This window comes from Allobosea massiliensis (genome assembly GCF_042655245.1).
GTDB lineage: Bacteria > Pseudomonadota > Alphaproteobacteria > Rhizobiales > Beijerinckiaceae > Allobosea > Allobosea massiliensis.
In genome coordinates, this window is the sequence record NZ_JBHSLU010000010.1 from 56046 (window position 1) to 112740 (window position 56695).

Annotated in this window: 48 protein-coding genes and 1 tRNA gene (2 of these 49 only partly in view); 17 read left to right on the forward strand and 32 right to left on the reverse strand. The window is 68.0% G+C overall.

Annotated elements, in window-relative coordinates:
• Positions 1-284: the final stretch of a cation:proton antiporter domain-containing protein gene (locus tag ACFPN9_RS06680; protein WP_067255036.1), read on the forward strand. Its footprint begins 1507 nt before the window's first position; 284 of the gene's 1791 nt are visible here — the last part of the coding sequence; its start codon lies off the left edge, out of view; its stop codon occupies positions 282-284.
• On the opposite strand, the gene ACFPN9_RS06685 is transcribed toward ACFPN9_RS06680, so the two are convergent.
• Positions 223-1302 carry a glycosyltransferase family 4 protein gene (locus ACFPN9_RS06685; protein WP_082734929.1) on the reverse strand — a complete coding sequence of 360 codons (1080 nt, stop codon included), beginning with the start codon at positions 1300-1302 and terminating at the stop codon, positions 223-225. The genes ACFPN9_RS06680 and ACFPN9_RS06685 overlap by 62 nt on opposite strands.
• On the reverse strand, positions 1302-2132 hold the full coding sequence (locus ACFPN9_RS06690) for a UDP-2,3-diacylglucosamine diphosphatase (protein ID WP_066720679.1): 831 nt from the start codon (positions 2130-2132) through the stop codon (positions 1302-1304). The genes ACFPN9_RS06685 and ACFPN9_RS06690 overlap by 1 nt, the downstream gene beginning before the upstream one ends.
• Before the next feature lie 124 nt (positions 2133-2256).
• Here ACFPN9_RS06690 and ACFPN9_RS06695 point away from each other — a divergent pair, with 124 nt between their 5' ends.
• The 3 genes from ACFPN9_RS06695 to ACFPN9_RS06705 all read left to right on the forward strand — a co-directional run bounded on the left by ACFPN9_RS06695 (position 2257) and on the right by ACFPN9_RS06705 (position 4986).
• On the forward strand, positions 2257-3036 hold the full coding sequence (locus ACFPN9_RS06695) for an SDR family oxidoreductase (protein WP_066720676.1): 780 nt from the start codon (positions 2257-2259) through the stop codon (positions 3034-3036).
• Between the two features lie 282 nt (positions 3037-3318).
• Positions 3319-4248 carry a DMT family transporter gene (locus tag ACFPN9_RS06700; RefSeq protein WP_066720672.1) on the forward strand — a complete coding sequence of 310 codons (930 nt, stop codon included), beginning with the start codon at positions 3319-3321 and terminating at the stop codon, positions 4246-4248.
• A 117-nt stretch (positions 4249-4365) separates the two neighbouring features.
• Complete coding sequence (locus tag ACFPN9_RS06705; protein ID WP_066720671.1) at positions 4366-4986, forward strand: helix-turn-helix domain-containing protein; 621 nt, start codon at positions 4366-4368, stop codon at positions 4984-4986.
• A 10-nt stretch (positions 4987-4996) separates the two neighbouring features.
• On the opposite strand, the gene ACFPN9_RS06710 is transcribed toward ACFPN9_RS06705, so the two are convergent.
• The 11 genes from ACFPN9_RS06710 to lysM all read right to left on the reverse strand — a co-directional run bounded on the left by ACFPN9_RS06710 (position 4997) and on the right by lysM (position 14852).
• Entirely contained in the window at positions 4997-5494 is a 498-nt protein-coding gene (locus ACFPN9_RS06710) for an RES family NAD+ phosphorylase (protein WP_377816020.1), read from the reverse strand.
• Positions 5495-5498: 4 nt separating this feature from the next.
• Complete coding sequence (locus tag ACFPN9_RS06715; protein ID WP_066720666.1) at positions 5499-5849, reverse strand: antitoxin Xre/MbcA/ParS toxin-binding domain-containing protein; 351 nt, start codon at positions 5847-5849, stop codon at positions 5499-5501.
• Between the two features lie 73 nt (positions 5850-5922).
• Positions 5923-6864, reverse strand: coding sequence for a c-type cytochrome (locus tag ACFPN9_RS06720; RefSeq protein ID WP_066720663.1), 942 nt, complete (start codon positions 6862-6864; stop codon positions 5923-5925).
• 115 nt (positions 6865-6979) lie between these two features.
• Positions 6980-7411 carry a c-type cytochrome gene (locus ACFPN9_RS06725; RefSeq protein ID WP_066720660.1) on the reverse strand — a complete coding sequence of 144 codons (432 nt, stop codon included), beginning with the start codon at positions 7409-7411 and terminating at the stop codon, positions 6980-6982.
• 130 nt (positions 7412-7541) lie between these two features.
• A complete protein-coding gene (locus ACFPN9_RS06730) occupies positions 7542-9851 on the reverse strand; it encodes a xanthine dehydrogenase family protein molybdopterin-binding subunit (protein ID WP_066720657.1) in 2310 nt (769 codons plus the stop codon).
• Positions 9852-9953: 102 nt separating this feature from the next.
• Positions 9954-10907: a YiiG family protein gene (locus ACFPN9_RS06735; protein WP_066720654.1), complete on the reverse strand. Its 954-nt coding sequence runs from the start codon at positions 10905-10907 to the stop codon at positions 9954-9956.
• Between the two features lie 46 nt (positions 10908-10953).
• Complete coding sequence (locus ACFPN9_RS06740; protein ID WP_066720695.1) at positions 10954-11271, reverse strand: rhodanese-like domain-containing protein; 318 nt, start codon at positions 11269-11271, stop codon at positions 10954-10956.
• A gap of 18 nt (positions 11272-11289) precedes the next feature.
• Entirely contained in the window at positions 11290-12609 is a 1320-nt protein-coding gene (locus ACFPN9_RS06745; RefSeq protein WP_082734930.1) for a TRAP transporter large permease, read from the reverse strand.
• Entirely contained in the window at positions 12606-13109 is a 504-nt protein-coding gene (locus ACFPN9_RS06750; protein WP_066720651.1) for a TRAP transporter small permease, read from the reverse strand. The genes ACFPN9_RS06745 and ACFPN9_RS06750 overlap by 4 nt, the downstream gene beginning before the upstream one ends.
• A gap of 8 nt (positions 13110-13117) precedes the next feature.
• Positions 13118-14170: a TRAP transporter substrate-binding protein gene (locus ACFPN9_RS06755; RefSeq protein ID WP_066720648.1), complete on the reverse strand. Its 1053-nt coding sequence runs from the start codon at positions 14168-14170 to the stop codon at positions 13118-13120.
• 244 nt (positions 14171-14414) lie between these two features.
• On the reverse strand, positions 14415-14852 hold the full coding sequence (gene lysM, locus ACFPN9_RS06760; protein WP_066720645.1) for a peptidoglycan-binding protein LysM: 438 nt from the start codon (positions 14850-14852) through the stop codon (positions 14415-14417).
• 199 nt (positions 14853-15051) lie between these two features.
• Here lysM and ACFPN9_RS06765 point away from each other — a divergent pair, with 199 nt between their 5' ends.
• The gene (locus tag ACFPN9_RS06765) at positions 15052-15480 is read left to right on the forward strand and encodes a GlcG/HbpS family heme-binding protein (protein WP_066720642.1); all 429 of its coding nucleotides are present in this window, start codon (positions 15052-15054) and stop codon (positions 15478-15480) included.
• Between the two features lie 19 nt (positions 15481-15499).
• On the opposite strand, the gene ACFPN9_RS06770 is transcribed toward ACFPN9_RS06765, so the two are convergent.
• On the reverse strand, positions 15500-17998 hold the full coding sequence (locus ACFPN9_RS06770) for a YfhO family protein (protein ID WP_197431969.1): 2499 nt from the start codon (positions 17996-17998) through the stop codon (positions 15500-15502).
• Positions 17999-18179: 181 nt separating this feature from the next.
• A complete protein-coding gene (locus tag ACFPN9_RS06775; RefSeq protein ID WP_066720635.1) occupies positions 18180-19415 on the reverse strand; it encodes a urate hydroxylase PuuD in 1236 nt (411 codons plus the stop codon).
• Between the two features lie 129 nt (positions 19416-19544).
• Here ACFPN9_RS06775 and uraH point away from each other — a divergent pair, with 129 nt between their 5' ends.
• A complete protein-coding gene (uraH, locus tag ACFPN9_RS06780) occupies positions 19545-19898 on the forward strand; it encodes a hydroxyisourate hydrolase (protein WP_066720633.1) in 354 nt (117 codons plus the stop codon).
• Positions 19899-20054: 156 nt separating this feature from the next.
• Positions 20055-21473 (forward strand): allantoinase PuuE, encoded by a 1419-nt coding sequence (gene puuE / locus ACFPN9_RS06785; protein ID WP_066720630.1) that lies wholly within the window; start codon positions 20055-20057, stop codon positions 21471-21473.
• A gap of 171 nt (positions 21474-21644) precedes the next feature.
• Here puuE and ACFPN9_RS06790 read toward each other — a convergent pair whose 3' ends face one another.
• From ACFPN9_RS06790 to ACFPN9_RS06800, 3 genes are all read right to left on the reverse strand, one after another.
• Positions 21645-22406, reverse strand: coding sequence for an SDR family NAD(P)-dependent oxidoreductase (locus tag ACFPN9_RS06790; RefSeq protein WP_066720627.1), 762 nt, complete (start codon positions 22404-22406; stop codon positions 21645-21647).
• 247 nt (positions 22407-22653) lie between these two features.
• Positions 22654-24123 carry a UdgX family uracil-DNA binding protein gene (locus ACFPN9_RS06795; protein WP_377816030.1) on the reverse strand — a complete coding sequence of 490 codons (1470 nt, stop codon included), beginning with the start codon at positions 24121-24123 and terminating at the stop codon, positions 22654-22656.
• An 8-nt stretch (positions 24124-24131) separates the two neighbouring features.
• Positions 24132-25346, reverse strand: a complete 1215-nt coding sequence (locus ACFPN9_RS06800) for a putative DNA modification/repair radical SAM protein (RefSeq protein WP_066720621.1) — start codon at positions 25344-25346, stop codon at positions 24132-24134.
• 158 nt (positions 25347-25504) lie between these two features.
• Between ACFPN9_RS06800 and ACFPN9_RS06805 the strand changes: the two genes are divergently transcribed.
• From ACFPN9_RS06805 to glgX (ACFPN9_RS06815), 3 genes are all read left to right on the forward strand, one after another.
• A complete protein-coding gene (locus ACFPN9_RS06805; RefSeq protein ID WP_066720618.1) occupies positions 25505-25693 on the forward strand; it encodes a hypothetical protein in 189 nt (62 codons plus the stop codon).
• 86 nt (positions 25694-25779) lie between these two features.
• Positions 25780-28257, forward strand: coding sequence for a glycogen/starch/alpha-glucan phosphorylase (locus ACFPN9_RS06810; protein WP_066720616.1), 2478 nt, complete (start codon positions 25780-25782; stop codon positions 28255-28257).
• Positions 28258-28304: 47 nt separating this feature from the next.
• A complete protein-coding gene (gene glgX, locus ACFPN9_RS06815) occupies positions 28305-30254 on the forward strand; it encodes a glycogen debranching protein GlgX (protein ID WP_066720613.1) in 1950 nt (649 codons plus the stop codon).
• Between the two features lie 125 nt (positions 30255-30379).
• Here glgX (ACFPN9_RS06815) and glgX (ACFPN9_RS06820) read toward each other — a convergent pair whose 3' ends face one another.
• Positions 30380-32467 (reverse strand): glycogen debranching protein GlgX, encoded by a 2088-nt coding sequence (glgX, locus tag ACFPN9_RS06820; protein ID WP_377816033.1) that lies wholly within the window; start codon positions 32465-32467, stop codon positions 30380-30382.
• Between the two features lie 220 nt (positions 32468-32687).
• On the opposite strand from glgX (ACFPN9_RS06820), the gene glgA reads away from it, so the two are divergent.
• The gene (gene glgA, locus ACFPN9_RS06825; protein ID WP_082734932.1) at positions 32688-34211 is read left to right on the forward strand and encodes a glycogen synthase GlgA; all 1524 of its coding nucleotides are present in this window, start codon (positions 32688-32690) and stop codon (positions 34209-34211) included.
• Between the two features lie 180 nt (positions 34212-34391).
• Here glgA and ACFPN9_RS06830 read toward each other — a convergent pair whose 3' ends face one another.
• Positions 34392-34721 (reverse strand): DUF2934 domain-containing protein, encoded by a 330-nt coding sequence (locus tag ACFPN9_RS06830; protein ID WP_066720607.1) that lies wholly within the window; start codon positions 34719-34721, stop codon positions 34392-34394.
• A 210-nt stretch (positions 34722-34931) separates the two neighbouring features.
• On the opposite strand from ACFPN9_RS06830, the gene glgB reads away from it, so the two are divergent.
• Positions 34932-37163 carry a 1,4-alpha-glucan branching protein GlgB gene (gene glgB / locus ACFPN9_RS06835; protein ID WP_066720686.1) on the forward strand — a complete coding sequence of 744 codons (2232 nt, stop codon included), beginning with the start codon at positions 34932-34934 and terminating at the stop codon, positions 37161-37163.
• A gap of 56 nt (positions 37164-37219) precedes the next feature.
• Entirely contained in the window at positions 37220-39283 is a 2064-nt protein-coding gene (gene malQ / locus ACFPN9_RS06840) for a 4-alpha-glucanotransferase (protein WP_066720604.1), read from the forward strand.
• A 6-nt stretch (positions 39284-39289) separates the two neighbouring features.
• Here malQ and ACFPN9_RS06845 read toward each other — a convergent pair whose 3' ends face one another.
• Positions 39290-40684, reverse strand: a complete 1395-nt coding sequence (locus ACFPN9_RS06845; protein WP_245282299.1) for an SNF2-related protein — start codon at positions 40682-40684, stop codon at positions 39290-39292.
• Between the two features lie 145 nt (positions 40685-40829).
• Here ACFPN9_RS06845 and ACFPN9_RS06850 point away from each other — a divergent pair, with 145 nt between their 5' ends.
• Entirely contained in the window at positions 40830-42218 is a 1389-nt protein-coding gene (locus ACFPN9_RS06850; RefSeq protein WP_066720598.1) for a M20 family metallopeptidase, read from the forward strand.
• A gap of 3 nt (positions 42219-42221) precedes the next feature.
• Here ACFPN9_RS06850 and ACFPN9_RS06855 read toward each other — a convergent pair whose 3' ends face one another.
• The 3 genes from ACFPN9_RS06855 to ACFPN9_RS06865 all read right to left on the reverse strand — a co-directional run bounded on the left by ACFPN9_RS06855 (position 42222) and on the right by ACFPN9_RS06865 (position 45001).
• The gene (locus ACFPN9_RS06855) at positions 42222-42473 is read right to left on the reverse strand and encodes a hypothetical protein (RefSeq protein ID WP_066720595.1); all 252 of its coding nucleotides are present in this window, start codon (positions 42471-42473) and stop codon (positions 42222-42224) included.
• 111 nt (positions 42474-42584) lie between these two features.
• Positions 42585-44249, reverse strand: a complete 1665-nt coding sequence (locus ACFPN9_RS06860) for a TRAP transporter large permease (protein ID WP_066720685.1) — start codon at positions 44247-44249, stop codon at positions 42585-42587.
• Between the two features lie 152 nt (positions 44250-44401).
• Positions 44402-45001: a TRAP transporter small permease subunit gene (locus ACFPN9_RS06865; protein WP_066720592.1), complete on the reverse strand. Its 600-nt coding sequence runs from the start codon at positions 44999-45001 to the stop codon at positions 44402-44404.
• A gap of 231 nt (positions 45002-45232) precedes the next feature.
• On the opposite strand from ACFPN9_RS06865, the gene ACFPN9_RS06870 reads away from it, so the two are divergent.
• Positions 45233-45751, forward strand: a complete 519-nt coding sequence (locus ACFPN9_RS06870) for a cupin domain-containing protein (RefSeq protein ID WP_197426604.1) — start codon at positions 45233-45235, stop codon at positions 45749-45751.
• Between the two features lie 44 nt (positions 45752-45795).
• Here the strand turns inward: ACFPN9_RS06870 and ACFPN9_RS06875 are convergent.
• The 3 genes from ACFPN9_RS06875 to ACFPN9_RS06885 all read right to left on the reverse strand — a co-directional run bounded on the left by ACFPN9_RS06875 (position 45796) and on the right by ACFPN9_RS06885 (position 49166).
• Positions 45796-45871 (reverse strand) — tRNA-Lys (locus ACFPN9_RS06875).
• 157 nt (positions 45872-46028) lie between these two features.
• Positions 46029-47303: a solute carrier family 23 protein gene (locus ACFPN9_RS06880; RefSeq protein ID WP_066720589.1), complete on the reverse strand. Its 1275-nt coding sequence runs from the start codon at positions 47301-47303 to the stop codon at positions 46029-46031.
• Positions 47304-47582: 279 nt separating this feature from the next.
• Positions 47583-49166: a 2-isopropylmalate synthase gene (locus tag ACFPN9_RS06885; protein ID WP_066720586.1), complete on the reverse strand. Its 1584-nt coding sequence runs from the start codon at positions 49164-49166 to the stop codon at positions 47583-47585.
• A gap of 390 nt (positions 49167-49556) precedes the next feature.
• Between ACFPN9_RS06885 and ACFPN9_RS06890 the strand changes: the two genes are divergently transcribed.
• Both ACFPN9_RS06890 and ACFPN9_RS06895 read left to right on the forward strand, forming a co-directional pair.
• Positions 49557-50198, forward strand: coding sequence for a YoaK family protein (locus ACFPN9_RS06890; protein ID WP_066720583.1), 642 nt, complete (start codon positions 49557-49559; stop codon positions 50196-50198).
• A gap of 289 nt (positions 50199-50487) precedes the next feature.
• On the forward strand, positions 50488-50829 hold the full coding sequence (locus ACFPN9_RS06895; RefSeq protein WP_066734569.1) for a hypothetical protein: 342 nt from the start codon (positions 50488-50490) through the stop codon (positions 50827-50829).
• Between the two features lie 143 nt (positions 50830-50972).
• Here the strand turns inward: ACFPN9_RS06895 and ACFPN9_RS06900 are convergent, their stop codons facing one another.
• The 5 genes in view from ACFPN9_RS06900 to pdxY are tightly spaced (at most 44 nt apart) and all read right to left on the reverse strand, a layout consistent with a single transcriptional unit that may run on beyond the window.
• A complete protein-coding gene (locus ACFPN9_RS06900) occupies positions 50973-53075 on the reverse strand; it encodes a M3 family metallopeptidase (protein WP_377816042.1) in 2103 nt (700 codons plus the stop codon).
• Positions 53076-53119: 44 nt separating this feature from the next.
• Positions 53120-53872, reverse strand: a complete 753-nt coding sequence (locus tag ACFPN9_RS06905) for a hypothetical protein (protein ID WP_066734565.1) — start codon at positions 53870-53872, stop codon at positions 53120-53122.
• On the reverse strand, positions 53869-54771 hold the full coding sequence (locus ACFPN9_RS06910; RefSeq protein WP_066734563.1) for a PhzF family phenazine biosynthesis protein: 903 nt from the start codon (positions 54769-54771) through the stop codon (positions 53869-53871). The genes ACFPN9_RS06905 and ACFPN9_RS06910 overlap by 4 nt, the downstream gene beginning before the upstream one ends.
• A gap of 5 nt (positions 54772-54776) precedes the next feature.
• Positions 54777-55892, reverse strand: a complete 1116-nt coding sequence (locus tag ACFPN9_RS06915) for an endonuclease/exonuclease/phosphatase family protein (protein WP_066734561.1) — start codon at positions 55890-55892, stop codon at positions 54777-54779.
• 5 nt (positions 55893-55897) lie between these two features.
• Positions 55898-56695, reverse strand: partial view of a pyridoxal kinase PdxY gene (gene pdxY, locus ACFPN9_RS06920; RefSeq protein WP_377816045.1) — the 3' portion only. It continues 51 nt past the right edge of the window; 798 of the gene's 849 nt are visible here — the last part of the coding sequence; its start codon lies beyond the right edge, outside the window; it ends in the stop codon at positions 55898-55900.

Below are 56695 nucleotides of genomic sequence, written 5' to 3' on the forward strand. Positions count from 1 at the left end.
TGACGGCGGCGCGTGACTTGCGGCCCGATCTCGTCATCGTCGCCCGCGCGCGCGATGCCGACCATGCCCGCCATCTCTACAAGATCGGCGTCAACGACGCGGTTCCGGAGACGATCGAGGCCAGCCTGCAGCTCTCGGAAGCGGCTCTCGTCGGTCTCGGCGTGCCCATGGGTTTCGTGATCGCCTCGATTCACGAGCGGCGGGACGGATTCCGCGCGCTGCTCAAGCCGTCAGACGGTGCCGCTCCCGCCCTTCCGCGCCACACAGGCTCGCGAAGGCTGTAGTGTCAGGCGCCGCCTGGGGCCGCGCCACCCGCCGGATATGCCCGTAGAACTGGGACGCGCTGGCCTGCCAGCTGTGGCGCCCGGCGAGTTCCAGACAGATCTCGCGCGGAATCCGCAGCGCCTGCAGCGCGGCCGAACGCAGATCCTCGTCCAGCACCGCCGCGCCGCTGCCGGCGAAGACGTCGCGCGGGCCCTGCACCGGGAAGGCCGCGACCGGAAGCCCGCTCGCCGCCGCCTCCAGCAGAACGATGCCGAAGGTGTCGGTCAGGCTCGGGAAGACGAAGACGTCGGAGGAGGCGTAGATCGCGGCCAGATCCTCCCCCTCACGGGTCCCGAGGAAGACCGCGTCCGGATAGGCGCGCTGCAGATCGGCCCGCGCCGGTCCGTCGCCGACCACGACCTTGCTGCCCGGCAGCCGCAGCGACAGGAAGGCGTCGAGATTCTTCTCGACCGCGACCCGGCCGACGCTCAGGAAGATCGGCCGCGGCAGATCGAGCACGCTCTGCGGCCGCGGATGGAAGAGCGCGAGATCGACGCCGCGTCCCCAGCGCACGATGTTGTCGAAGCCGTGCTGGCGGAGTTCCGCCTCGACGGTCGCGGTCGAGACCATCACTGCCGCGGCCGGCCCGTGGAAGCGGCGCAGGAAACCGTAGCTCCAGCTTTCGGGAATCGGCCAGCGCGCCGCGACATATTGCGGGAAGCGGGTGTGGTAGCTCGTCGTGAAGACCCGCTTCTGCGCGAGGCAGACGGCCCGGGCAAGCCAGCCGATCGGCCCTTCGGTGGCGATATGGACATGATCGGGCGCGAAATCCGCGATGCGCTCGGCGATGGCGCGCTGCGTCGCCAGCGCGATGCGGATGTCGGGGTAGCTCGGCAGGCCGATCTGACGGAAGCCTTCCGGCGTCAGCATCTTCGGGGTGACGCCGAAATCCGGACCCGCCTCCGCCATGCGCTCCAGCGAGCGCACGACGCCGTTGATCTGCGGACGCCAGGCATCCGTCGCGATCAGCACCCGCATCAGGCGGCTTCCACCAGCGCCGGAACCGGAGTCGGCCGGGCCGGGACGACGACGGGCACCGCCGCCTGGCCCTTGAGCCGCCCCTGCGGCCAGCGGATCATCTCGAAGCGGCCATCGTGATGCTCGATCACCGCCGTGCAGCTTTCGACCCAGTCACCGGTGTTGATGTAGGTCAGCCCGTCGATCTCGCGGAAGGCAGCGTGATGGATATGCCCGCAGACGACGCCATCGGCCTGGTGCCGGCGCGCCTCGGCGGCGAGGCAGGTCTCGAACTCGCCGATATAGCTGACCGCGTTCTTGACCTTGTTCTTCGCCCAGGCCGAGAGCGACCAATGCGGCAGGTGCAGCAGCCGCCGGACCTTGTTGACGACGACATTGGAGGCCAGCGCCAGCGTGTAGGCCCAGTCGCCGAGCAGGGCGAGCCATTTGGCGTTGCGCACGACGAGATCGAACAGATCGCCATGGATGACCAGCAGGCGCTTTCCGTCCGCCGTCTCGTGGACGATCTCGTCGACGAGCGTGATGCCGCCGAACTGCAGGCCCGTGAAGTCGCGCAGGAAATCGTCGTGGTTGCCCGTGACGTAGATCAGCTTCGAACCCTTGCGAACCTTGCGCAGCAGCTTCTGAATGACGTCATTGTGCGACTGGGGGAAATACCAGCCGCTCTTCAGCCGCCAGCCATCGATGATGTCCCCGACCAGATAGATCTGCGGCGCGTCATAGGCGCGCAGAAATTCGAGGACCAGATCGGCCTGCGCCCCGCGCGTGCCGAGATGCAGATCCGAGATGAAGATGCTGCGAACCTGCTTCGCGTCGTCCTCGTCGCCCATGCCACCCGGCCCATCCTGTTGCGATGCGCCCGGCATGTGTCTGATTTGCGTTGCGCTTTGATGACGGGCCCTGCGATCCGTGGTCTCACTGCCATTCGACGCTAAGAACCTCCTGAGGAACGCCATGGATCTTGGAATTTCGGGCCGTACGGCCATTGTCTGCGCCTCCAGCAAGGGGCTCGGTCGCGGCTGCGCGCAGGCGCTCGCCGAAGCCGGCTGCACCGTCGTCATCAATGGACGCGACGGCACGACTCTCGAGGAAACGGCCCGCCAGATCCGCTCCCGCACCGGCGCGACCGTCATCCCCGTCGTCGCCGACGTCTCGACCCGCGCCGGGCAGGACGCCCTGCTCGCTGCCGCCCCCGAGCCCGACATTCTGGTCAACAACAATGGCGGCCCTCCGCCGAAAGGGTTTCGCGATGTGTCGCGCGAAGCGCTGCTCGAAGGCGTGGTCCAGAACATGGCGACGCCGCTCGAACTGGTGCAGCGCGTCGTCGACGGCATGATCGCCCGGCGCTTCGGCCGCATCGTCAACATCACCTCCGCCAGCGTGCTGACTCCCCTGCCCGGGCTCGACGTCTCCTCGGCGGCCCGCGCCGGGCTGACCGCCTTCCTCTCGGGCGTGGCGCGCGAGGTCGCCCATGCCAACGTCACGATCAACAACATCCTGCCGGGCATGTTCGACACCGACCGGCTGAAGGGCGGCCTGACCAAGATGGCCGCCATGAAGGGGATCAGCGTCGCCGAGATGGCAGAAGCGCGCCGCGCCGACGTGCCGGCCGGGCGCTTCGGCGAGGCCGACGAGTTCGGCCGGCTCTGCGCCTTCCTCGCCAGCGCCCATGCCGGCTACATCACCGGCCAGAACATCCTGATCGACGGCGGGGCGTTCCGGGGGAGCTTCTGAGCGCTGGTCTCAGGCGCTGACGCGGCCTGATGTCGGCGCAGGTGATCCCGGACGAAGCCAAGCGGAGATCCGGGATCACCCGTGGGTTGTCGAGAACCCTCGGCCCCTCATGGGAACTCGCACGACATCCGGGCGATCGGGAAGACTGGCGCTCGGACAGACGTCACCCTCCCGCGAGCGGCCTGACGGGGTTGCAGGCTTCGCGCTTTGAGGCCCTTTCCGGACATGATCTAACGAAGGGCGAAGCGGGGCGCCCCCGCCCTCTCGCATTGCGCCGGTCCCTTGTCTCCGCTCCTCGGCATCAGCCTCAAACTCCTCTCGGCGCTGTCCTTCACGCTGATGTCAGCCGGCATCAAGCATATGTCGACGCGCTATCCGACCGGGGAGCTGGTCTTCTTCCGCTCGTTCTTCGCGCTGATTCCGCTGCTTATCTGGCTGGCCTGGCGCTCGGAACTTCCGGGCGCGCTGAAGACGAGCAATCTGCGCGGCCATCTTAAGCGCGGCGTCATCGGCTCCACCGGCATGTTCTGCGGCTTCGCGGCGCTGCAGTTCCTGCCGCTGTCCGATGCGGTCGCGCTTGGCTACGCGGCGCCGCTCGGCGTCGTCGTGCTGGCGGCTCTGGTGCTGAAGGAGCGCGTGCGGATCTATCGCTGGAGCGCGGTCACCATTGGCTTCGTCGGGGTTCTGATCATGCTCTCGCCGCACCTGACCGGCGGCGTGCTGTCCAAGGGTTTGCAGGCCGGGCCGGCGCTGGGCGCCGCACTCGGCCTGTTCGGCGCCTTCTGCTCGGCCTTCGCCTCGATCGAGGTGCGCCTGCTGACGAAGACGGAAAGCACCGGCGCGATCGTCTTCTACTTCATGCTGCTGACCAGCGCGCTGGGGCTGACGACGCTCGCCTTCGGCTGGCGCATGCCGGATCTGACCGAGGCCGGAATGCTGGTCGCCATCGGCATCCTCGGCGGCTTGGGTCAGATCCTCCTCGTCCAGGCCTATCGCTTCGGCGACGCTTCGCTGATCGCGCCCTTCGAATACTCGACGATGATCTGGGCCGTGCTGATCGGCTGGTTCGTTTTCGGCGAATGGCCGGTCTCGACCATCCTGATCGGTGCGGCCATCGTCATCGCCTCGGGGATTTACGTTATCCTGCGCGAGCAGCGCCTCGGCGTCCTCAAGCGCGAGCAGCGCGAGATCAGCTCGACCCGGCCGACCTGAGCCACGCGCCGCGTTGCCGCGGCTTGCCCCGCGCCACGGCAAGAGGCATTGTCCGGCGAGACAAACATTTTCGTTCGATCGTGCAAACGATCCGACAGGCGAGGCAGGCCGGTTCACATGGGTATCGAGACGAAAGAGCGTGGCGGACGCGAGTTCGATTCCGGGGCTCACGTCATCTCGGGGCAGCTCGGCAAGACGATCCAGCGCCTGCGCAAGGCCTACAACTTCTCGCTCTCCGAGCTCGCCGAACAGTCCGGCGTCGCCAAGTCGATCATCAGCCAGATCGAGCGCAACGAGACCAATCCGACGCTGGCGACGATCTGGCGTCTGTCCCAGGCGCTCGACATCTCGATCGAGCGGGTGCTCTCCAGCGGCGAGGAAGAGCCCTTCATCGAGAAGACGGCCCGTGCCGACACGCCGATCCTGGTCTCCGAGGACGGCAAGCTGAAGCTCGCCATCGTCGGCTGGATCAAGACCGTCGAATGGCTGCAATGGTACGATGTGCAGTCGGAGCCCGGCGGCGAACTCGATTCCGAAGGCCATCAGCGCGGCTCGATCGAGTCGCTCTCCGTCACCTCCGGCGAGTTCGAGGTCGAGGTCGGCGACATCGTCCAGCGCGCCAAGGCCGGCGAGACGCTGCGCTATCGCTGCGACCGCCGCCACATCGTCCGCTGCGTCGGCAGCGAGCCGGGCACCGCGATGATGGTCTGCATCCTCAAGGCCGCGGTGATGGAATAGTGCGGACGCTCTAGCGTGAGAGACGGCCTTCGTCGTCGATCAGGGTCCGGCGTTCAAGCACTGCGCCGCCCCAGCGCCAGAGAACGAGATTGATATCCTCGGCTTTGGAACCCGCCGCGAAACTGCGCACCATCAGGCCGCGATAACCGTCAGCGACCAGCGTGAGTGCAAGTTCCTGCGTCGGGGCCTGCCCATCCTGGCGCATCCTGTCGCGCCAGCCAGCATCGGCGAGGGCTTCACGGGACAGGCCGATGCGGGCGAGCCCAGCCTCGTCACGACTGTCGAAAATCGCGTCGATATCGGCGTCGTAAGAGACGAGCGTCGTCGGCTGCAGGCTGCCGGCCTGGTTGGCCTCTCTCAGGGCCGTCGTGACCGCGAGCGAGAGATAGAGCGCCGCCATGCCCCTCGGGTTGAACCGGCCTCCGTACAGAGCCGCACCCTGGCCGGACAGCGGCTCACGCGCATAGACGGGATTCAGCGCCCGGTAGAGCGTTCCACGATATCGCATTGCATCAGGCGTGAACGCCTGCGTCGATCGCATCAATGTAGTCGAGTACGTCGTCGGCGCGCCCGCCCCGCACCAACTGCATCGCCGTCTGACCGGAGAAGCCCGCCAGCGGCTCGGAGCGGTACCAGGCATAGGCGATCAGGGCCGACCCGAAGCGCGGCTCCACCTTGTTGATGATTTCGACCATTTCGCGCAGGCGCCGCTGCGTCCTGTCGGAGCGCACCCGCTCGCGGCGCTGCACCGCGTCGCGGCCAAGCCCCGCCGTGCGGGCAACCTCCTCGCTGGTCGTGCGCCAGGCCTCCGCGATCTTGCGCGGTGCGAACAGGCCGTGATCAGCATATTGAGCCAGGGACATGACAGCCTCCGAGCCACCCAGACCGACGTGATATAGCGTCAATCGGCGCGGTGCTCAAGGTAGCCAGCCGGAGTCAACCTCCCGTCTTCACCGGCCTCGGCGGGCCCTGCACCGCCGGAAGCGACTTCAGATATTCCGCCATCGCCTGACGGTCGGCCTCCGGCAGTTGCGCCGTGTTGCGCACCACCGCCGCCATCGTGCCGCCGACGCTGTCGAAATTGGGCGTGAAGCCGGTCTTGAGCAGTTCGGCGATCTCGCCCTTCGACCATTTGCCGAGCGCCTCGGGCGTCTGGGTGATGTTGGGGACGAACCCCCTGCCCTCCGGATCCGGCCCGCCGGCGAAGCGCGTCGCGGGAATGATGGCGCCCAGCGCATTGCGGTTGGAGTGGCATTCGGCGCAATGACCCGGCCCGTTCACCAGATAGGCGCCGCGGTTCCACTCCTCGCTCTTCGTCGGATCGGGCCGGAAGGCGCCGCGCTCGAAGAACAGCAGCTTCCAGCCGCCGACGACGCGGCGGATGTTGAAGGGGAACGGGAGTTCATGCGGCGGCGCCCGGCCCTCGACGGGGGTGAGCGTGCGGATATAGGCGAAAAGATCGGCCAGCGCCTTGGGCGGCATCAACCGGTAGGAGGTATAGGGGAAGGACGGGTAGTAGTGCTGGCCTTTCGGCGAGACCCCAGCCGCCATCGCGTCGACGAAGTCCTGAACGCCCCAATTGCCGATGCCGTCGCGCGTATGGGGCGAGATGTTGGGCGCGTGAAAGGTTCCGAAAGGCGAATCCAGCGCGAGTCCGCCGCCGAGCCTCAGCTTATCGTCCTGGTTCGGCGTCGCATGGCAGGAGGCGCAGCCGCCCGCGGCGAAGAGGATGCGCCCGTTCTCGATGTCGGGCGCTCCCAGCGTGCCGATCTCGGGCGACGGCGAGACCACGCGCGGGTCGGTGAGCAGATAGAAGCCGGCCAGTCCCACCGCAGCCAGCAGCACGAGCGTGACCAGCAGACGGCGAAGGCGCAGCATCTCGAGACTCCCCGGAAGACGGAAAAGACGTGCCGCGGCCAGGGCCGCGGCACGCGCATGTCAGCACAACGTGACCGGAGCCGGAAAGCTCCCTCGGCCGCCTCGGCGGCCGACGTCACTTCTTGATGCGGTAGACCTCGTGGCAGCTGCCGCAATTCTTGGTCGCATTGCCGAAGGCGGTGCGGAAGCTCGCGACGTCGGTTGCCGTGCCGATCGCGGCGGCATCGGTCTCGAATTTGGCGAAAGCGGCCTTGAAGCCGGCCTGGTCCTCCCAGATCTTCGGGGCCGCGGTGGTCTCGCCGCCGGTCTTGCTGTTGTCGGGATAGAGGCCCGGCATCTTCTTGGCCGAATCGACATAGGCCTTGGCGATCGCCTGAGCCTTCGCGGCCTCAAAAGGCGCTTCGCCCTTCGCGATCGCGGCGCCGTCGCGCGTCGCCGCACCGACGGCCTTCATCGCGTTGCGGCGTTCGGTGATCGGATCCGACTGGGCGAGGACGGCTGTGACGCCCAGTCCCAGAATGGCGGCGACGGCGATGGTGCGGATCATGGCGCTTCCCTGAAGGCTTCGGTCGCCGGGGCGGCGCCGATTGGAACCGTTCCAGATCATCCGATCCGGCCGCCGTCGCCAAGTGCCATTCGCGTGAGCAGTCTTGCGCGAACGCAAGACTGCCCTTGCGTCAGAGCCGGTAGCCAGCGTCCTTCAGGGCGTTGAACACCTTCAGCGGCGTCGCCGGCATGTCGATGGCTTTGATGCCAGCGGCCCGGTCCAGCGCATCGACCATGGCATTCATTACCGCCGGGCAGGCGCCGATGGCACCAGCCTCGCCCGCCCCCTTCACGCCCAGCGCATTCGTGACGCAGCGGACATTGCGCGTCTCGAAATGGAAGTTCGGGATGTCGATGGCGCGCGGCAGCGCATAATCCATGAAGGTCGCCGTCAGCATCTGCCCGGAGGAGTCGAAGCGGATCTCCTCCATCAGCGCCTGGCCGATGCCCTGCGCCGCGCCGCCATGGACCTGGCCCTGCAGCATGGTCGGGTTCAGCGTCATGCCGAAATCGTCGACCACGACGTAGTTGACGATCTCGGTCGCGCCGGTCTGCGGGTCGATCTCCAGCTCGCAGACATGGGTGCCGTTCGGATAGGTTGCCTCCGGCGGCTGCCAGCTCTGGTGGACGCGCAGCTTCTCGGTGGTCGCTCCGGGCAGTGCCGCGATAGCGGCGAGGTCGAGCGCCTTGTCGGTGCCGACGACGCGCACCGCCCCGTCGACGATCTCGAGGTCGCCGATCCCGGCCTCGAGCTTCTCGGAGGCGAGCTGCTTCAGGTTGTCGGAGAGGATCGAGGTCGCCTTGTCGAGCGCCGCGCCGCCGACGGGGATCGAGCGCGACCCGCCGGTGCCGGAGCCGGTCTCGACCTTGTCGGTGTCGCCCTGGATCACGCGGATGCGGTCCATGGGGATGTCGAGATGCTGCGAGACGAGCTGCGAATAGGCCGTCTCGTGCCCCTGCCCGTTCGACTGCGTCCCGATCAGCACCGTGACGGTCCCGTCCTTCTCGAGGATCACGGTCGAGCTCTCGGGCCCGCCGCCGCCGCAGGCCTCGATATAGCTGGCCATGCCGATGCCGCGAATCTTGCCGGACTTGTTGGCGGCCTTGAGGCGGGTCTTGAAGCCCTTCCAGTCCGCCACCTCCATGGCGCGGCGCATATGGCCCTCGAACTCGCCGGAATCGTAGACCGGGCCGGTCTGGGTCTGATGCGGCATCTCGCTCGGCTTGACGAAGTTGAGCGCGCGCACCGCGTCCGGCGTCTTGCCCGTCTCGCGGGCGATGGCGTCGACCAGCCGCTCGATCAGATAGGCCGCCTCGGGGCGCCCCGCGCCGCGATAGGCGTCGACCGCCATGGTGTTGGTCAGGATGCCGCGGAAGCGCACATGCACGGCCGGGATGTTGTAGCAGCCCGGCGTCATCGTCGTGCCGACCCAGGGGATGAAGGGCCCGTATTGCGAGAGATAGGCGCCCATCTCGGCCGCGAGATCCACCTTCAGGGCGATGAACTTGCCGCGCTTGTCGAGCGCCATCGTCGCGGTGGCGAGATTGGCCCGGCCATGGGTGTCGGCGAGGAAATGCTCGGTCCGGTCCGCGACCCAGCGCACGGGGCGCTTCAGCTTCTCCGCCGCGACCATGGTCAGCGGGTATTCGCGGTACATGAAGATCTTGGTGCCGAAGCCGCCGCCGACATCCGGGGTCACCACGCGGATGCGCGATGGATCGACCTTGAGGATGTTCTTGGCGAGGATGTCGCGCGTGCCATGGCTGCCCTGGCTGCCGAGCGTCAGCGTCCAGCGCTTCGCCGCCTTGTCGTACTCGGCGATGCAGGCCCGGGTCTCCATGTAGTTGGAGGCGAGGCGGTTGTTGACGATCGTCACGGAGATCGTGCGGTCGGCCTTGGCGAAGGCGGCGTCGGTCTTCGCCTTGTCGCCCTGCTCGGCCTCGAAGGCGACATTGCCCGGCCGGTCCGGCCAGAGCTGCGGCGCCTTGGGATCGAGCGCCTCCTCGATCCCGGTGACGGAGGGTAACGTCGTCCACTCGATGTCGATCGCCTCGGCGGCGTCGCGGGCCTGGGCCAGCGTCTCGGCGACAATGAAGGCGACGGCTTCGCCGACATGGCGCACGGTGTCGGTCGGCAGCACCGGCACGGGCAGCGGCTTCACCGGCTCGCCCGAGATCGTCTTGATCAGTCCCTTGCAGGGCAGATCGCCGAGATGGGCGACGTCCTCGCCCGTCAGGATCAGCTTCACGCCCTTCATCCGGCGCGCCGTCTCCTTGTCGCGGATCTTGAAGGTGGCATGGGCGTATTGCGAGCGCAGGACGAAGGCGTGCAGAGCCCCCTCGACGGCGGTGTCGTCCGTGTAGCGCCCGGCCCCCGTGGTCAGGCGCTGATCCTCGACGCGGCGGACCGGCTGTCCGAATCCGAATTTCATGGGGCGCATGGCCGAAAGTCCCTCAGATTGGTCGAATGAAACACTGAAATAGAATCGGGCCGCGGTCAGCCCCGCCGGATCGCGCGCGGGGATGCACGCAGCGCATCGCCCTTACCGCGGCATCCGCGCCGCGGTCTCAGACAGGCTGACCATCATGTTGTAGTTGTTGACGATCCAGTTGGCGTCGTTGGCGGCGCCACGGCGGACATCGCCCTTGCTCTTGGCGAGCTTGTCGGAAAAATCGCGCAGTTTGCCGAGCCAGGACCCGGCCTGGCTGTCGATCATCAGCGACGTGCCAGGGTTCTTGTCCTTGAACGCGTCGAGTTCGCGGATTGCGGCGGCGTAATCGGCGACGGTGGCGCTGAAAGCCTTCAGATCGACGATCGGCTTCTCGTTGCTGGGCATCTGATCCATCACGGACCGTGCGTTGATCATCACATTGCGGATCTGCCAGCGGGCGGAGCGCCCTTCGCGCTGCTCGACCGAGGCGAGTTCGCGCTGGTCGAGCCCCTTCTTGTAGTCGCGCATCAGCGCATCCAGCCGAGCGCGCTCGGCGAGGAAGCTCTGCGCCGCGGGCACCATCAGCCCGTGCAGCTTCTGCCCCTCGGCGAGATTGTCGTCGCGGTAATCCTTGCGGTCGTAGTAGCGCTCGGCCCGCGTGATCAGGGGCGCCAATTCCTGATAGGCCTTGATGTAGGCGGCGACGGAGGCATCGATCGCCGGCAGCTTCGGCTCCCGCGTCAGGAACTCCTCGGCCTTCCGGATCTCGCCGGTAACGTCGTAGAGGCTGTAGAGCCCGTAGCCGATATAGCGCTCCTTGCCGGTCGGCCCCTTCTTCAGATCGACCCAGCTGCCATAGCGCTCCCAAGACTGGATCGCCCGCAGCGTGCGGTTCATCAGCGCCGTATAGGCGTTCGACTTGGCGATCGCCGTCTGGAGCTCGGCATCCTGGACCGGAGCCGTGCGTGCGGACGGAGCGGCGGGTGCCTGCGCGACGGCGGCGCCGGGCGCGACAGCGAGAAGGACGGCGGAAAGTGCGCCGCGGAGACCGTTTTGGATCGTCATGCGTCAGCTTTCGTCAAGATCGGCGGGCTGGACGGAGCGCTGCGGCTCATCCCTGCTCCACCGGCTCGCCCCGCATCGCCCAGTCCTTGAAGCCACCGAGATAATGGCTGTCGACATCGAGCCCGGCCGATTGCGCGAACTCCAGCGCCCGCAGCGAGCGCACGCCGGCGGCGCAGGAGAGCACGAGCTTCTTGCCGGGCTCATTGGGCAGATCCGCGGGGTCGAAGCGCGAGAGCGGCCGCGAGACCGAACCCGGAATATGCCCGGCGGCGAATTCATGCGGCTCGCGGACATCGACGATCAGGATGGAGCCGTCGGCGAGGCCGGCCTTGATGTCGTCGATGTCGAGATCGTTCACGGTCACGGGCAGGCTCCGGCGCAATCACTCCAGCAGCTTCACCAGATAGAGCGTGAGCGCGGGAAATGCCACCACGACACCCAGCCGCAGGATGTCGGCCGCGACGAAGGGCAGCACGCCGCGATAGATCTGCGTCACGGGCACGTCGCGCGCCAGCGAGGCGACGACGAAGACGTTGAGGCCGATCGGTGGGCAGGTCATGCCGATGCCGACGACGATCAGCACGAGGATGCCGAACCAGATCGCGACATCGTCCGTCGGCATTCCGAAATCGAGCGCGGTCACGATCGGGAAGAACACTGGCAGCGTCAGCAGGATCATCGCCAGCTCGTCCATCACCCCGCCGAGCACGATATAGAACAGCAGCAGGCCGATCAGCACCGTGTAGGGCGCCCAGCCGGAAGCGGCGATCATCTCCGCCGCCGCGGTCGGCACCTGGGTCAGGGCGAGGAAGGCATTGAAGACCTCCGCCCCGAGCAGGATCGCGAAGATCATCGCCGAGGTCTCGGCCGTCTGCAGGATCGCCTGACGTACCGCAGCGGGCGTCAGCGTGCGACGCACAAGGCCGATGACGAGCATGACGAAGGCGCCGACCGAAGCCCCCTCCGTCGGCGTGAAGACGCCGCCATAGATCCCGCCGACGACGACGACCGCGACCAGCAGCGCCGGGATGATGCCGAGCAGCGGCCGCACGCGGTCGGCCCAGGCGATGCGCGGCTGCGCCGGAACCCAGTCAGGGTGACGGCGGCTCATCAGCGCGATCGTGACGCAGTAGAACGCGGCCGCCAGCAGGCCCGGGATCAGCGCCGCCTTGAACAGCTTGGCGATGTTCTGCTCGGTCGAGATCGCATAGACGACCAGGATGACCGAGGGCGGGATCAGGATGCCCAGCGTGCCGCCGACCGCGATCACCCCGCAGGAGAAACCGGGATCGTAGCGGTAGCGCCGCAGCTCCGGCAGCGCCGCGCGCGAGAAGGTCGCGGTCGTCGCCACTGCCGAACCGCAGATCGCCCCGAAGCCGGTGCAGGCGCCGATCACCGCCATGCCGAGCCCGCCGCGCCGGTGCCCGACCAGCGCAGCGGCGGCCTTGAACAGATCGCCGGCGAGCCCCGAGCGCTCGGCGAAGGCGCCCATCAGCACGAACAACGGGATCACCGACAGCGTGTAATTGGCGAAGATCTGGTAGGGCGTGGTGCGGATATAGTTCAGGAACGGGTCGAGCCCGTTGAGCTGGATGTAGCCGACGCCCCCGACCAGCATCATGGCGAGCCCGATCGGCAGCCGCAGCGCCATCAGCGCGAGCAGAACGACGAAGCCCGTGATGGCGATAGCGAAACCGCTCACGCTGTCTGCCTCAGCAGGCGCCGCGCACTGACCATGGCCGAGACGGACACCAGCAGCGCGAGCGCGGCACAAAAGCCGATCGGCAGATAGCTCGGCACCAGCAGCACCATGCTGGTTTCGCCGGTGCCGAAGGCCGCCCGCGCCCCCACCGCGAGCCGCCAGGCGATCAGCGCCATCACCAGCGCATAGACCATGTCCCAGCCCGCATCGATGCGGCGCTGCCAGCGCTCGGGCAGCTTGAGTGTGAAGGTGTCGACGAAGATGTTGCCGCGGCGCAGCTGGCACCAGGGCAGGAAGCAGAAGGCGGCGAGCGCCGTCGCCATCTGCACCAGCTCGAAATCACCCGGCACGCCGGCCCCCCCGACGAAATCGGAGCGCAGCGTGACACTGATCACCACCGTCACCGAGAGCGTGATCAGCAGCACGCCGCCCAGAAGGGCGACGCTCTGGACCACGCGCTCGAACGCCGATGGCGCAATCTCCCCCCGATCCTGCGCCATCGTCCCGGTCAGGCCGCCTTTTCGTGTTTGGCGAGCGCGGCCCTCGCGCTGGCGAGCAGCTTCTCGCCGTCGAGGCCCTTCTCCTTGGTCGACTTGATCCAGGCCTCGATGACCGGCTCGGTGGTCTTGCGCCAGCGCGCGGCCTCCGCCTCCTCGATCACGGTGATGGTGTTGCCGCGCTTGCGCACCATCTCGGAGACGGCGATGGCCTGCTCGTCCCAGACCTTTCCGGCCATGCCGGCCGCAGCGGCGCCGGAATTGCGGTCGATGATCGCCTTCAGGTCCGGCGCCAAGGCTTCATACTTCGCCTTGTTCATCGCCAGGATGAAGGTCGCGACATAGAAGGTCGGCGAGCCCGGAATCTCGGTGTGGAACTTCACGAGTTCCTGCACCTTCACCGAGGGCACCACCTCCCAGGGAATGACCGCGCCGTCGATGACGCGCTGCGCCAGCGATTCCGGCACCTGCGGCACCGGCATGCCGATGGCGTTGGCACCGAGCGCCTTCAGCGCCTCGCCGGCGAGACGCGTCGGGAAGCGCAGCTTCAGGCCCTTGAGGTCCTCCATCGTCTTGACCTGCTTGTTGGCGTGGATCAGCCCGTGATCATGCGCCCAGACGCAGATCGGGTGGACGTCCTTCAGCTCGGTGGCGAGGTTCTGCTGGGCGTATTCGGTCAGCGCCAGCGAGTTCACCAGCGCGCGCTTGTTGGCGACGAAGGGCAGCTCGAAGGCCTCGAGCCCGGTGAAACGACCCGGCGTGTAGCCCGGCAGCGTCCAGACCAGATCGGCCACGCCGTCGCGGGCCTGATCGAAGAGCTGCGGCGGGGTGCCGCCGAGCTGCATCGACGGGAAGATGTCGATCTTGATGCGGCCGTTGGATTCGGCCGCGACCTTGTCGGCCCAGGGTTTCAGGAACTTGGCATGGCCGACGGCGACCGGCGGCAGGAAGTGGTGCATCTTCAGCGTCACCTCCTGCGCATTCGCGCGGGTGGCACGCAGAACCAGCGGGGCGGCGACGGCAGCGCCGGCCCCCGTCAACAATTGGCGGCGATCGAACCTCATGACTTCCCTCCCGAGGATGTCGTTTGTTGCCCGGCGCGGCTCCCCCTCCGGAGCCTGCGCGCGGCCTTGTCTTCACCTTAGCACGACCGGCGGCGAGTCTGGGCCTTTCGGCCCGCCCGCTTCTGGATCGTCGAGATCGTTGCCGACGCAACCAAATCCGTCAAGGCCCCGTCTGGCCTGCGGACGTGCCGCGCAAAAAACCGCGCCCCGGAGGGCGCGGTCATCATCAGCCGATGCGAAGCGCTCAGGCCTGCGCCGGAATCCGCAGCACCCAGCCGGGCTGGATTAAATCGGGGTTCTTCACCGGCGGCGTGTTCGCCTTCACGATGTCGGTGTATTTTGCGCCCTGGCCCTTGCCGTAGTGCTCCTCGGCGATCTTCCAGAGCGTATCGCCCTTCTTCACCGTGTAGAACACCGCGGCCGGCACCTCCTTGGCGACGATGAGATCGGATTCGACACTGGCGATGCCGGCGGTGTTGCCGAGCGCGAGGATGATCTTCTCCGCCTCCTCGGTGGTCATCGCCTTGCCCGAGACCTTGACCTTGTCGCCATCGACGCTGATCGCGACGTCGGAGGGGAGCCCGTGTCCAGCGAGTTCCTTCTGCAATGCGTCGGGCGTCGCCGCCTTGGCCGAGCCGAAGATCTTGGCTCCGGCATCCTTGATGAAGCTGAACAGGCCCATGTCGTTCCTCCGTCGTTGGGTCTCCATCAAGCCCAACAGTGGTGACATGTTCAAGGCACTCGGGCGACCGGGTGCGATTTTGCGGCCGGGATGCCGTAGCGGGAAGCCAGATCATTTCGGGCCAGCGATGGGCAAAGGGGTTTCCTCCGAACGCGGGCACTGTCACAAGCGCCGCGCAATTCCCATCCGGAGCAGACCGATGCTGACCCTCGCCCAGGCCCAGACGATCATGACCACCGCCCTCGCCCATGCCCAGAGCGCCGGCTTCAAGCCGCTGACGATCGCGATCCTGGACGCGCGCGGCGCGCAGAAGCTCTTCACGGCGCAGGACGGCACCAGCCTGAAACGCGGCGAGATCGCCATCGGCAAGGCCCATGGCGCGGTCGCGATGGGCATCGGCTCGCGCGCCCTGCACAAGATGGCGCTCGAGCGGCCCTATTTCGTCGAGGCGGCAACCCATGCCGTCGGCGGCTCGCTCGTCCCGGTGCCGGGCGGCGTGCTGATTCGCGATGCGGCTGGCACGCTTCTGGGGGCGATCGGCGTCTCTGGCGACACGTCCGACAATGACGAGGCTGCGGCGCTGGCGGGCATCACCGCCGCCGGCCTGGTCGGCGACACCGGCGCCTGATCCGAAAGCCCGGCGCGGCTCAGTGAGCCAGCGCCGAGGAGACCATGTCCCGGCTCGCCGGCGCTGCCGGCGAGCCCAGCCGCAGTGAATCGCGCACCTGCTGCGAGGGCGCGGCAAGGAGGGAGGGCAACAGCCTGTCGCCCTCGGCGACCAGCGGCTCCTCCTTCAGCGGCGGCAGCGGCAGCAGTTCCTCCGCCGGCTCGGCCGGGGCCGGGGCGACGCGCTCGCGCAGCTCCGCAAAGGCCCCTTCGATCGGGTGGAAGCTGAAGCGGACCCGATGCGTGCCCGCCGGGACCTGAACGGCCCGGAACAGCACATTCGCCTTCAGGATGTCGGCGTCGACACCATCCACCTGTGCCCGCCACCAGGGATGATAGATGTCGTTCAGCACGACGAAGCCGGCGGCCGAACTCGTCACCTCGATCTCGACCTCGGTGTTCTGGTAGCGCTTCACCGTGACGTCCGCACGCACCTGTGCAGGCCCCTCCGGCATGGCGACCGGTGGCTCGGCATCGAGCAGGACGGCCTGCTGCGGGTCGACCTCGGGCCAGCGTCCACTCTGCTTCATCGCGTCGAAATCGGCGAGTTCCCAGCCACCGACGAACTGCACGCGCGGCAGCGCCCGCGGGTTCTCGTAGACATAGCCTTCCTTCGTGCGCGCGATCAGCCGGAGGTCGCCCTCGCGCAGCGTGTGGTCGATTTGTTCGATCGGCAGCGGCGAGGCGATGTAGCGCAGCCCCAATAGATTGGCGAGGCGGCAGCGATAGGACGGAAACAGCGGCGTGAACTTGCGCTGATCCGGCCCGGCGATGGTGTCGCGCGTGCCCACCGCATCCGAGAAATCGGCGAGGCGCAGCGGGTTGTAGCCGAGCGTGTGATCGAAGCCGTGGACCATGCCGGCATTGGGCCATTCGAAGCCCATGCCGAGCAGCTCCACCCGGTCCCGCCGCGGCGACCCTGCGGGCTGGGCCGTCAGCCGCTTCAGAACCTGAACCGTCTCGTTGCGCGTGTCGGGGCGCAGCACGTCATAGATGTCGGGCGCCAGAGCCGTCGATTCGTTCGGCCCGTTGTTGGCGCCGAGATCCGCCGCGACGACACCGGCCACGAGCAGTGTAGCCGCGACAGTGCCGAGGCCTCGCCTGAGCCGGCTCAGCCCGTGAAGCAGGGCCAGCGCGAGGGACAGCCAGAGCAGGGCAAAGGCCACCGGCTTGAGCGCTTCCGTCAGCCGCCCCTGCTGCGACGAAACCAGCAGCGCGAGACCAGCCAGCACGACCACGAAACCGGCACCCCACAGCCAGTCGCGTCTCGTCAGACCGGGCTGCGGCTCGCTGAACAGACGATGCAGCATGTAGCCGGACAGGAGCGCACCGAGAGCACCGATCAGGAAGGTGGCATCGGCCGGCCGGCGGAAGGCGTCGATGCCCGGCAGATGGTGGTAGAAAGCGGCAAAGGCCGGCGTGTAGCGGCCGAGCGCGAACAGCACCATCAGCGCGAACAGGAGGGTGAAGGCGCGCACGCCCTTGTCCCAGAGCCAGCCGCGGCTCAGCCCGGGCACGACCAGAAGCAGCGCCGGCAGCGCCCCGAAATAGACCTGCCCCATATTCTGCGACAGGAACAGCTCCTTGGCGTCCCAATGCGGGCTGTAGGGCCCCCAGAAATCGACCTTCGGGTCCTGTGCGCCGAAGAGATCGGCGACGAAGGCGGTCAGCAGCGAGGCCGGATGCAGCGATCCGCGCCCGGCCTCGACCAGATCCACGGCAGGTCGCGTCGTCGCTTCGGCGAAAAGCCAGGTCCAGAGCAGCGGCAGCGCCACGACGCCGAGGCCGACGACGGCGGCGAGGGAGCCCGGCAACAGGCTGGCGCGGAACGCCGGCCAGCCGCCCGAGAGCCAGTGCGCCACCACCACGCCAATCAGGATATAGGCGCCCAAGAGCGCAACCTGATCGGGCTCGACCATCATCATCCCGGCGGCGAAGCCCGCCAGCGCCCCCGCCGCCAACGAGGCACGCTGCAGCATCCGCAGGGTCAGCCACAGCGCGATGGCGAAGAAGGCGAGGCTCGCAATCTGCCCGACATGCTGGACCCGCCAAGCGGCCGAGGCGCCAAAGGCGAAAACGAGCGCCGCGAGCAGGCCGCCGGCCGGATGCCAGTTCCGGTCGCGAAAGATCATCATCACCGCCAGCCCGCCCGCCAGCAGATGGGCGAGCACATAGGCGTCGACGGCGCGGAAGCTCGGCGAGGGAACGAGCGCCGCAAGAAGGATGGCGGGGGAGAAGATCAGCGACTGCGGGTCGGCGACCTGCGGCGAGCCGCCGAAGACGTTATGCGTCCAGAACGGAGACTGGCCCGAATGGAGCGCCCGCGCCAGGAACTGGATTTGCGCCTGAAAATGCGCCTTGGCGTCGAACGGGATGGTGACCGCGCCCGATAGCCAGGGCCAGCAGAGCAGAGCCCAGACACAGATGAAGGCCATGGCCGCCAGCCCGTAGCCGGCGACCCTTCTCGAATGCGTGTCCAACGGACCCCCCGGTCCCTCGTCCTTGCCAGAGGCCCCCGGATTGGCAGCCACAGTCCAGCCTGTCAGTGGGCGAACCATGCCCGCGACGAGGTGAACCGAAACTGAATGAAATCACGCAGCCGTGATCACGGCTTTCCGTTAGGTAAGCGATTGGTTGCGGCGATGGGAGAATCCGTGCGGCTCAACGCCCTTGCGCCAGCCATTGCGCCAGAATGCGCCGCTCATCGGCCGTCATTCCGGAAAGATTGTTGGGCGGCATCGCATGGGTCATCACCGCCTGGACGCGGATCGCGCGCGCATGGGCCGCGATCGTTTCCGGCTCATGCAGGAGGACGCCCTTGGGCGGAATCTGGATGCCGGGCCAGCTCGGCTCGGGCGCATGGCACATCGCGCAGCGTCCGCTGACGATGTTGGCGACGGCCTCCGGTGGCGGCTGCAGCCCGGCCAGCATCACAGGCTTTGTCGCCGGCAATGGCGACAGCCCCAGCCGCTCGCGCCCACCCGGCGAGGATGCCATCGCCACCCAGAAGGCGAGCCAGAGGGCAACCAGCGCGACCGCCCAGGTCCACCAAGGGGATTTAGCGTGGTCGGCGTGGCGGACATTGAAGAAATGCCGGATCAGCGCGCCCGCCACGATGATCAGCGCCACCAGCACCGGGATCACCGCCGAATTGGCATAGGTGACCGGATAGTGGTTCGACAGCATCAGGAACAGCACCGGCAGGGTGATGTAATTATTGTGCAGCGAGCGCTGCTTGGCCGCCTTGCCGTATTTCGGGTCCGGCTTCTCGCCCGCGGTCAGCGCCGCGATGACCTTCCGCTGCCCCGGCATGATGTTGAAGAAGACATTGGCGGTCATGATCGTCGCCATCAGCGCGCCGGTGTGGATCAGCGCGCCGCGCCCGGAGAAGACAGAGGCGAAAGCCCAGCTCGCCGCGACGACATAGGAAAAGCCGAGCACGCCGAGCAGCACGTCGTTGCGGCCCAGCGGCGAGCGGCAGAGCCAGTCATAGAACAGCCAGCCGAACACCAGGGCCGCGATGCCGAGGGCTCCGGCGGCGAGCGGCGAGAGCTGCATCACCGCCGGATCGATCAGATAGAGTTCCGACTGCGCGTAATAGACCCAGACCAGCAGGAAGAAGCCGGAGATCCAGGTCCAGTAGGCCTGCCATTTGTGCCAGGTCAGCTCGGCCGGCATCACGGCGGGCGCGACCAGATATTTCCGCATCTCGTAGAAGCCGCCGCCATGAACCTGCCAGGCGCGCCCCCCCTCGCCCGGCAGAATGTCGGCCGCGGGACGCAAGGACGCGTCGAGATGGATGAAGAAGAAGGACGAGCCGATCCAGGCGATCGCGGTGATCACATGCAGCCAGCGCAGCAGCATGCCGCCCCATTCCATCAGATAGGCGTCGAGCATCGCCGCGGTGGTCCCCTTCAATTGGCGCGCAGGACGATGGACTTCGCCCGCGCCGAAGTTACGGTTGGCGCGAGGCGGCATGCAAGCGCGGCGCCGCGCGGGCAGCGACGAGAACGGCAGGAAGGACGCATGGCGGGACTGACGACGCATATCCTCGACACGCATGGCGGCGTCCCGGCGAAGGGCGTGGCGGTCACGCTCCGCCGCGTCACCGACGGCCAGGCCGAAACGCTGGCGACCACCGTGACCAATGCCGATGGCCGCACCGATGCGCCCCTGCTGACGCCGGAGGCGACGCAGCCCGGTCTCTACGAGCTCGACTTCGCGATCGGCCCCTATTTCCGTGAGCGCGGCGTCGCCCTGCCCGAGCCCGCCTTCCTCGAGACCGTGACGATCCGCTTCGGCATCGCCGACACCAGCCGGCACTGGCATGTACCGCTCAACTGCTCGCCCTATGGCTACACGACCTATCGCGGGAGCTGAGAGCGGCCACGCGACCCGCACCGTCATCCCGGATCTCCGCTGCGCTCCGTCCGGGACGACCCGAGAGTGATGAACTTTGCGTCAGGCGAGACACTTCACAAGTCGCGACAGCGGCTTAGGGTGATCACCTGAATCACATTGCGAGCACCGCTCCCCATGACCGACACCGCCTATCCGCGTGACCTCAAGGGCTATGGCCGCACCCCGCCGCATCCGCGCTGGCCGGGCGGCGCCCGCATCGCTGTGCAGTTCGTGATCAATTACGAGGAAGGCGGCGAGAACAACATCCTGCATGGCGACGCCGCCTCCGAGGCTTTCCTCTCCGAGATCGTCGGCGCCGCGCCCTGGCCCGGCCAGCGCCACATGAACATGGAGTCGATCTACGAATACGGCTCCCGCGCCGGCTACTGGCGGCTCTGGCGGATGTTCACGCAGCGCGCCATGCCGGTCACCGTCTTCGCCGTGGCGAGCGCGCTGCAGCGCTATCCCGAGATCGCGTCCTCGATGCAGGACGCCGGCTGGGAGATCGCCACCCATGGCCTGAAATGGATCGACTATCGCGACGTGCCGGCCGAAAAGGAGCGCGCCGACATCCTCGACTCCATCCGAATTCAGCGCGAGATCACCGGCGAGCGGCCGCTCGGCTTCTATCAGGGCCGCACCTCGCAGAACACGACGCGGCTGATGATGGAGGAAGGCGGCTTCCTCTACACGGCAGATGTCTATGCCGACGAGCTGCCCTATTGGCTGGAAGGGCCGAAGGGGCCGCAACTCGCCGTGCCCTACACGCTCGACGCCAACGACATGCGCTTCGCCACGCCTCAGGGCTTCAACAGCGGCGACCAGTTCTTCGCCTATCTGAAGGACTCCTTCGACCTGCTCTATGCCGAGGGCGAGACCGCGCCGAAGATGATGTCGATCGGCCTGCATTGCCGCCTCGTCGGCCGGCCGGGCCGGGCCGCGGCGCTGGCGCGCTTTCTCGACCATGTCCAAAGCCATGACGATGTCTGGGTCGCGACGCGGCTCGACATCGCCCGCCACTGGGTCCGCCACCACCCGCCGGCCGGGGGCTACCGCCCGTCCGCCGTGCCGAAGGCGCTCTTCGTCGAGGTCTTCGGCCGGATCTGGGAGAACGCGCCCTGGATCGCCGAGGCCACCTTCGACGCCGGGATCACGCCGGCCCATGACAACGCTGCAACCCTGCACGCGGCGATGGTGAAGGTGATGCGCGCCGCCCCGCGCGAGAAGCTGAAGGCGCTCTTGCTCGGCCATCCCGACCTCGCCGGCAAGCTCGCCGCGGCCGGCGAGATGACGGAGGAATCGATCGGCGAGCAGGCCTCCGCCGGGCTCGACCGCCTCACCTCCGGCGAGCGTGCCCGCTTCACGGAAGCGAACGAGGCCTACAAGGCGCGCTTCGGCATCCCCTTCATCATGGCGGTGGCCGGCGCCAGCAAGGACGCGATTCTCGCTGCCTTCGAGACCAGGCTGCAGAGCACGCCCGAGGTCGAGTTCGAGACGGCGCTGGGACAGGTCGAGCGGATATCGCTGCTGCGGCTGAAGGAGATCATGCGGTAACCGCGCCGTCATTCCGGGGCTTCGCAAAGCGAAGAGCCCGGAACCCATAACCGCTGAGCAGGCAGGACGATGTGGACCCGCGCCGCGCGTCTTCTGAGCCTGCTACGGATCTGGATTCCGGGCTCGCTCTGCGAGCGCCCCGGAATGACGACAGGCTCCTCGCGGAGCGGCTTACAACCCGCTGACCAGATGCCCGCCATCGACCGCGACCACCGTCCCGGTCATGTGGCGCCCGGCGTCGGAGCAGAGCAGCAGCAGCGGCCCGTCGAGATCGGCGGGCTCGCCGAAGCGGCGGCTCGGAATGCGCTTGACCAGCGTCGCCCCGACTTCGCTCTCGAGCATATCGCGGTTGATGTCGGTGGCGATATAGCCGGGCGCGAGCGCGTTGACCCGGATGCCATGGCGCGCCCATTCCAGCGCCAGACCCTTGGTCATCTGGATCAGCCCGGCCTTGGAGACGGCATAGGGCAGGACACGCGCCGTCACCCGCTCGCCCAGAATCGAGGCGATGTTGACGATCGTCCCGCCCTGCTTCCCCGCGATCATGACCTGCGCCGCCGCCTGCGCCGCGAAGAAGCAGCCCTTCAGATTGACGTCGAGCTGCGCGTCCCATTGCGCCTCGGTGATGGAGATCGCGGCCTCCGTCTCCCCGATACCGGCATTGTTGACGAGGACGTCGAGCCCGCCGAGCAGCCGCGCCGCCTCCGCCACACCCGCCTGGATCGAGGGCACCGAGGCGACATCCAGCGCCAGCGGCATGACCTGCCCCGGCAACCCGGCGCAGTCCGCCGCCAGCTCTTCCAGCCGCTCGACGCGCCGCGCCGCCGCGACGACACGCGCGCCCTGCCCCGCCAGCAGCCGCACGAAATGCGCGCCCAGCCCCGACGACGCGCCGGTCACCAAGACACGCTTGCCCTTCAGTTCCTCGCCCATGCGTTCCTCGTCTCGTTTCCGCGGAGGGGACACCGGCAGGGGCTGCGGGTCAATCGCGGCGATGGCTGACGCTGCGACCCTTCAGAACCCCGACGCCGTCATCCCGGGCGGAGCGAGGCGAAGACCCGGGATCCATGCCTGAAGCGTTCCGGTATGGATCCCGGGTCTCCCGGAGCCTGTCCTTGGGCCGGCCAAAGGCCGAACACGAGGGGTCGCCCGGGATGACCCGCGGTTGTAAACGGACGGCCTAGGCCGCCTTCATCTCCGGCACCAGGCGCCCGACGCGCTCCAGATCGGCGCGGAAGCGGGCCGTCTCGCGTTCGCGGGCCTCCTCGTCGGGAAGGCGCAGCAGATAGGAGGGGTGGACGGTCGCCAGCAGGGCCGTGCCGTCGTCCAGCACAAGGTCGCGCTCGCGCATCGAGGCGAGCGAGCCGCGATGACCGGTCAGGGCGTGCAGCGCGGTCGCGCCCAGCGCCACGACGAGCTGCGGCTTCACGAACTCCCGCTCCAGCCCGAGCCAGAAGCGGCAGGCCGAGATTTCGCCGGCATTAGGCCGCTCATGGATGCGCCGCTTGCCGCGCAGGGTGAATTTGAAGTGCTTCACCGCATTGGTGACATAGGCCCGGCCGCGGTCGAGCCCGGCCTCGCCCAATACGCGGTCGAAGACCTGACCCGCGGGCCCGACGAAGGGCTTGCCCGCCAGATCCTCCTGATCGCCCGGCTGCTCGCCGACGAACATCACCGGCGCCGTTAGAGGGCCCTCCCCGAACACCGTCTGCGTCGCGTTGTGGCAGAGATCGCAGCGCGAGCAGGTCTTGGCCGACGCCCGCGCTTCATCCCAGGTGGAGAGACCGTCCGTAGCGGGCACGAGCATTTCGCGCTGGCGCTGGCTCTGCCGCAGATGCCGCTCCGGTGGCAGGGTCGGGGCTTTCATCACCATCTTCTCCGCGCGCCGGCCAGCCTGGGCGATCAGCGGAGCAATGAGTTCGGCCTCGGGCAGGTTCCGCCAGTACTTCTCTGGCATCTCTGCCTTCATCGCTTTGATCTTCAGCCGCGCCGGATTGAAGATGTTGGCGTAATAGGTCCGCCAATAGACCTCCATCGCATCGTCGTTCGGCGCGTCGGCCTTCGAGGCACCCTCCCCGAGATGCAGCGTCGTCCCGTCCCAGTGGAGCGAGCGCAGCGGCGTCAGGATCGACCAGCGCATCGCCGCGAAGCGTTCGACGAAGAAGCGCGACACCCGCTCGACGATGTGATGCTCAGGCTCGAACCAGGCTACGAAAGCCTCCCCGCCATCGAGGCCGACAACCTCGCGGAAGCGCACGAAGGCGGTCATCTTGTGCAGGTCGCGCCGCACCGCCTTGGCCATCGCCCGGGCGCTATGGACCTCGTCGTCGGTCACCACATGAAGCAGCGTCGGCTCGCGCTGGAGCCGCAGCAGCAGCCGATAGAGCAGATCGAAGCGGCCGCTGTCGCGATGGCAGACCACTGCCTGCGCCAGTTCGACGAATTCCCGCGGCACCCGCAGCTCCGCCCCATTCGCCGGCACCGGCGGCGGCTCGGCCAGCCCGGCGAAGAGCCCGGACGCCTCCTCCCCGATCTGCCAGTCGATCCGCGCCGGCGCCACCTCCGCCAGCGCCAGCGCGCGCGCCTGCCGCCGCCAGCCCTCGAAATCGGCCGGATGGTCGAGACGCGCGACGATGCCGGACTGAGCCATGACGGGGCTCACAGCAAGGCGAGCTGCTGCGGCTTCGGCGCCAGATGCTGCTTCAGCCGCTCGCTGTCGAGAGATGCGCCGGGACGCCAGCCTTCCGCGACAATGAAATGGCGCAGCGTCGTGATCGAGCGCGCGATCTTGCCGACATCCTCCAGACGCAGGCGCCGGAAACGCCGCGTTTCCAAAATCTTGCCGACGCTTTTCGTGCCGAGCCCCGGCACGCGCAGCAGCGTCTCGCGATCGGCGCGGTTGACGTCGACCGGAAAGCGCGCGCGATGCCGCAGAGCCCAGGCGAGTTTGGGATCGACCGTGAGATCGAGCATGCCCCCGGCGCCGTCATCGAGGATCTCGCCGACCTCGAAGCCGTAGAACCGCGTCAGCCAGTCGGCCTGGTAGAGCCGGTGTTCGCGCAGCAGCGGCGGCTCCGAGAGCGGCAGTTGGCGGCTGGCGTCGGGGATCGGGCTGAAGGCGGAGTAATAGACGCGCCTGAGCCCGAAGGAGCCGTAGAGCTGCGCGCTGCGCTGCAGGATCGTCGCGTCGCTCGTCCCGTCGGCGCCGACGATCATCTGCGTGCTCTGCCCGGCCGGCGAGAACACCGGCGCGCGCCGCGACTTCGCCCGCTCCGCCTTGCTCTCCTCGATCTTCAGCCGCAGCCCACCCATGGCGGCGCTGATTTCGCGCGGCCGCTTCTCGGGGGCGAAGCGCTCCAGGGAGACCTCGGTCGGCAATTCGACATTGATCGAGACGCGGTCGGCATAGAGGCCGGCCTGCGCCACCAGATCGGCATTGGCGCTCGGGATGAGCTTGAGGTGGATGTAGCCGCGGAAGCAATGGACCTCGCGCAGCGTCTGCGCCACCCGCACCAGCTCCGCCATCGTGTAGTCGGGCGAGCGGATGATGCCCGAGGAGAGGAACAGCCCCTCGATGTAGTTGCGCTTGTAGAAGCTGACCGTGAGGTCGACGACCTCCTCCACCGTGAAGCGCGCGCGCCGGACATTGCTCGACGAGCGGTTGATGCAGAATGCGCAGTCATAGCTGCAGTAATTCGTCAGCAGGATCTTGAGCAGCGAAATGCAGCGGCCATCCGGCGCATAGGAATGGCAGATGCCCGACCCCGTCGTCGAGCCGAGCCCGCCCTTCAGCGAATTGCGCTTGGTCGTGCTGCTGGAGGCGCAGGAGGCGTCGTATTTCGCCGCATCGCTCAGGATCTCGAGCTTTTCCATCACCGTCAGCTGAGCCACGCCGCGACACTCCGTTCATTATTTGTTCTAGGTAGCGTGGATGTCGCCCGCCCGCCAGAGACCTTTCGTCGCGGCTGCCATCGCCGGAACAGGCGGCGTGTCGGCGCGTTGGGGCGGCACGTCATTCCAAGGAGAACCCGATGTTCCGGATCCTGCTTCTCGTCGCCGTCATCCTGATCGGCTACGACGCCATCGCCCATCAGGGCAGCTACACCCGCAGCGCCTGGGCCAGCGTCGTCGGCCTGACCGACTCCGCCGTGACCAGCGCCAAGCAGCTCGGGCAGGAAACCCGCAGCGAAATCCGCGAGGAAACCGGAACGCGTCCATAAAGGCGCGGCTTAGCGGCGATTTCGGCTGGACTTGCCGGGGCCCAGCTTCGAAACTGATCACAGATCAACAACCGGGACGACAGCGCTTGACCGAGACAGCCTCCGACGCCTCCCGCCCCGCCGACACCGCCGGGCGGGTCGAGGCCCTCAAAGCCGAGATCCTGAGGAAACTCACTTATTCGCTGGGCAAGAACGCCTCCGTCGCCCAGCCGCATGACTGGCTGACGGCCGGCATCCTCGCGGCGCGGGACCATGTCGTCGATGTCTGGCACCGCTCGACCCGCGAGAGCTACGAGACCGGCCGCAAGCGCGTCTATTATCTCTCGCTCGAATTCCTGATCGGCCGTTCGCTGGCGGACGCGCTCAACAATCTCGGGCTGACCGGGGCAATGGCGCAGGCGATGCGCGAACTCGGCGTCGACCTCGCCGCGATCGAAACGATCGAGCCCGATGCCGCGCTCGGCAATGGTGGCCTCGGCCGTCTCGCCGCCTGCTATCTCGAGGCGATGGCCTCGACCGGCGTGCCGGCGCTCGGCTACGGCATCCGCTACGATCACGGCCTGTTCAAGCAGCGCATCGATGGCGGCAAGCAGATCGAGGTGCCCGAGGACTGGCTCTCCTTCCGCAATCCCTGGGAATTCGAGCGCCGCGAGGCCTCCTACAAGATCGGTTTCGGCGGCTCGCTGACCGCGACGCAGAAGCCCGGCGAAGTCTTCTGGGAGCCGGAAGAGACCGTGTTCGCCGTCGCCTATGACACGCCGGTCGTCGGCTGGCGCGGCCGCGACGCCACGACGCTGCGTCTCTGGCGCGCGCGCGCCATGCACCCGCTCTCGCTCGACGCCTTCAACCAGGGCGACATCGTCGGTGCCGTCGCCGAGCGCAACCGCGCCGAGGCGATCTCCAAGGTGCTCTACCCCAACGATTCCACCCCGGCGGGGCAGGAATTGCGGCTGCGGCAGGAGTTTTTCTTCACCTCCGCCTCGCTGCAGGATCTGGTGCGCCGGCATTACCGGCAGTTCGGCCGCCTCGACAATCTCGCCGACAAGGTCGCGATTCAGCTCAACGACACCCATCCCTCGCTGGCCGTCGCCGAGCTGATGCGCCTGCTCGTCGACGAGCATGGCCTGCCCTGGGAGGAGGCCTGGACGATCACCAGCGCCACCATCTCCTACACCAACCATACGCTTCTGCCCGAGGCACTGGAAACCTGGCCGGTGGCGCTGATGGAGCGGTTGCTGCCGCGCCATATGCAGATCATCTTCGGCATCAACGCCCGCTTCCTGGAAGAGGTCCGGCGCTCCAGCGGCGGTGAAAATGTCGATCTCTCGACGATCTCGCTCATCGACGAGCATCACGGCCGGCGGGTGCGCATGGCCCACCTCGCCTTCGTCGGCTCGCACACGGTCAATGGTGTCTCGGCGCTTCATTCGAAGCTGATGGAGCAGACGGTCTTCGCGCCGCTGCACGCGATCTTCCCGGGCCGCATCACCAACGTCACCAACGGCATCACGCCGCGGCGCTGGCTCTTCGGCGCCAATCCCGGCCTGACGAAACTGCTGCAGGAGGTCTGCGGCGACGATCTGACCGACCGGATCGGCAATATCCGCCGCCTCGCCGCCCATACCGGCGACGCCGCGCTGCACCAGCGCCTCGCCGCCATCCGGCGCGAAAACAAGCTGAAGCTGGCGAAAATCATCAGGCAGGACACCGGCGTCACCGTCGATCCCGACGCGCTCTTCGACGTCCAGATCAAGCGCATCCACGAATACAAGCGCCAGTTGCTGAACATCCTCGAGACGATCGCGCTCTATGACGCGATCCGCTCCGAGCCCTATCGCGACTGGGCGCCACGGGTGAAGATCTTCGCCGGCAAGGCGGCTTCCAACTACGGCACCGCCAAGGCGATCATCAACCTGATCAACGATGTCGCCGTCGTCGTGAACAACGACATCACCACCCGCGACCGGCTCAAGGTCGTCTTCCTGCCGAACTACAATGTCAGCGCGGCCGAGGTCATCATCCCCGCCGCCGACGTCTCCGAGCAGATCTCGACCGCCGGGATGGAGGCGTCTGGCACCGGCAATATGAAGTTCGCCCTCAACGGCGCGATCACCATCGGGACGCTGGATGGGGCCAACATCGAGATCGGCGAGCGCGTCGGCGCCGACAACATCGTCATCTTCGGCATGACGGCCGAGGAGGTCGAGGCCGCCAAGCACAATCCCCGCCCGACGAGCGAGGTCATCGCCGCCACGCCGCATCTCGAAGGCGTGCTCGATGCGGTGGCGTCGGGCGCCTATTCGCCGCGCGAACGCGACCGCTATCTCGGCCTCGTCGAGGGGCTGCGCGCCAATGACTGGTTCATGGTGCTCAACGATTTCGAGAGCTACCGCCAGGCCCAGCGCCGCATCGATTCGCTCTGGGCCGACCAGGGGAAATGGTGGCGCATGTCCGTGACCAACACCGCCCATTGCGGCTGGTTCAGCGCCGACCGCGCCATCGGCGAATATGCCGAGCGGATCTGGCACGTGCCGACCTCGCCGGACACCACGGCCGGAGGCTGAGGCGGGTGCCGAGGCCTGCGCTGGTCGCCTGCCCGCTGCCCGCCCGCATGGGCGCCATTGCGGGCGAGGACGGCGTGACCTTCGCTGTCTTCTCCCGCCATGGCGAGCGGATCGACCTTTGCCTCTTCGACGAGACGGGCGAGGCCGAAATAGCCCGCCTGCCCCTGCCCTGCCGCAGCGGCGACATCCATCACGGCCTGCTGCCGGGCGCCGCCCCCGGCCTGCGCTATGCGCTGCGGGCGGATGGCCCCTGGCAGCCCGAGCGCGGCCACCGCTTCGACGCGACGAAGCTGCTGGTCGACCCCTACGCGACGCGGATCGACCGTCCCTTCCGCTGGGACCCGCGTCTGGCCGAGCATGGGACCGACACCGCCGATCTCGTGCCGCGCGGCATCGTCGGCGGCGCACAGCCTGAAGCCGCGAGAGCGCCGGAGCGCGCCCCGGCCTTCATCTACGAACTCGCGGTGAAGTCCTTCACGATGCGCCACACGGCAGTGCCGGAGCGCATTCGCGGCACGCTGGCCGCGCTCTGCGAGCCCGCCGTGATCGACCACATCCGCGGCCTCGGCGTCAGCCATGTCGAGCTGATGCCGGTCGCGGCCTGGATGGATGAGCGCCATCTGCCGTCGCTCGGCCTCGCCAATGCCTGGGGCTACAACCCCGTCAACTTCTTCGCGCTCGACCCGCGACTCGCTCCGGACGGCGCGGCCGACCTCGCAAGTCTCTGCGCGACCTATGCCCAGGCCGGTATCGGCATCATCCTCGACATCGTCCTGAACCACACTGCCGAGAGCGACGAGTTCGGCGCGACGATCAGCCTGCGCGGGCTCGACAACGCCGTCTATTACCGCCACGCCATGGAGGATCCCGGCCGGCTGATCAACGACACCGGCTGCGGCCACACGCTGGCGCTCGACCGCGCGCCGGTCGTCCGCATGGCGATGGACGCGCTGCGGCATTCGCGCCGCCTCGGCGTCGCCGGCTTCCGTTTCGATCTCGGCACGGTGATGGGCCGCTCGGAGACGGGCTACTCGCAGGATGCCCCGCTCTTCGCCGCGATCGGGCAGGACCCCGACCTCTCGCAAGCCATCCTGATCGCCGAGCCCTGGGACATCGGCCCCGGCGGCTACCGCCTCGGCGAATTCCCCGCGCCCTTTGCCGAATGGAACGGCCGCTACCGCGACGATGTCCGCCGCTTCTGGCGGGGCGATGCAGGGCTGGCTGGCGCAGTGGCGACGCGGCTTGCCGGCTCCGCCGATCTTTTCGCCGCCCGCCATCGCGGACCGCAGGCGAGCGTCAACTTCATCGCCGCCCATGACGGCTTCACCCTGGCCGACCTCGTCTCCCATGCGAGCAAGCACAACGAGGCCAATGGCGAGGGCAACCGCGACGGCGAGAACGAGAACCACAGCTGGAACAACGGGGCGGAAGGGCCCACCGGCGATCCCGCCATTCTGGCCGCCCGCGATCGCGACAGGCGCGCCTTGCTGGCGACGCTGTTCCTGTCGCGCGGCGTGCCGATGCTGACGGCCGGCGACGAGTTCGGCCGGACGCAGCACGGCAACAACAATGCCTATTGCCAGGACAACGCAGCCTTCTGGCTCGATTGGGAGGGAGCGAACCGCGACCTGGCGGCTTTCGTGGCCGAGCTCGCAATGGTGCGGGCCGAGCACCCGCTTTTGTCGGCCTCGACCTTTCTCACCGGGGCGGGGAATCCGCTGGACGCACGCTGGCTGAAACCCGACGGGACGCCGATCGCCGATGCGGAGTGGGACCGACTGGACGCGTTTGGCCTGCTGCTGAACGGCAACGGGAAAACCTTGCTCATCGCCGTCAATCGCAGCCGGAACGATGTTGCGCTCTCCCTGCCCGACGGGCCGTCTCAGCGATGGCAGCGCCTCCTCTGCTCGGCAATGGAGGGGAGCGACGATGTCTTACCGGCCCGCAGCGTCAGCCTGTTCGGCAGGTGTGCAGGCCGAGAGCCGTCCCCGCCGTAAGGCCGGTCAATGCATGCAGGACACGGCGAAGCAGAGATCAGCGCGCCATTCCGCAGCCCTGATCGTCAAGCTTCGTAAGGGGCGCCGGGCCACCGGCTTCGGCCCACGCCGAAGCCGGTGTAACGTCACATCAGCACGATCAGCGAGCGGGGCGACAGGGTCAGCTCGGCATCGGCCTTGAGCCCCTTGCGACCTTCGTCCGAGCTCGGACCCGTGTCAGTGTCGAGAACCACCGACCACGACCCCTTTTTTACCCGCGGCGGAATCTTGAAGGGAACATCGCCGTCGAAGGCGTTGAAAAGAATCAAGGCTTCGTCCCCGCCCTGCTCGACGTCTGGCATGTGCATCAGCAGGCCGATGGCGAGCACGCCCTCGTCGTCCCAATGCTCTTCCTGCTGGTCGCCGCCGGCGGGATTGACCCAGCGCAGCAGGCAGCCGTCACGGAAGGAGGCGCGCCGGAAGATCGGGTGGTCGGCCCGCAGCTGCGTCACACGCTGGACGAAGCGGGTCAGAGCATGGTCGCGCTCGGTCAGCTCCTCCCAGCGCATCCAGGCAATCTCGTTGTCCTGGCAATAGACGTTGTTGTTGCCGCGGTTCGAGTGGCCGTGCTCGTCGCCCGCCAGCAGCATCGGCGTGCCGTGCGAGAGCAGAAGCGTCGCGAGCAGGTTGCGCTTCTGACGCTCGCGCGCCGCGATGATGCCCTCATCCTCGGTTGGGCCCTCGACGCCGAAATTGAAGGACAGGTTGTGGCCGTGGCCGTCATTGTTGTCCTCGCCATTCGCCTCGTTGTGCTTCTCGTTGTAGGAGACGAGATCGTTGAGCGTGAAGCCGTCATGGGCGGTCAGGAAGTTGACGCCCGCCCAGGGCCGGCGCCCGCGCAGATCGTAGATGTCGCCCGAGCCGGTGATGCGCGCGGCGAGATCGCGGATGATGCCGGGTTCGCCCTTCCAATAGGCGCGGGTGGTGTCGCGATACTTGTCGTTCCACTCGCCCCAGCCGGGCGGGAAGCCGCCGACCTGATAGCCGCCCGGACCGATGTCCCAGGGCTCGCCGACGAGCTTCACCTTGCGCAGGACCGGGTCCTGGCCGATCGCGTCGAAGAATCCGCCGCGCTGGTCGAAGCCATGCGGCTCGCGCCCGAGAATGGTGCCGAGATCGAAGCGGAATCCGTCGACCTCCATGACCTCGACCCAGTAGCGCAGCGAATCCAGGATCATCTGCAGCACGCGCGGATGGCTCGTGTTGACCGTGTTCCCGGTGCCGGTGTCGTTGATGTAGAAGCGCGGCTCGTCCGGCATCGTCCGGTAATAGGCGAAGTTGTCGATGCCCTTGAAGGAGAGCGTCGGCCCCATCTCATTGCCTTCGGCCGTGTGGTTGTAGACCACGTCGAGGATGACCTCGAGCCCGGCATCGTGGAACTTGCGGACCATGTCGCGGAAGGAGGCGAGATGCGCCTTGCCTTCGTAGCGCTGCATCGGCGCGAAGAAGCCGATCGTGTTGTAGCCCCAGTAGTTCGTCAGATTCTTGGCGGCGAGGTGATGGTCGTCGAGATAGGCATGCACCGGCAGGAGCTCGACCGAGGTGACGCCGAGGCTCTTGATGTAATCCACGACCGCCTTCTCGCCGAGCCCGTCGAAGGTGCCGCGAAGATCCTCCGGCACCGCCGGATGCAGCTTGGTGAAGCCGCGCACATGGGTCTCGTAGAAGATCGTCCGGTCCCAGGGGATGACGGGACGCGCCGGCGGATTGGGATCGGCGCGCCAGTCGCAGACCACGCATTTGGGCATGAAGGGCGCGCTGTCGAGCTCGCTGAAGGTCAGATCCTTCTCGCGCTCGGCATCGACGACATAGCCGTAATGGGCGTCGTTCCAGTCGACTGAACCGGCATATTCTTTCGCGTAAGGGTCGAGCAGGAGCTTGTTCGGGTTGAAGCGATGCCCCTCTTCCGGCGCGAAGCGGCCGTGGACGCGATAGCCGTAGCGCTGCCCGGGCTTCACCCCGGGCAGATAGCCGTGCCAGATCTCGTTGGTGTATTCCGGCAGCGTGATCCGCGCCGTCTCGGTCTCGCCGCTCTCGTCGAAGAAGCACAGTTCCACGCGTTCGGCATGGGCCGAGAAGATCGCGAAATTGGTGCCCTCGCCGTCATGGACGGCTCCCAGATCGGTGCTGTCGCCCGCTTGGACGTCGAATTGCGTGGCCTTGCCGTCGGACATGGGATCCCCTGAACGGATCAGGCCGGACGGGCGCCGGCGGCATCATGCCGCGTTCTCCCCGTCACATCTTCGTCGCGAGCCTGCCGCAGACCGGTCAACGTGACCGGGCGTCGGGCGGTTCCGGCAGCCGGCCCCGAATTTGCATGAAATTTTTGCAGTGCACCGAGGAACATTGCACCGCCGAACGGGTTGGGGATCACAGCTGCCTGGGGGATGCGGAATGGCCGAGACGCTGAAGGAACCCGGGACCGACGGCGGGCCCTCGACCTCGGGTCATGCGCTGACCTACGCCCCAGTCGTCAAAGACGGGCTGTCGGAAGCTACGGCCCGTCTTCCCGGCTCGACCAAGCTGCTTTTCGTCACCTCCGAAATGGGCGACTTCATCAAGGCCGGCGGCCTCGGCGAAGTCTCGATGGCTCTGCCGCGACAATTGCGCAGCCTTTGCGACGTCCGCGTGCTGCTTCCCGGCTTCCGCCAGGTCCGCTCAGCCAGCCCGGCCATGGACATCGTCCGCGCGATGCCGCGCACGGCGGGCCTGCCGCCCTGGTCGCTCGGACGCTTCAGGACCGCTGACGGCCTGACCATCTATGCGGTGCTCTGCGACGAACTCTACGACCGCGAGGGCTCGCCCTACGGCCCCCATTCCGGCGGCGACTTTCCCGACAACGACATCCGCTTCGCGCGCCTGTCGCTGGCGGCAGCCGAGATCGCGGCCGGCGAGGCCGACCCGAACTGGAAGCCTGACGTCGTTCACGTCAACGACTGGCCTTCCGCTCTGGCGCCCGGCTACATGCGCTGGAAGGGCCTCGCCACCCCCTCGATCCTGACGATCCACAACCTCGCCTATCAGGGGCTGTACCAGCCGAGCCGAATGGCGGCGCTGGGCATCCCCGACCTCGCCTTCTCGGTGAATGGCGCCGAGTTCCACGGCAAGATCTCCTTCCTCAAGGGCGGGATCTACTACAGCTCCCATGTCACCACCGTCAGCGAGACCTATGCCCGGGAGATCACCAGCGCCGAGCATGGCTGCGGCCTGGATGGCCTGCTGCGGCTGCGCATGGACGAAGGGCGGCTGACCGGTATCGTCAACGGCATCGATGACAGCTGGACCTCGCCGCTCGCCGACGCCACCCGCGGCATCCGCCAGTGGAAGCGCCGCAGCGCCGCCGACATCCGCAAGACCTTCGAGCTGCCGCCCTCGCGTGGGCCGTTGTTCTCGATCATCTCGCGCCTCGTCCACCAGAAGGGGATCGATCTTTCGATCGAGGCGGCCGAGACCATCATTGGCAATGGCGGCCAGCTCGTCGTCACCGGCCGCGGCGAGCCGCGGCTGGAGGACGCGATCGAGCGCCTCGCCCGCCGCCACCCGCAGGCCGTCGCGGCACGGATCGGCTTCGACGATGCGGAGGCGCGACGCATCTTTGCCGCCAGCGACTTCCTGCTGATGCCCTCGCGCTTCGAGCCCTGCGGGCTCAGCCAGATGTATGCCCAGCGCTCCGGCGCCCTGCCCATCGCCTATCGCACCGGCGGGCTGGTGGACACGATCGAGGACGGGCGCTCCGGCTTCCTGTTCTCCTCGCTGACCGGCGCGGGGCTGGCTTCGGCCGTCACGCGGGCCTTCGACGCCTTCCGTTCGAAGGCCGCCTTCCTGCAAATGCGCCAGCACGCCATGGCCAAGCGCTTCGACTGGGGCGGCCCCACCAGCCGCTATGCTGACGTCTATGCAAGGGCTCTGGCCAGCTGAGAGCGGCCGGCGCAATCGTTTCACGATCGTCGGAGCACAGCCGACCGTTGCGGCGACCGGCCGGATCACCCGTTGTTGGACTGCATCGGCGGCCCATCGCCGCTCTGGGCCGACCGCGCCCAACGACGAAAGCCGGCCCGTCGTGAGACGGCCGGCTTTGGAGCGTTGTGCTCCCGAATCTTAGGTCTTCGACGTCGAGGGCTTGGCCTTGGTCGAAGCCGCCTTGGCCGGGCTCTTGGGAGAGGCTTTGGCGGGCTCAGCCTCGGCCGCCCTGTCGGCGCTAGCCTTGCCCTTGGCAGGAGCGGCCGCTTTCGCTGCCGTTTTGGCCGATCCCGACCCCGCGGCCGAACTTTTGCCCGGTGCCTTGGCCTTGGCGCCTGCATCCTTGCCGCAGCTGGCGACGACCCGCTCCTCGGCCATCCGCCAGTGCTGGGCGTCGCGGCCCTGCGGTTTGCCTTCCGCCTCCCAGATGGCGTAGGCCACGTCGCGGATGGTCTGCTCCCGGCTCATTCGGCATCCTCCCTCTGAAATGCCAGCATTGCAGTGCGACAACCGTGCCGGCTGCCGATGGTTCCCTGCCCTTGGAGCGCGACGGGAATCGCCGGAGAATGCAGGCCGTAGCGCGGAACGCGGGCGGGCTTCGCTGCGTTGCATCATCGACGATTCCCCGCCGCGGGTGGAGTCGCATTCGCGATGGAGCCCGACCGGATGACGCGCCCGATGCCGCCCAGACTGCCCAGCCTTCCGGCGCGCGACATCGAACAGCTGAAACAAGGCCGCCATCCCGATCCCTTCGCCATTCTCGGCCGGCACCGTCACGACGAGATCGATCTGGTCCGCACCTTCCTGCCTGGCGCGAATTATGTCGAGCTGATCGTGGATGAGGGCGGTCAGCGCCGGGCGCTGCCGATGGTCGGACAGGGCGACGGCCTGTTCGAGGCGGCGCTGCCGCAGGGCGCGCCCTATCGCATTCGCGCCGCCTGGCCGGGCGGCATCACCGAGACGGCCGACCCTTACAGCTTCGGATTGCTGCTCTCCGACGACGATCTTTATCTCGCCGCCGAGGGGCGCCATTTCGACCTCGCGACGCGCCTCGGCGCCAATCTACGCGAGATCGACGGCGTCGCCGGCGTACTCTTCGCCGTCTGGGCGCCCAATGCCGCCCATGTCGCGGTCGTCGGTGATTTCAACGGCTGGAACGCAACCCGCCACCCCATGCGCCGCCGCCTCGGCGCCGGGATCTGGGAACTCTTCATCCCGGGCGTCGAAGCCGGCGCCGTCTACAAATATGCGCTGATCTCCGGCTCGGGCGAGGCGCTGCCCTGGAAGGCCGATCCGCTCGCCCGGCGCACCGAACTGCCTCCGCGCACCGGCTCCGTCGTCGCCGAAGCACCGGCCTTCGCCTGGACGGATTCCGACTGGCTAAAGGCGCGCGAAACCGTCGACCCCATGACGGCGCCGATGACGACCTACGAGGTCCATGTCGGCTCCTGGCTTCGCACCGAATGGGGCCAGATGGGCTCCTGGGACGAGGCGAGCGAGCGCCTGATCCCCTATCTCCAGCATATGGGCTTCAGCCATGTCGAACTGATGCCGATCACCGAGCATCCCTTCGGCGGGTCGTGGGGCTACCAGCCGCTTGCCCTCTTCGCGCCAACGGCGCGTCTGGGGGCCCCCGAATCCTTCGCCCGCTTCGTCGACCGCTGCCACGCCGCCGGCATCGGCGTGATCCTCGACTGGGTCCCGGCGCATTTCCCTTCCGACGAGCACGGCCTCGCCCGCTTCGACGGCACGGCGCTCTACGAGCACGAGGATCCGCGTCAGGGCTTCCACATCGACTGGAACACGCTGATCTACAATGTCGGGCGCAGCGAGGTCCGCGGCTTCCTGATCGCGTCCGCCCTGTTCTGGATCGAGACCTTCCATCTCGACGGTCTGCGCGTCGATGCGGTCGCCTCGATGCTTTACCGCGACTACAGCCGCAAGCCGGGCGAATGGGTGCCAAACCATCTCGGCGGCCGCGAGAATCTGGAAGCCGTCGGCTTCTTCCAGGAGCTCAACACGCTGGTCGGCGCGCGTGGTCGTGGCGCCGTCACCATCGCCGAGGAATCGACCGCCTGGCCGGGCGTGACGCGGCCGGTTCATCACGGCGGGCTGGGCTTCCACTTCAAATGGAACATGGGCTGGATGCACGACACGCTGCGCTACATCGCGCACGACCCCGTCCATCGCGGCTATCACGGCGACGACGTCACCTTCGGCCTCGTCTATGCGTTCTCCGAGAACTTCGTGCTGCCGATCTCCCATGACGAGGTCGTGCACGGCAAGGGCTCGCTGATCTCGCGCATGCCCGGCGACGACTGGCAGCGCTTCGCGAATCTGCGGCTCTATTTCGCGATGATGTGGACCCATCCGGGGAAGAAACTGCTGTTCATGGGCTGCGAGTTCGGCGCCGACGACGAATGGTCCGTCGACGCGCCCTTCCCCTGGCCTCACCCCTATGACGAGCGCCGGCAGGGCGCCTCGCGCCTGGTGCGGGATCTCAACGCCCTCTACCGCGCCACGCCGGCCCTGCACCGGCTCGACCACAGGCCCGAGGGTTTCGCCTGGATCGTCGCCAACGACAGCACCAATGCCGTCTTCGCCTTCAGCCGCGCCAGCCGTCCGGGAGCCGCCGAGGTTCTGGTCGTCGCCAACATGACGCCGGTGCCCCGGCACGACTATCGCATCGGCGTCGCGCATGCCGGTCTTTGGCGGGAGCGGCTCAACAGCGATGCGGAGGTCTATGGCGGCTCCAGCCTCGGCAATGGCGGTGCGGTCGCGACGCAGGCCGTTGCAGCCCATGGCAGCGCCCAGAGCCTGTCGCTGACGCTGCCGCCACTCGGCCTGCTCGTTCTGGAACACGACGCGTCGGCGGCTCCGCCCGCCCTGCCCCCGCCTGGCGAGGCATGATGATCCGCCGCCCTGCCGCCACCCCGACCTGACCGAACCTGCAAGCGGAGCCCCGCATGAGCGACGACATTCTCCGCCAGCTCGCCGTCAAGGCCGGGATCGCCCCGCGCTGGACCGAGCAGAACGGGGCGGAGCGCGAGGTCTCGGCCGAGAGCCTGCGCTTCATCCTGAAGGCGCTCGGCCTGCCAGCCGGCACCGACGCCGATCTGCGGCAGTCGCTCGCCACCGTCGAGGCCGGGGCGAACCTCTCCGCCCAGTCCCGCTTCACCACGGCCCGCACCGGGCAGACCGTCGTGCTGCCGGTCGCCGCCCAGGCGAGAAGCCCGGTGGAACTGACGCTCGACGGCGGCACCCGCCGCACCGTGCGTTCCGAGGAAGGCTATGACGGCTCGCTGACACTGCCGGCCTTCGACCGGCCCGGCTATCACACGGTCCATCGCGACGATGGCGATTTTATCATCGCGACGGCGCCCGAACGCTGCATCACCTTCGCCGATCTGAACGGCGGGCGGGCCGGCTTCGGCCTCGCCGCCCAGATCTATTCCCTTCGCTCGCCGCAGGACGGTGGCATCGGCAACTTCGCCGGTGTCGCGGCGCTGGCGAGAAAGGCTGCGGCGCACGGAGCCGATGCGCTGGCGATCAGCCCGGTCCACGCGCTCTACGGTGCCTCGCCCGAGCATTTCAGCCCCTATTCGCCCTCGACCCGCCTCTTCTACAACCCGCTCCACGCCGATCCCACCGCCGTGCTGCCCGAGGCGCTGCTGCGCGAGGTGATCGCGCGCGAAGGCCTGGGCGAGGAGATGGACCGGCTCGCGACGCTGCGCCAGATCGACTGGCCGGCCGCGACAATCCTGCGCCAGCGGCTGCTTCGCGCGCTGTTCGAGGCCCTGCGCGCACCCGACGGCAGCGGCGGCCAGGCCCGTGCGGCGCTGGATCGGGCCCTGGCGGAGGCCACGCCGCTGCTGCGCTCCCACGCCGTCTTCGAGGTGCTGCACGCCGCCCAGCTGCGCCGGGATCCGCGGGCCTGGAGCTGGCGCTCCTGGGAGGCCCCGTTCCGCGACCCCGACGGTCCGGCCGTCGCGGCCTTTGCGGCCGAGCACGCAACCGAAGTCGAATATCAGATATTCCTGCAATGGCTCACCGCCTGCTCCTATGGCGCCGCCCAGAGCGCCTGTCGCGAGGCGGGCATGAAGGTCGGTCTGATCGCCGATCTCGCCATCGGCATGGACGCATCGGGCAGCCATGCCTGGAGCCGCCAGCACGAGGTGCTCGGCGGGCTCAGCGTCGGCGCCCCGCCCGACTACTACTCGGCCGAAGGACAGAGCTGGGGCCTGACGACCTTCTCGCCGCGCGGTCTGGCAGCCAGCGGCTTCGCGCCCTTCATCGAGACGCTGCGGGCGAGCCTGCGCCATGTCGGCGGTATCCGCATCGACCATGTCATGGGGCTCAGCCGGCTCTGGCTGGTGCCGGAAGGGGCGTCTGCGCTGGACGGCGCCTATGTCGCCTTCCCCTCCGAGACACTGTTCCGGCTCGTCGCGCTCGAATCCTGGCGCCATGGCGCCATCGTCATCGGCGAGGATCTCGGCACCCTCCCCGACGGCTTCCGCGACGATCTGCGCCGCCAGGGCGTGGCCGGGCTGCGTGTGCTGCGCTTCGAGAGAACGGATCACGGCTACATTGCCCCCGAGCATTGGGATGCCGGTGCTGCGGCTCTCACGACAACCCATGACCTCGTCCCCACCGCCGGCTGGTGGGCCGGCAGCGATCTCGAGCCGACGGAGGACGGCGTTGATCACGAGGGCATCCGCGCCTGGGACCGTGGCGTGCTCTGGGGCGCCTTCGAGCAGGCCGGCGTCGCCGAGGGCGAACGCCCGGCGCCGGAGGACACCGACCCTGTCGTCGATGCCGCGATCCGCTTCATCGCCCGCACGCCCTGTACGTTGAAGCTGCTGCCGATCGAGGATGCGCTCGGCATCCGCACCCAGCCCAATGTGCCGGGCACCACGACCGAAAAGCCGAACTGGCGCCATCGGCTCGATGGCGAGGCGGGGTCGCTGCTGGACGACGAGCGCGTGAAACGGCGCCTGGCCGATCTCGGGCCACCGCGTCCGGAGGGCTGAAGACCCTCAGGCGGCCCGGCTCTCGACGATGCCGGCGATCGCCTCGAGCAGGCGGGTGTCGTCGCCCGCCAACCCCTCCATCGCCGCCATGCGCTGGATCACGGTCGCGGCCACCGCCTCCTCAACCGTGTCCTCGGCATAGGCGTAGAAGATCGTCGCGTGCTGGCCGTCGCGATGGCAGCGCCCCTCGATCTGCTGCAGCTGGATCGCGCTGTGGCGCATGTCGTGAATGACGAGCGAGCGCTCGCGCTCGCCGCCCGGCATCTCGCCACGGTGCAGCGAGATCGACTCCGTCACGGTGAAGATCACCGCGTCGAGCTGCCCGGTCTGGAAGGCGATCCGCGTGTCCTCGTTCTGGAGGCCCGAGCGCTCGCCATTGATCTCGCCGACGCGCCAGCCGCGCCCGCGCAGCGCGTCGGCCAGCATCGCGCTGGTCTCGAGGAAGGCAACGGAGACTGCGACCTGCTCGTCATTGCCGAGCAGATCGTCGCAGAAATCCACCGTGCCTTGGATGCGCAGCAGGCTCGCCTTCTGGCGGAATCGCAGATCGGCCGCCCAGCCCTGCGGTTTGCGCGTCGACCCGCCGGCGAGGCCGAGTTCCTTGCGGAACTCCCGCCAGGTCGCCTCGTAGAGCTTGCGTGCGGCGGCATCCAGCGCGACCGGGGCGAGCTCGCGCTGCACCTCCGGCCAGCCTGCGATCTCCTCCGGCCGCCGACGCAGCCCGATCGCCCGCGGGCCGCGATAGAGCAGCGCCGCCATCCGGGCCCGGTCGGCCTCGTTGGGCTCCCAGCTCCAGTTCTTCCAGCGGCCCCTCGCCTTGCCCATCTTCAGCCGCTTCATCAGCTGGCGGAACCCGTCGAGATCCGCGCTCGGCATGTCGGCGGCGCGCGCCAGCAGCGGCCCGAGATAGGACAGCTCGTGCGGCGACTGCCCGGCGGTCGCACTCATGTAGATGGTGAAGGAGGCGGCGGCCGCCATCTGCCGGCAGACCAGCCCCTGCTGCGAGTTGGGATTGCGGATGCGGTGCGCCTCGTCGATCACGACCAGCGGCCAGATTCGTTTGGGCACGCCGAGCTTGGCCAGCTCGTTGTTCTTCGCCCGCACCGAGCGCTTCTTCGAATCCGGCGGCGGCGCCAGCAGCGACTTCGTCTTCTCGAAATTCATCAGCGTGACGCGTTTCGGCGGCAGGCCAGACAGCGCCATGGTGCGCCGCCATTGCGGGATCGCGCCCTTGGGGCAGATCACCAGGATCTCGTCCTCCGGCATGGCCGAGAGCGCGAGCCAGGCCGAGAGCGTCTTGCCGAGTCCCGTGAGGTCGCCGAGCAGGAAACCGGGCGCTCCGCCTGCGCGCGCCGCGAGGATCGCCGCGCAGGCGACGCGCTGATGCTCATGTGGCACCATCGGCCGCTCCGCGTCCGTCATAGGGCGCACAGCCGTCGCGCGCCATCGCCGGTGGCCGATTCTTGCATGGCTATGGCAATATCAACGCCCGGCGCCCCCGGCAACGGGATCGCCTTCCTCCGACGCCCCCAGACAGCGAGCTTCCATGACCCGCGCCCAAGCCATCGCGCATGCGCAAGACTATTTCGACACCGGCGCTTTCAAGAGTGACCTCGGCCGTCTCATCGCGATGCCCACCGAAAGCCAGAACCCGGACCGGGCGCCCGTCCTGACGGAGTATCTCGAGCGCGAGATGCGCCCGCTCTTCGAGGGGCTGGGCTTCGAATGCCGCATCCTGCACCACCCCAAGGCCAAGGGCCCCTTCCTCTTCGCCCAGCGCATCGAGGGTGAGAGCCTGCCGACGATCTTCGGCTACGGCCATGGCGACGTCATCCGCGGGCTCGACGCGCAGTGGAGCGAAGGCCTCTCGCCCTGGACCCTGACCGAGCGCGACGGCCGCTGGTATGGCCGCGGCGTCGTCGACAACAAGGGCCAGCATGTCATCAACATCAATGCCTTGCGCGCCGTTCTTGAATCGCGCGGCAAGCTCGGCTTCAACGCCAAATACCTGATCGAGATGGGCGAGGAATCCGGGTCGCCGGGCCTGCGCGAGCTCTGCGCCGACGAGGCCGAGCTGTTCCGGGCGGATGTGCTGGTGGCCTCGGACGGGCCGCGGCTGAATGCCGAGCGGCCCACCGTCTTCCTCGGCGCGCGCGGCGTCATCACCTTCGACCTCTCGATCGTGGCGCGCGAAGGCGGGCATCACTCGGGCAACTGGGGTGGCATCCTCTCCGACCCGGCGATCCAGCTCGCCCACGCCATCGCCTCGATCACCTCCCCGACCGGCCAGATCCGCATCCATGAATGGGTGCCGAAGGAGCTGCCGCGCGCCGTGCGCGAGGCGGTGTCGGATTGTGTCATCGACGGCGGACCCGACGGCCCGGTGATCGATCCGGGCTGGGGCGAGCCCGATCTGTCGCCGGCCGAGCAGGTCTTCGGCTGGTGCTCCTTCGACGTGCTGGCGATGAAGTCAGGCGTGCCGGAAACGCCGGTCAACGCCGTGCCGCCAAGCGCCTGGGCGCGCTGCGCGCTGCGCTTCGTCGTCGGCATCGATCCTAAGGACGTCGTGCCGGCGCTGCGCCGCCATCTCGACCGCCACGGCTTCAAGATGGTCGAGATCATCATGCCCGGCGCGGAGCGGTTCGGCGCGACGCGGCTCGACCCCGAGGATGACTGGGTGCGCTTCACCCTCGCCTCGATCGCACGCAGCACGAACAAGAAGCCGGCCCTGCTGCCCAATCTCGGCGGCTCGCTGCCGAACGACATCTTCGCCGAGGTTCTGGGGCTGAAGACGATCTGGGTGCCGCATTCCTATCCCGGTTGCTCGCAGCATGCGCCCGATGAGCACGTGCCCGTCGAGCTTGCGCGCGAGGCGCTCGGCCTGATGGCGGGGCTCTACTGGGACATCGGGTCCGGCGAAGCGCCGCCCGTCTGAGGCCTACTCCAGCGGCTGTCGCGGATCCCGGTCCGGCGGCATGTCGTAAGGCGTGGCGGGCGGGGCTTCCGGCGGCGCGTTCGGCGGCAGTTCCGGCGGCGGCTCGGTCGGAATGCCCAGCGGCGCCTCGTCGGGCGGCATCTCGACTGGCGGCGCCGGCGGCACCTCGCCCGGCGTCAGCGGCGGGGCCTCCGGCGGCGGCGTCGGGATGGCGGGCGTACTGCCCGGATCGGCCTGGGCCTGCAGATCGTTCATGCGCAACTCCTCGCTTCGCGAGGCAACGCGCCAGCCGCCATTTCGTTCGCGCAAATGAAAACGACGCCGGCTCACGCCGGCGTCGTTCGATTGTCTGGGCTGCGGTCGCCGCTACTTGAAGGAGGGCGGCGCGGTGAGGTCGAAGGCCGGCAATCCGCCACCGCCAGGCCCGCCGATGCCGGGGATCTGGATCGAGTCGAACTGCTTGTCGATCGCCTTCTGGTCGAGCTGCACGGCCGATGCCTTGTAGTGCATCACCATCTGCGGGAAGGTCACGACCAGCGCCACCATGATGCACTGGATCACCACGAAGGGCACCGCCCCCCAGTAGATCTGGCCGGTGGTGACCGGCTCCATCATCGTGCCGGTGACCTTGTCGCGATAGCGGTCCTTCGGCGCCACCGATCTCAGGAAGAACAGCGCGAAGCCGAACGGCGGGTGCATGAACGAGGTCTGCATGTTCACGCCGAGGATGACGCCGAACCAGATCAGGTCGATGCCGAGCTTTTCGGCAGCCGGCCCGAGCAGCGGGACGATGATGAAGGCGAGCTCGAAGAAATCGAGGAAGAACGCCAGCAGGAACACCATCACGTTGACGACGATCAGGAAGCCCGTCGCGCCGCCCGGCAGGCCGACCAGCAGATGCTCGACCCAGAGATGGCCGTTCACGCCGTAGAAGGTCAACGAGAAGACGCGCGCGCCGACCAGAATGAAGAGCACGAAGGCCGAGAGCTTGGCCGTCGATTCCGTCGCCTGCTTCAGCAGGTCGAAGGTCATGCGCTTCTTGCCATAGGCGAGCAGGATCGCTCCCGCCGCGCCCATAGCGCCGCCCTCGGTCGGCGTCGCGACGCCGATGAAGATCGTGCCGAGCACCAGGAAGATCAGCGCCAGCGGCGGCACCATCACGAAGATCACCTGCTCGGTCATCCGCGAGAGCAGGTTCAGCCCGAGCAGCTTGTTGATGATCGCGATCACGAAGGAGATGCCGACCGCGATCGACATCGTCAGGATGACGAAATCGGCGCCCGCCTGGACCTTCGTGAAGGTCTTCATGATCGCGTAGGCCGCGCCGAAGGCGATGATCGTGATCACCAGTAGCGAGCGCCGGCGGGTCTGGCCGTCGGCATCGCGCAGCGTCTGCGCCTCCGCCGGCAGGCCGGGCGCGCGGTTGGGATAGATCATCGTGACCAGGAACACGTACCCGGCATACATCGCCGACAGCACGAGGCCCGGGATGAAGGCGCCCTCATACATGTCGCCGACCGAGCGGCCGAGCTGGTCGGCCAGCACGATCAGGACGAGCGAGGGCGGGATGATCTGCGCCAGCGTGCCGGACGCCGCGATGACGCCGGTGGCGAGGCGCCGGTCATAGCCGTAGCGCAGCATGATCGGCAGCGAGATCAGGCCCATCGAAATGACCGAGGCCGCGACGACGCCGGTGGTGGCCGCGAGCAGCGCGCCGACGAAGATGACCGCATAGGCGAGACCGCCGCGGATCGGCCCGAAGAGCTGGCCGATCGTGTCCAGCAGATCCTCCGCCATGCCCGAGCGCTCGAGGATGAGGCCCATGAAGGTGAAGAACGGGATCGCCAGCAGCACGTCGTTGTTCATCGTGCCGTAGATGCGCTCCGGCATCGCCTGCAGGAAGTTCTCCTGGAACAGGCCGAGTTCGATGCCGACGATCGCGAAGAGCAGGCCGTTGGCGGCCAGCGCGAAGGCCACCGGATAGCCGAGCAGCAGGAACACGACGAGCGCGGCGAACATCACCGGCGCCATGTTGACGCGCAGGAAGTCGCCGAGGCCGGCGGCATGGGCCTCGCCCGTATGCAGGCCGAGGAAGGCGACGAGGGAAAGCGCCAGCAGCAGGCCGGTAGCGCGGGAGAGACGGGAAACGGTCATGGTGGCGATCCGGCGGTCGTTCGGGTTGCTCACGAGGCCACCCCTTGCTGCTTGGCCTGCTCCAGAAGGCGGTGCGCCTCGGCTTCGGCCGCGGCGGCATGGCCGCGCAGCGTCTCGTCATCCTCGAGATGGCCGCGCATGATCGCGACCTGCTTGATGATCTCGGAGACGCCCTGGATCGCCAGCATCACGAAGCCGATGACGACGAGCCCCTTGGCCGGCCACTGCGCCAGACCGCCGGCCGAGAGCGACTGCTCGTTGATGGCGTAGGAGCGGACGAAGAACGGCCAGGAATGGTAGATCATCAGGATACAGAACGGCATCAGGAACAGCGTGTGGCCGATGAGGTCGATCCAGCGCTGCACGCTCTTGGGCAGCAGGCCGTTCACGATGTCGATGCGGATGTGCTCCTTCACCTTCAGCGTCCAGGCCGCGCACATCAGGAACACAGCGCCGAACAGCATCCATTGCAGCTCGAGCCAGGCATTCGACGAAACGTTGAAGGCCTTTCGGATGATGGCGTTGACGGCAGCCACCAGCACGGCGACGAGGATCAGCCAGGCGATTTTCTTGCCGATCTGCTCGTTGATGGTGTCGATGACACGGCTGAGCTGGAGTAGTCCCTTCACGTCGGTGCTCCCAATTCCCGTGCGGCGCCTTGTTCTGCAAGCAGGCCCCGTCCGCGTTTCGGTTATAGGAAGGCCATGCAGCACACAAGCGCCGAGGCGGCTCCGTCCCACGGCGATCTGCCCTGATTTTCGGCATCATCTCGCCTGTCCTGGGCCTCCGACCGCGCTGTGGAACGGGCGACTGCCGCAGGCGTTTTCCGCAGGCCAGAAGCGAGGTTGCGGATGATGACGATGACGACGACGGCCATCCATCTCGAGGCGCGCGGCTTCGTGCCCAACAATCCGCGCCTGCCGCTCGTGCTCTACCAGGCCGCCTTCCCTGCCGATGCCGGGGATTTGGCGGCCGAGATGGAGAGACGCTTCGCCGAGAATGGCTGGCCGCCCCAATGGCGCGACGGCATCTATGATTTCGACCACTACCACACGCAGGGCCACGAGGTGCTGGGCATCGCCGCGGGCTCGGCCGAACTCGTCCTGGGTGGCGAGGGCGGGCGGCGGATCGAGGTGAGCGCGGGCGACGTGCTGCTGCTGCCGGCCGGCACCGGCCATCGCTGCGTGCGGCACTCCGACGATTTCCTGGTGGTCGGGGCCTATCCGCCGGGCCAGAGCGCGGACATCGTTCGCAAGGAGGCGACGCCGGCGATGCTGAAGCAGATCGCCGTGCTCAGCTTCCCGGCTTCCGACCCTGTCCAGGGCGCAGAGGCGCCGATCACGCGGCTCTGGGCGGACCAGATGCTGCGCAACCGCTGAGGCAGCGTTGCGTCCGGGTCGTCAGAGATGTCGGAGAAGGTTCGTGGTGGGTGATGTAGGGCTCGAACCTACGACCCGCTGATTAAGAGTCAGCTGCTCTACCAACTGAGCTAATCACCCATACGCCACGAAGCGTAAGCCGTTCCGCGGGCTGGCCGCGTTAGGCAGGCCGGCGATGTAGCAAAGCCCCCCGCCCCTGTCCACCCACCTGTGACAGAAATATGTGAGGCCCGCGGCGAGACCGCCGCGGGCGCTGCCGACGCGGTTAACGGGCGCCTCAGGCGGCCTTGCGGTTCAGCAGGTGATAGAGCGCGATGGCGCCGAAGGTCGCCGTGCCGATGCCGCCGAGCTCGAAGCCGAAGATCGGCAGCTTGAGATCGCCGGCGCCGAGAATCAGCGCGGTGGCCACCGTCAGCAGGTTCTTCGGCTCGGAGAAGTCGACCTTGCTCTCGACCCAGATGCGCCCGGCCGTCGCCGCGATCAGGCCGAAGACGACGATCGCGAGCCCGCCCAGCACCGCCACGGGGATCGTGCCGATCACCGCGCCGAATTTCGGCGAGAAGCCGAGCGCCAGCGCGATCATGCCGGCGGCGACGAAGACGAGCGTCGAATAGACCCGCGTCACCGCCATCACGCCCATGTTCTCGGCATAGGTGGTCACGCCGGTGCCGCCGCCCGATCCCGCGATCATGGTGGCGACGCCATCGGCGATGAAGCCCCGCCCGATCAGCGGATCGAGATTGCGCCCGGTCATCACCGCGATGCCCTTGATGTGGCCGAGATTCTCCGCGACCAGGATGATCGCGACCGGGGCGATCAGCGCGATCGCCCGCCCGTCAAAGACCGGCGCGACGAAGTTCGGCAGGCCGAACCAGGGCGCCGCTGCCACCCGCGCGAAATCGACCGGCGGGGCGCCGAAGCTCGACGCCGTCAGCGCATAGACGAGATAGGCGAGGAAGCCGCCGATCAGGATCGGCAGGCGCTGGGCGAGGCCGCGGCTGTAAACGGCGACGACCGCGACCGAGACCACGGTGAACAGCGCGATCCACTTCGTGTAGGGGCTGGCCGAGATCATGTTCATCGCGACTGCGGTCAGATTGAGACCGATCGCGGCCACGACCGCGCCGGTCACCACCGGCGGCAGCAGCCGCTCGATCCAGCCCGTTCCGACCGCCTGCACGATCACGCCGATCACGGCGTAGAGCGCACCGCAGGCGATGATGCCGCCGAGCGCCACGCCGATATTGGCGTTGGGTCCCGAGCCCGCATAGCCGGTCGCCGCGATCACCACGCCGATGAAAGCGAAGGACGAGCCGAGATAGCTCGGCAGCTGCCCGCGCGTGACGATGAAGAACAGCAGCGTCGCGACGCCCGAGAAGAAGATGGCGACGTTCGGATCGAACCCCATCAGGATCGGCGCCAGAGCGGTCGCACCGAACATGGCGACGACATGCTGCAGCCCGGCGATGAAGGTCTGCCCCACGGGCAGCCGCTCATCGGGCATCACTGCGCCCGAGGTCTTCAGGGTCCAGTTCGGGAAATAGCCGGCCATCGCCTTCGCTCCACGCAAGAGGGGCGGCCGCTGAGGGCGGCCGCCGATGCAGCGAAATGAAGGCAAGATGCGGGCCCGCGCCAGATCACGGCACGGTCATCCACTGGAATCGGACCCGTCCATGTCGGATACGCGCCGTCATCCCGGGCGGAGCGGAGCCGCCTCCGTCATAGTCTGGCTTGTCCCGACCATCCACGTCTTCGATTGTCGAGCCCCACGCCCAAGACGTGGATGCTCGCCACAAGGGCGAGCAGGACGAGGCAAGCGGATGCCGCGCCCCTACTCCGCCGCGGCCTGCGCGTGCAGGCGCGAGCCCTTGGCCATCAGCTTGTTGAGCGCGACGAGATAGGCCTTGGCAGAGGAGACCAGTGTGTCGGGATCGGCGCCGCGGCCGGTCACCGACGAGCCGTCATGGGTCAGCCGCACGGTGACCTCCGCCTGCGCGTCGGTGCCCTCGGTGACGGCATGGACGTCGTAGAGCTCCAGCGTCGCCTCATGCGGCACGATCGTCTTGATCGCGTTGAAGATCGCGTCGACCGGCCCGTTGCCCTCGACCTCCTCGGTGACGAAGCGGCCGTCGACGTCGAGCTTCATCGTCGCGCGCTGCGGTCCGCGCGTACCGGCCATCACCGTCAGCGAGACGAGCTTCACGCGGTCATGGGCCGAGGCCAGGTTCTCGTCGACCAGCGCCTCGATATCCTCGTCATAGACGTGCTTCTTGCGGTCGGCGAGCGCCTTGAAGCGGGTAAAGGCGTCCTCCATCTGGTTCTCTCCCAGATCGTAGCCCATCTCCTTCAGCTTCGAGCGGAAGGCGGCGCGGCCGGAATGCTTGCCCATCACCAGCGAGGTCTTGGTGACGCCGACCGAGGCCGGCGTCATGATCTCATAGGTGGTCTGGTTCTTCAGCATGCCGTCCTGGTGGATGCCGCTCTCATGGGCGAAGGCGTTCCGCCCGACGATCGCCTTGTTGTACTGCACCGGGAAGGCGCAGGCGCCGGAGACGGCCCGCGAGGTCTTCATCAGCAGCGTCGAGTCGATGCCGGTGTCGTAGGGCAGCACGTCGCCGCGCACGCGCAGCGCCATCACCACCTCTTCCAGCGCGGCGTTGCCGGCGCGCTCGCCGATGCCGTTGATCGTGCATTCGACCTGACGCGCACCGCCCTCGATGCCGGCGATCGAGTTGGCGACCGCGAGCCCCAGATCATTGTGGCAATGTACCGAGAAGATCGCCTTGTCGGCATTGGGCACGCGCTCGCGCACCTGCCGGAACATGGCGCGGTACTCGTCCGGCGTGGCGTAGCCGACGGTGTCGGGGAGGTTGATCGTGGTCGCGCCGGCGCGGATCGCCGCCTCCACCGCGCGGCAGAGATAGTCGATCGGGGTGCGGGTGGCGTCCATGGCCGACCACTCGACATCCTCGACCAGGTTGCGCGCCTGGGCGACGGTCCTGGTGATGATCTCCAGCACCTCCTCCTGCGACTTGCGCATCTGGTGCTCGAGATGGATCGGCGAGGTCGAGACGAAGGTGTGGATGCGCGGCTTGCCGGCATGGCGCACCGCCTCGCCGGCCCGCGCGATGTCGCCCGGGATGGCCCGCGCCAGGCCAGCGATGGTCGAGCGCTTGCTGCGCCGGGCGATCTCGGAGACCGCTTCGAAGTCGCCCTCGGAGGCAATCGGGAAGCCGGCCTCGATGATGTCGACGCCCATCGTGTCCAGCATTTCGGCGACCTCGAGCTTCTCCTCGAAGGTCATGGTCGCACCGGGGCACTGCTCGCCGTCGCGCAGCGTGGTGTCGAAGATCAGCACGCGCTCTTTCGAGGAAGCGGGCGTCGAAGCGCCGTGGCTGTGGGTCGGTTCGGTCATGGTCGTGATCCTGAAAGAGCTGGCGCCGCTCTCGTCGGATGCTGGCGCCTCAAATCGGAAGGGTCATTCTCGTCACTCCCCTGAGCGCCCAGGCATGCATGCCCGGCCGGCCCTCAGGGGCGGCTAAGGAGAAGAAGCAGACCGAGGCTGGAGACGGGACGCGCGCGCAGGCCCGCGATCCGCGCAGGGGCGCGGCCGAAAGGCGAAGCGGGGGCGAACGTCTGGGACAAGCGGAATCCTCGAAGACCGTGGAACGATGTAGCCGAAAACGGGAGCCGCGCGCAAGCATATGTCGCAGGCGCCTGCGGGATTGGGAGGCCGGCGGCGCTGCCCCTATCATCGGCGCCGTATGCGCAGGCCGGCGAGTCGGCGCGGCGGGGGATGCGGGCGATGCTAACTTACAATCGCTGGGCGATCGGGCTCGCCTTCTGCTTGTCGGGCCTCGCGGGCTATATCGACACGATCGGCTTCATCAGCCTCGGCGGCTTCTTCGTCTCCTTCATGAGCGGCAACACCACGCGGCTCGGCATCGAGCTCGCCGGGCTGAAGGGCGGCGGCATCGCCACCGCGGCGCTGATCCTCGTCCTCTTCGTCCTCGGCGTGATCTGCGGCTCGGTCGCCGGCCATTTCGGCGGGAGGCGGCGCAAATCGGCCGTCCTCTGGGTGGTGGCGCTGGCGCTCGCTGTCGCCGCGAGCCTCGACCAGATCGGCCTGAGCTTCGCCGGCGCCGCCATGCTCGCCTTCGCGATGGGCGCGGAGAACGGCGTCTTCCAGCGCGACGGCGAGGTCACCATCGCGCTCACCTACATGACCGGGACGCTGGTGAAGATGGGCCAGCGCATGGCGGGTGCCCTGCTCGGCGGGCCGAAACTCGCCTGGGTCCGCCATTTCCTGCTCTGGATCGGCCTGCTGACCGGCTGCATCAACGGCGCCGTCGCGCATTACCTCGTCGGCCAGGGCGCGGTCTGGCTGGCGGCGCTGGCGGCTGCGATCTTCGCGCTCGCTTTGCCCTTCCTGCCGCTGGACGATTGAGCGGGCCTTGGACCGTACTCTCACGCGTGGAGGTGGGGCTCGTTCCCTCCCCCCGCGTGCGGTGGGGAGGGTTAGGGTGGGGGGCCGAAAAGCTGGAGCCCTGTCTGTCATCGTTTCACCGAGCGGCGCTGCCCCCCACCCCGCCCCTCCCCACCGCAAGCGGGGGGAGGGAGAGGCAAACGTTGCGCTGTGGGTGCTGGGAAAGACCAATCGACATGAGATCGACCCACCACTTTGCCCGCCCGCGGGAATCGGTCATCCTCGCGGCGACCCGATGCCGGAGCCCGCCATGCGCGCCTTTGCCCTGCCCTTCGTCGCCCTCGCCTTCGGCCTCGCCGCCTGCCAGACCGCGACCGTCGCGACGCCCCCGGCCCCGCCGCCCGAGCAGGCCGGCGCCGGCGTCACGCCCAACACCTTCCGCATGCCCTCGGGGACGGGCTGCTCCGGCGAGGTCGAGCGCTTCCAGGCGGTGATCGACAACGATCTCGCCACCGGCCACACCACCAAGGGCGTGCACACGCGGGTCTCGGCCGAGATTTCGACGGCCCGCTCGACCTGCGCCGCCGGCAACGAGGGCGGCGCGATCGGCCAGATCCGCGCGACGAAGGCGCGGTTTGGGTATCCGGGGTAAAGCGCCTTCCCTTCTCCCCTCGGGGGAGAAGGTGGCAGCGCGAAGCGCTGACGGATGAGGGCAGTCATGCGCTGACCTGCCATCCGTCCCTCATCAGTCTGCTTCGCAGACACCTTCTCCCCCGAGGGGAGAAGGAATTTTCCCTAAGCCGCCAGCCCCCGCTTCTCCAGCAGCGCGTCCGGCGTCGGCAGCCGACCGCGGAACAGCCGGTAGGCTTCCGCTGCGTCGCGGGTGTCGCCGGCGGAATAGATGTAGCGCTTCAGCTTGCCCACCAGCTCCGGCGAAAACACGTCGCCGGTCTCCAGGAAGGCGTTGAAGGCGTCGGCGTCCATCACTTCCGACCAGAGATAGCTGTAATAGCCGGCCGAATAGCCGTCGCCCGAGAAGACATGGGTGAAATGCGGCGTGCGGTGGCGCATCACCATGCCCTCGGGCATGCCGAGCCGTGCCAGTTCCGCCTTTTCGAAGGCGAGCGCGTCGATCTCGCCGGGCTCCTCCAGCGAATGGAAGGCGAGGTCGACCAGCGCCGAAGAGGTGTATTCCACCGTGGCGCAGCCCTGGTTGAAGGTCTGGGCCCGCTTGATCGTCTCGATCAGCGCGTCAGGGATCGGCTCGCCCGTATCGGCATGCAGGCAATAGCGCTGCATCACCTCCTTGGTCAGGAACCAGTGCTCGTAGAGCTGCGAGGGCAGCTCGACGAAGTCGCGCGACACCGCCGTGCCGGCGAGCGAACCATAGGTCACGTCCGACAGCAGCCCGTGCAGGGCATGGCCGAATTCGTGGAACAGCGTGCGCGCATCGTCGATCGAGAGCAGCGCCGGCTTGCCCTCCGCCGGCTTGGCGAAATTGCAGACATTGACGATGATCGGGCGGACCTCGCCGCCGAGCTTGCGCTGGCCGCGGAAGGCGCTCATCCAGGCGCCCGAGCGCTTCGAGGGACGGGCGAAGTAGTCGCCGATGAACAGGCCGATATGGCGACCGGTCGCGCTCTCCGTCACCTCCCAGATCCGCACATCCGGATGATAGCCCGAAAGGTCAGTCCGCGCCGCAAAGGACAGGCCGAACAGCCGGCCGGCGACGTCGAAGGCGGCCGCAATGATCCGGTCGAGCTGGAGATAGGGCTTTAGCACGGCTTCATCGAGCGCATAGGTCTTCTGGCGGACCTTCTCGGCATAGTGGCGCCAGTCGGAGGGGCGGATCGGGCCGTTCTCACCTTCCGCCTGCGCCAACGCCGCGAGATCGGCCGCCTCTTGGGCCGCCCGCGCCTTGGCTGGCGTCCAGACCAGCTCGAGCAGCTCGCGGACATTCTCCGGCGTCTTCGCCATGGTGTCGTCGAGCTTGAAATGCGCGAAGGTCGCATAACCCAGAAGCTTCGCCTTCTGCGCCCGCAGCTTGACCATTTCGGCCACGATGGCGCGGTTGTCGCTGTCACCGCCGTTCTCGCCGCGCTTGCCCCAGGCGGCGAAGGCCTCCTCGCGCAGGTCGCGGCGCGTCGAGAAGGTCAGGAAGGGCTCGATCACCGAGCGCGACAGCGTCACCGCATGCTGGCCGGGATGGCCGCGATCCGCCGCCGCCCGCGCCATCGCGGCGAGCAGGAAGGGCGGCAGCCCGTCGAGCCCCGCCTTGTCTTCGATCATCAGGGCGTAGGAGGATTCGTCCTTCAGAACGTTCTGGCTGAACTGGGTGCCAAGCGCCGCCAGCCGCTCGTTGATCGCCGCCAGCCGCGCCTTGTCCTCCGCGCCGAGCTGCGCGCCCGAGCGGATGAAGCCGCGATGCGTCCGCTCCAGCAGCCGCGCCTGTTCGGAATCGAGGCCGAGCGCCTCGCGCTTGGCGAAGACCGCATCGACCCGCGCGAACAGGCCTTCATCCATCATGATCGCCGACCAGTGGCGCGAGGTCAGCGGCGAAAGCGCCCGCTCGATCGCCTGCAGTGCCTCGTTGGTGTCGGCCCCGGCGAGGTTGTAGAACACGCCCCCGACGCGCGAGAGCGCCCGCCCCGCCCGCTCCAGCGCCTCGATCGTATTGGCGAAATCCGGCGCCGCCGGATCGGCCACGATCGCGGCGATCTCCTCCCTGTGCTTCGCCAGCGCCGCCTCGAAGGCCGGCTGGATATGCTCCGGCCTGATCGCCGAAAAGGGCGGCAGGCCGAAGGGCGTCTCCCAGCGCGCCGCGAAGGGGTTGTCGGCCGGCAGCGGCAAGGCTTCGGGAGCAAGTGCTTCGAGAGCGAGGGCTTCGGACGCGGTCATGGCGGGGCTTTCGGCTGGCGGCGGCGGAGGGATCGAAAGGCCGATCACTCCCGCGCGAAGATATGGCTGAGATAGGGCTTCATGAAGACCGCCATGCGGTGCCGGTCGCAATCGGCCGGGCTGCGCAGGATCACGATGTCGTCGAGCTCCTGCTCGGCGAGACCGGCCATCCGCGACAGCATCAGCGCGCGCGCCTCCTCGGCGGGAAGATCGATGGTCAGGGGGCGCATGAAGGCGACGCGGCCGGGCGTGAACACCGTATGCCAGCCCTCCCCGACCACGACATCGCTCGCGGCCAGGCCGGTTTCCTCGGCGAGTTCGCGCAGCACGCTGCCGGCGAGATCGACCGTGCCGTCGTCGCGGACATCGCTGCGGTCGGGCGTGCCGGCGGCGAAATAGACCATGCCGCCATTGGCGGTGTGGTTGCTCATCCGCCCGCAGAGGAAGGCCCCGTCGCGGGCCCGCAAAGCGCCCATGGCGAAGCCGTTGCGCAGCGCCGGGCCGGGATGGCCGGCGTCGCGCCAGGTCATGAAGGCGGCGTAGTCGGTCTCGAAATAGCGGGCCTGGAACACGCCATCGGTGATCGCCGCACGATGCTGGAGCAGGATGCGCCCGTTGAACATCGCGGGCTTCCCGGCGCTGATCTTCGCCCAATGCGCCGCGATCTCGTCCACGTTCTCGCGGGCGAAAGCCCAGTCATAGGGCGCGATCCGCGCATCGACGCTGTCGACACGGGCGATGTGCCCGTCCGCGAAACGCTCGATGTCGTTGCTCTCCAGGCTCGACGCACCCGTCACAGCAGCACGCCCTCGCTGATGACGACGGCAGATCCGCCGATCCGCGCCGAAACCAGCGCGCCCTGCGCCACCGTCAGCTCCAGCGTGATCTGCGAGGGCCGGCCCATCTCATAGCCCTGCTCGATGACGAAGCGGTTCTCGCCATCGCCGGGCTTGTCGAAGGCCATGATCGCCCCGGCGAAGGCCGCCGAGGCCCCACCCGTCGCCGGATCCTCGACGATGCCCGCCCCAGGCCAGAACATGCGGGCGTGATAGTGATGCCCGGCCTCGACCGTCTCGCGGCAATAGACAAAGGCATTGGGATGGGCAGCCGGCGTCATCACGGCATCCCAACGGCCGAGATCGAGCGCGATCGCGCCGATCGTGGAGAGATCGGCCACCGGCACCATGGTGAAGGGCACGCCGGCCGAGAACACAGCCGGGCGGTGGCCGGGAAGGCCGATGCGGCCGGGCTCGAGCCCGAGCACCGCGGCGATCTCGGCGGCGGCGGGCGCGGCCTCGCCCTCCTGCGGCAGGCGCGGCAGGGTGAAGGTCGCCTGCCCCGTCCGCTCGCCGGAGACGGCGACCGCGCAGGGCACGCGGCCGATCGTCTCCTCCAGCACCAGGATGTCGGCGCCGCGCCCCTCGGCCCGGTCGCGCAGAGCGAGCAGAACCGCGGTGCCGACGGTCGGGTGCCCGGCGAAGGGCAGTTCGCGGCCGGGCGTGAAGATGCGCAACGCCGCGCGGTGGCCGGCCTCGGCCGGCGGCTGAACGAACACCGTCTCCGACAGGTTGAACTCGCGCGCGATCGCCTGCATCGCCGCCGTGTCGAGCCCGTCCGCGTCGAGCACCACCGCCAGAGGATTGCCGGCCTGGGGCGTGGCGGTGAAGACGTCGAGCGTGACGAAGCGGCGGGCCATGGCTGTCAGGTCCTCGGAAGGGTCAGGTCGATCGTCAGCGGGCAGTGGTCGGAGGCCTTGGGCCGGTCCCAGCCGACGCGCGGATAGCGGTCGGCCGAGGTCGCCAGCCGCGCCATCGAGCGGTCGGGTTCACGCGGATCGAGCGGCACGCGATAGGGCAGACCAAGCCGGATCATCTGCAGCGCCGGATGCGGATTGGCCGCCGCCAGCGCCGGCGAGAGCAGGATATGGTCGAGCGGCATATGCGTCTCGACCAGTTGCTCGCGCGCTTCCGACCAGTAGCGGCGGAAATGCGTCCAGCGCTCATGCGCGGGCAGCGTCTCCATCGGATCGATGGCAAAATTGTCCAGCAGCGGCTCGATGCCGCTCTCCCCCTCGTCGATGCGCTCGGCCAGCGGCCCGAGCCCGTAGCGATAGGCGTTGAGGTCGCCCAGCACGATCCAGTTCGCCTCGCGCCAGCCCTCGCCGAAGCGCTGCTTGATCAGCCCCTTGACCGCCCGCGCCTCGGCCCGGCGCACGGGGAGCGTCGCCACCCGGCCGTCGTCGCGGCCATTGTTCATCGATTTGAAGTGGCAGCCGAAGAGGGAGAGGCTTCGGTCGCCGAAATCGAGCTCCACATGCAGGCAGTCGCGCGCGAAGACCTTGCCGTCGGGGCCGATCCCGAGCGCGGCGAGATCGCGATCATGCACGCCGGCCGCCGCGAAACTGAGATCCTTGTGCGAGCGCACGCTCACCCGCTGCGGCGCCAGCAGATCGCGCCGTGCCGCAAATCCGATGTCGATGTTGCGGCGGTCATTGCCGTCCAGCAGCGTGAAATGGCCGTAGCGGTGGTCGGCGATGCGGTGGACGTAATTGGCGAAGAAGGCCTGCAGGCTCGCCAGCGAGTCGACCTCCTGCAGCATCCAGAGATCGGCCTTCGCCTCCGCCAGGGCGAGCGCCGTCATCTGGCGCTTGTCGTCCTCCAGCGCGACCGCGAGCGAGCGCTCGACCGCGTCGCGCTCGTCGACGCGGGGGAAATGGAACAGCGACATGGCGGGCGCGGTGTCGCTGCGCTCGCCCGAGGAGAAGCGATGGCGCGTCAGCAGGTTCTCGACGTTGAAGGTGCCGACGCGCAGTTTCATGCGGCTCAGAGCGTCTCGGGCACGAACTGGTGCGATGGCGTCACGAACTCGTCCTGCGCCGCCACCGTCAGGATCTCGCGGGAGCCCGCCTCTTTGGTGCGCTTGAGCAGGCCGTAGATCGAGGCCGCGGCCTTGGCCAGCGCGGCGGCCGCGGACTCCTCGCGCAGATAATGCACGAAGAACAGCGCCGCGATCGCATCTCCCGCCCCGTTGACGCTGACATCGAGCTTGGGCGTGCGGACGCGGAAGGCGCCCTTCGCGTCGGCGGCCATCAGGTCGATCGAATCGTCGGGTGTTTCGTCGGTGACGAGCGAGGTCACGAGCACGACCTTCGGCCCGGCATCGCGCAGCGCCTCGACCGCACGGTGCGCATCCGCGATCGTGCGGATCTCGATATCGGTCAGCAATTCGAGCTCGAACTGGTTGGGCGTGACGATGTCGGCTGCCGGCACCGCCTGCTCGCGCATGAACTCGGGGATGCCGGGCCGCACGAAGACGCCGCGGCCGACATCGCCCATCACGGGGTCGCAGCAATAGACCGCCTTGGGGTTCGAGGCGCGCACGCGCTCCACGGCGGACAGGATCGCATGGCCGATATCGGCCGAGCCCATATAGCCCGAGAGCACGCCGGTGCAGGAGGGCAGCACGCCGCGCTCGGCGATGCCCTCCATCACCTCGTCGATCATGCCGCCGTCGAAGACACGGCCTTTCCAGGCGCCGTAGCCGGTGTGGTTGGAGAACTGCACGGTATGGATCGGCCAGACCTCGACGCCCAGGCGCTGCATGGGGAAGACGGCGGAGGC

Excerpts from the sequence above, each read along its gene's own strand:
- ACFPN9_RS06895 (WP_066734569.1), top strand. The coding sequence starts at position 50,488 with ATGCGCGCCTTTGCCCTGCCCTTCGTCGCCCTCGCCTTCGGCCTCGCC.
- glgX (WP_066720613.1), top strand. The coding sequence starts at position 28,305 with ATGGGCGCCATTGCGGGCGAGGACGGCGTGACCTTCGCTGTCTTCTCC.
- ACFPN9_RS06725 (WP_066720660.1), bottom strand. The coding sequence starts at position 7,411 with ATGATCCGCACCATCGCCGTCGCCGCCATTCTGGGACTGGGCGTCACA.
- ACFPN9_RS06710 (WP_377816020.1), bottom strand. The coding sequence starts at position 5,494 with ATGCGATATCGTGGAACGCTCTACCGGGCGCTGAATCCCGTCTATGCG.
- ACFPN9_RS06855 (WP_066720595.1), bottom strand. The coding sequence starts at position 42,473 with ATGAACGATCTGCAGGCCCAGGCCGATCCGGGCAGTACGCCCGCCATC.
- ACFPN9_RS06885 (WP_066720586.1), bottom strand. The coding sequence starts at position 49,166 with ATGACCGAACCGACCCACAGCCACGGCGCTTCGACGCCCGCTTCCTCG.
- lysM (WP_066720645.1), bottom strand. The coding sequence starts at position 14,852 with ATGGGCCTGTTCAGCTTCATCAAGGATGCCGGAGCCAAGATCTTCGGC.
- puuE (WP_066720630.1), top strand. The coding sequence starts at position 20,055 with ATGACCGACACCGCCTATCCGCGTGACCTCAAGGGCTATGGCCGCACC.
- malQ (WP_066720604.1), top strand. The coding sequence starts at position 37,220 with ATGAGCGACGACATTCTCCGCCAGCTCGCCGTCAAGGCCGGGATCGCC.
- ACFPN9_RS06690 (WP_066720679.1), bottom strand. The coding sequence starts at position 2,132 with ATGGGCGACGAGGACGACGCGAAGCAGGTTCGCAGCATCTTCATCTCG.
- ACFPN9_RS06890 (WP_066720583.1), top strand. The coding sequence starts at position 49,557 with ATGCTAACTTACAATCGCTGGGCGATCGGGCTCGCCTTCTGCTTGTCG.
- ACFPN9_RS06850 (WP_066720598.1), top strand. The coding sequence starts at position 40,830 with ATGACCCGCGCCCAAGCCATCGCGCATGCGCAAGACTATTTCGACACC.
- ACFPN9_RS06845 (WP_245282299.1), bottom strand. The coding sequence starts at position 40,684 with ATGGTGCCACATGAGCATCAGCGCGTCGCCTGCGCGGCGATCCTCGCG.
- uraH (WP_066720633.1), top strand. The coding sequence starts at position 19,545 with ATGGCGGGACTGACGACGCATATCCTCGACACGCATGGCGGCGTCCCG.
- ACFPN9_RS06755 (WP_066720648.1), bottom strand. The coding sequence starts at position 14,170 with ATGAGGTTCGATCGCCGCCAATTGTTGACGGGGGCCGGCGCTGCCGTC.
- ACFPN9_RS06775 (WP_066720635.1), bottom strand. The coding sequence starts at position 19,415 with ATGCTCGACGCCTATCTGATGGAATGGGGCGGCATGCTGCTGCGCTGG.
- ACFPN9_RS06685 (WP_082734929.1), bottom strand. The coding sequence starts at position 1,302 with ATGCGGGTGCTGATCGCGACGGATGCCTGGCGTCCGCAGATCAACGGC.
- glgX (WP_377816033.1), bottom strand. The coding sequence starts at position 32,467 with ATGTCCGACGGCAAGGCCACGCAATTCGACGTCCAAGCGGGCGACAGC.
- ACFPN9_RS06915 (WP_066734561.1), bottom strand. The coding sequence starts at position 55,892 with ATGAAACTGCGCGTCGGCACCTTCAACGTCGAGAACCTGCTGACGCGC.
- glgB (WP_066720686.1), top strand. The coding sequence starts at position 34,932 with ATGCCGCCCAGACTGCCCAGCCTTCCGGCGCGCGACATCGAACAGCTG.
- ACFPN9_RS06860 (WP_066720685.1), bottom strand. The coding sequence starts at position 44,249 with ATGGCGCCGGTGATGTTCGCCGCGCTCGTCGTGTTCCTGCTGCTCGGC.
- ACFPN9_RS06900 (WP_377816042.1), bottom strand. The coding sequence starts at position 53,075 with ATGACCGCGTCCGAAGCCCTCGCTCTCGAAGCACTTGCTCCCGAAGCC.
- ACFPN9_RS06800 (WP_066720621.1), bottom strand. The coding sequence starts at position 25,346 with ATGGAAAAGCTCGAGATCCTGAGCGATGCGGCGAAATACGACGCCTCC.
- glgA (WP_082734932.1), top strand. The coding sequence starts at position 32,688 with ATGGCCGAGACGCTGAAGGAACCCGGGACCGACGGCGGGCCCTCGACC.
- ACFPN9_RS06870 (WP_197426604.1), top strand. The coding sequence starts at position 45,233 with ATGACGACGACGGCCATCCATCTCGAGGCGCGCGGCTTCGTGCCCAAC.
- ACFPN9_RS06695 (WP_066720676.1), top strand. The coding sequence starts at position 2,257 with ATGGATCTTGGAATTTCGGGCCGTACGGCCATTGTCTGCGCCTCCAGC.
- ACFPN9_RS06730 (WP_066720657.1), bottom strand. The coding sequence starts at position 9,851 with ATGCGCCCCATGAAATTCGGATTCGGACAGCCGGTCCGCCGCGTCGAG.
- ACFPN9_RS06705 (WP_066720671.1), top strand. The coding sequence starts at position 4,366 with ATGGGTATCGAGACGAAAGAGCGTGGCGGACGCGAGTTCGATTCCGGG.
- ACFPN9_RS06795 (WP_377816030.1), bottom strand. The coding sequence starts at position 24,123 with ATGGCTCAGTCCGGCATCGTCGCGCGTCTCGACCATCCGGCCGATTTC.
- ACFPN9_RS06880 (WP_066720589.1), bottom strand. The coding sequence starts at position 47,303 with ATGGCCGGCTATTTCCCGAACTGGACCCTGAAGACCTCGGGCGCAGTG.
- ACFPN9_RS06765 (WP_066720642.1), top strand. The coding sequence starts at position 15,052 with ATGCTGACCCTCGCCCAGGCCCAGACGATCATGACCACCGCCCTCGCC.
- ACFPN9_RS06910 (WP_066734563.1), bottom strand. The coding sequence starts at position 54,771 with ATGGCCCGCCGCTTCGTCACGCTCGACGTCTTCACCGCCACGCCCCAG.
- ACFPN9_RS06830 (WP_066720607.1), bottom strand. The coding sequence starts at position 34,721 with ATGAGCCGGGAGCAGACCATCCGCGACGTGGCCTACGCCATCTGGGAG.
- ACFPN9_RS06720 (WP_066720663.1), bottom strand. The coding sequence starts at position 6,864 with ATGCTGCGCCTTCGCCGTCTGCTGGTCACGCTCGTGCTGCTGGCTGCG.
- ACFPN9_RS06735 (WP_066720654.1), bottom strand. The coding sequence starts at position 10,907 with ATGACGATCCAAAACGGTCTCCGCGGCGCACTTTCCGCCGTCCTTCTC.
- ACFPN9_RS06805 (WP_066720618.1), top strand. The coding sequence starts at position 25,505 with ATGTTCCGGATCCTGCTTCTCGTCGCCGTCATCCTGATCGGCTACGAC.
- ACFPN9_RS06750 (WP_066720651.1), bottom strand. The coding sequence starts at position 13,109 with ATGGCGCAGGATCGGGGGGAGATTGCGCCATCGGCGTTCGAGCGCGTG.
- ACFPN9_RS06790 (WP_066720627.1), bottom strand. The coding sequence starts at position 22,406 with ATGGGCGAGGAACTGAAGGGCAAGCGTGTCTTGGTGACCGGCGCGTCG.
- ACFPN9_RS06715 (WP_066720666.1), bottom strand. The coding sequence starts at position 5,849 with ATGTCCCTGGCTCAATATGCTGATCACGGCCTGTTCGCACCGCGCAAG.